Origin of the sequence: Mesorhizobium sangaii, from assembly GCF_014207355.1 — a bacterium.
Lineage (GTDB): Bacteria > Pseudomonadota > Alphaproteobacteria > Rhizobiales > Rhizobiaceae > Mesorhizobium > Mesorhizobium sangaii.
In genome coordinates this window covers 92758-149737 of record NZ_JACHEF010000003.1, presented here as the reverse complement: position 1 = coordinate 149737, position 56980 = coordinate 92758, and the positions used below count along the sequence as shown (strand labels likewise).

At 63.8% G+C, this 56980-nt stretch carries 53 protein-coding genes, 1 tRNA gene and 2 riboswitches (2 of these 56 running past the window's edge); of the genes, 21 read left to right on the top strand and 33 right to left on the bottom strand.

What is annotated here, in order from left to right:
* Together HNQ71_RS15760 and cobD are read right to left on the bottom strand one after the other, a co-directional pair.
* Positions 1–85: the 5' end (the start) of a tyrosine phosphatase family protein gene (locus tag HNQ71_RS15760; protein WP_184873492.1), read on the bottom strand. 425 nt of this gene lie to the left of the window's left edge; 85 of the gene's 510 nt are visible here — the first part of the coding sequence; its start codon is at positions 83–85; its stop codon lies off the left edge, out of view.
* Positions 82–1131 (bottom strand): threonine-phosphate decarboxylase CobD, encoded by a 1050-nt coding sequence (gene cobD / locus HNQ71_RS15755; RefSeq protein ID WP_184873491.1) that lies wholly within the window; start codon positions 1129–1131, stop codon positions 82–84. The genes HNQ71_RS15760 and cobD overlap by 4 nt, the downstream gene beginning before the upstream one ends.
* Here cobD and cbiB point away from each other — a divergent pair.
* Complete coding sequence (gene cbiB, locus HNQ71_RS15750) at positions 1130–2098, top strand: adenosylcobinamide-phosphate synthase CbiB (protein ID WP_184873490.1); 969 nt, start codon at positions 1130–1132, stop codon at positions 2096–2098. The genes cobD and cbiB overlap by 2 nt on opposite strands.
* 33 nt (positions 2099–2131) lie before the next feature.
* Here the strand turns inward: cbiB and cobO are convergent, their stop codons facing one another.
* From cobO to HNQ71_RS15730, 4 genes are read right to left on the bottom strand one after another with little or no spacing between them, the layout of a single operon-like run.
* Entirely contained in the window at positions 2132–2761 is a 630-nt protein-coding gene (gene cobO / locus HNQ71_RS15745; RefSeq protein WP_184873489.1) for a cob(I)yrinic acid a,c-diamide adenosyltransferase, read from the bottom strand.
* A gap of 1 nt (position 2762) precedes the next feature.
* Positions 2763–3278 (bottom strand): bifunctional adenosylcobinamide kinase/adenosylcobinamide-phosphate guanylyltransferase, encoded by a 516-nt coding sequence (gene cobU / locus HNQ71_RS15740; protein ID WP_184873488.1) that lies wholly within the window; start codon positions 3276–3278, stop codon positions 2763–2765.
* The gene (locus HNQ71_RS15735; protein WP_184873487.1) at positions 3271–4044 is read right to left on the bottom strand and encodes a CbtA family protein; all 774 of its coding nucleotides are present in this window, start codon (positions 4042–4044) and stop codon (positions 3271–3273) included. The genes cobU and HNQ71_RS15735 overlap by 8 nt, the downstream gene beginning before the upstream one ends.
* Positions 4045–4059: 15 nt before the next feature.
* Entirely contained in the window at positions 4060–4239 is a 180-nt protein-coding gene (locus HNQ71_RS15730; protein ID WP_095087280.1) for a CbtB domain-containing protein, read from the bottom strand.
* Between the two features lie 36 nt (positions 4240–4275).
* Positions 4276–4472: riboswitch (cobalamin riboswitch) on the bottom strand.
* 141 nt (positions 4473–4613) lie between these two features.
* On the opposite strand from HNQ71_RS15730, the gene HNQ71_RS15725 reads away from it, so the two are divergent.
* Positions 4614–5861 (top strand): aromatic ring-hydroxylating oxygenase subunit alpha, encoded by a 1248-nt coding sequence (locus HNQ71_RS15725; RefSeq protein ID WP_246461587.1) that lies wholly within the window; start codon positions 4614–4616, stop codon positions 5859–5861.
* On the opposite strand, the gene HNQ71_RS15720 is transcribed toward HNQ71_RS15725, so the two are convergent.
* Positions 5794–6993, bottom strand: a complete 1200-nt coding sequence (locus HNQ71_RS15720; protein ID WP_184873486.1) for an MFS transporter — start codon at positions 6991–6993, stop codon at positions 5794–5796. The two genes, HNQ71_RS15725 and HNQ71_RS15720, sit on opposite strands and share 68 nt — an antisense overlap.
* Positions 6994–7229: 236 nt before the next feature.
* Between HNQ71_RS15720 and HNQ71_RS15715 the strand changes: the two genes are divergently transcribed.
* The gene (locus tag HNQ71_RS15715) at positions 7230–8228 is read left to right on the top strand and encodes a heparan-alpha-glucosaminide N-acetyltransferase (protein ID WP_184873485.1); all 999 of its coding nucleotides are present in this window, start codon (positions 7230–7232) and stop codon (positions 8226–8228) included.
* Positions 8225–8701 carry a methyltransferase family protein gene (locus HNQ71_RS15710; RefSeq protein ID WP_184873484.1) on the top strand — a complete coding sequence of 159 codons (477 nt, stop codon included), beginning with the start codon at positions 8225–8227 and terminating at the stop codon, positions 8699–8701. The genes HNQ71_RS15715 and HNQ71_RS15710 overlap by 4 nt, the downstream gene beginning before the upstream one ends.
* A 6-nt stretch (positions 8702–8707) precedes the next feature.
* On the opposite strand, the gene HNQ71_RS15705 is transcribed toward HNQ71_RS15710, so the two are convergent.
* Together HNQ71_RS15705 and mgtE are read right to left on the bottom strand one after the other, a co-directional pair.
* On the bottom strand, positions 8708–9094 hold the full coding sequence (locus tag HNQ71_RS15705; protein ID WP_006203215.1) for a MerR family transcriptional regulator: 387 nt from the start codon (positions 9092–9094) through the stop codon (positions 8708–8710).
* Between the two features lie 140 nt (positions 9095–9234).
* Positions 9235–10653 carry a magnesium transporter gene (gene mgtE / locus HNQ71_RS15700; RefSeq protein WP_184873483.1) on the bottom strand — a complete coding sequence of 473 codons (1419 nt, stop codon included), beginning with the start codon at positions 10651–10653 and terminating at the stop codon, positions 9235–9237.
* Between the two features lie 366 nt (positions 10654–11019).
* Between mgtE and HNQ71_RS15695 the strand changes: the two genes are divergently transcribed.
* The 7 genes from HNQ71_RS15695 (at position 11020) to HNQ71_RS15665 (ending at position 19959) form a co-directional block, all read left to right on the top strand.
* Positions 11020–11724 (top strand): LuxR C-terminal-related transcriptional regulator, encoded by a 705-nt coding sequence (locus HNQ71_RS15695; RefSeq protein ID WP_246461586.1) that lies wholly within the window; start codon positions 11020–11022, stop codon positions 11722–11724.
* A gap of 135 nt (positions 11725–11859) precedes the next feature.
* Entirely contained in the window at positions 11860–13050 is a 1191-nt protein-coding gene (locus tag HNQ71_RS15690; protein WP_184873482.1) for an aminotransferase class V-fold PLP-dependent enzyme, read from the top strand.
* Positions 13051–13063: 13 nt separating this feature from the next.
* Positions 13064–14026, top strand: coding sequence for an HpcH/HpaI aldolase/citrate lyase family protein (locus HNQ71_RS15685; protein WP_184873481.1), 963 nt, complete (start codon positions 13064–13066; stop codon positions 14024–14026).
* 21 nt (positions 14027–14047) lie between these two features.
* A complete protein-coding gene (locus HNQ71_RS15680) occupies positions 14048–15232 on the top strand; it encodes a malate--CoA ligase subunit beta (protein ID WP_184873480.1) in 1185 nt (394 codons plus the stop codon).
* A gap of 13 nt (positions 15233–15245) precedes the next feature.
* The gene (sucD, locus tag HNQ71_RS15675) at positions 15246–16145 is read left to right on the top strand and encodes a succinate--CoA ligase subunit alpha (protein ID WP_184873479.1); all 900 of its coding nucleotides are present in this window, start codon (positions 15246–15248) and stop codon (positions 16143–16145) included.
* Positions 16146–16237: 92 nt separating this feature from the next.
* Positions 16238–17206 carry a 2-hydroxyacid dehydrogenase gene (locus HNQ71_RS15670; RefSeq protein ID WP_184873478.1) on the top strand — a complete coding sequence of 323 codons (969 nt, stop codon included), beginning with the start codon at positions 16238–16240 and terminating at the stop codon, positions 17204–17206.
* Between the two features lie 68 nt (positions 17207–17274).
* Entirely contained in the window at positions 17275–19959 is a 2685-nt protein-coding gene (locus tag HNQ71_RS15665; protein WP_184873477.1) for a phosphoenolpyruvate carboxylase, read from the top strand.
* Positions 19960–20095: 136 nt separating this feature from the next.
* On the opposite strand, the gene HNQ71_RS15660 is transcribed toward HNQ71_RS15665, so the two are convergent.
* Positions 20096–20180: transfer RNA gene (locus HNQ71_RS15660), tRNA-Leu, on the bottom strand.
* A gap of 238 nt (positions 20181–20418) precedes the next feature.
* Between HNQ71_RS15660 and lipB the strand changes: the two genes are divergently transcribed.
* Positions 20419–21162 (top strand): lipoyl(octanoyl) transferase LipB, encoded by a 744-nt coding sequence (lipB, locus tag HNQ71_RS15655; protein ID WP_184873476.1) that lies wholly within the window; start codon positions 20419–20421, stop codon positions 21160–21162.
* Between the two features lie 53 nt (positions 21163–21215).
* Here lipB and HNQ71_RS15650 read toward each other — a convergent pair whose 3' ends face one another.
* The 6 genes from HNQ71_RS15650 to mce form a co-directional block, all read right to left on the bottom strand.
* Positions 21216–22466 carry a site-2 protease family protein gene (locus HNQ71_RS15650; RefSeq protein ID WP_184873475.1) on the bottom strand — a complete coding sequence of 417 codons (1251 nt, stop codon included), beginning with the start codon at positions 22464–22466 and terminating at the stop codon, positions 21216–21218.
* A 525-nt stretch (positions 22467–22991) separates the two neighbouring features.
* Entirely contained in the window at positions 22992–23684 is a 693-nt protein-coding gene (locus HNQ71_RS15645) for an ABC transporter ATP-binding protein (protein WP_184873474.1), read from the bottom strand.
* Entirely contained in the window at positions 23681–24967 is a 1287-nt protein-coding gene (locus HNQ71_RS15640; RefSeq protein ID WP_184873473.1) for a lipoprotein-releasing ABC transporter permease subunit, read from the bottom strand. The genes HNQ71_RS15645 and HNQ71_RS15640 overlap by 4 nt, the downstream gene beginning before the upstream one ends.
* Positions 24964–26292 (bottom strand): proline--tRNA ligase, encoded by a 1329-nt coding sequence (gene proS / locus HNQ71_RS15635; RefSeq protein WP_184873472.1) that lies wholly within the window; start codon positions 26290–26292, stop codon positions 24964–24966. The genes HNQ71_RS15640 and proS overlap by 4 nt, the downstream gene beginning before the upstream one ends.
* A 632-nt stretch (positions 26293–26924) precedes the next feature.
* Complete coding sequence (locus tag HNQ71_RS15630; RefSeq protein ID WP_111547551.1) at positions 26925–27209, bottom strand: DUF1467 family protein; 285 nt, start codon at positions 27207–27209, stop codon at positions 26925–26927.
* Positions 27206–27610, bottom strand: a complete 405-nt coding sequence (gene mce / locus HNQ71_RS15625; protein WP_184873471.1) for a methylmalonyl-CoA epimerase — start codon at positions 27608–27610, stop codon at positions 27206–27208. The genes HNQ71_RS15630 and mce overlap by 4 nt, the downstream gene beginning before the upstream one ends.
* Positions 27611–27798: 188 nt before the next feature.
* On the opposite strand from mce, the gene HNQ71_RS15620 reads away from it, so the two are divergent.
* Positions 27799–28662, top strand: a complete 864-nt coding sequence (locus HNQ71_RS15620) for an MBL fold metallo-hydrolase (protein ID WP_184873470.1) — start codon at positions 27799–27801, stop codon at positions 28660–28662.
* A 15-nt stretch (positions 28663–28677) separates the two neighbouring features.
* Here HNQ71_RS15620 and HNQ71_RS15615 read toward each other — a convergent pair whose 3' ends face one another.
* The 17 genes from HNQ71_RS15615 to HNQ71_RS15535 all read right to left on the bottom strand — a co-directional run bounded on the left by HNQ71_RS15615 (position 28678) and on the right by HNQ71_RS15535 (position 47050).
* A complete protein-coding gene (locus HNQ71_RS15615; protein ID WP_184873469.1) occupies positions 28678–30348 on the bottom strand; it encodes a ribonuclease J in 1671 nt (556 codons plus the stop codon).
* Between the two features lie 34 nt (positions 30349–30382).
* Entirely contained in the window at positions 30383–31204 is an 822-nt protein-coding gene (locus tag HNQ71_RS15610; RefSeq protein WP_184873468.1) for a biotin--[acetyl-CoA-carboxylase] ligase, read from the bottom strand.
* A gap of 5 nt (positions 31205–31209) precedes the next feature.
* Entirely contained in the window at positions 31210–32646 is a 1437-nt protein-coding gene (nuoN, locus tag HNQ71_RS15605) for an NADH-quinone oxidoreductase subunit NuoN (protein WP_184873467.1), read from the bottom strand.
* 19 nt (positions 32647–32665) lie between these two features.
* Positions 32666–34171, bottom strand: coding sequence for an NADH-quinone oxidoreductase subunit M (locus HNQ71_RS15600; RefSeq protein ID WP_184873466.1), 1506 nt, complete (start codon positions 34169–34171; stop codon positions 32666–32668).
* Positions 34171–36144, bottom strand: a complete 1974-nt coding sequence (nuoL, locus tag HNQ71_RS15595; RefSeq protein ID WP_184873465.1) for an NADH-quinone oxidoreductase subunit L — start codon at positions 36142–36144, stop codon at positions 34171–34173. Before nuoL ends, HNQ71_RS15600 begins: the two co-directional genes overlap by 1 nt.
* Positions 36145–36154: 10 nt before the next feature.
* The gene (nuoK, locus tag HNQ71_RS15590) at positions 36155–36463 is read right to left on the bottom strand and encodes an NADH-quinone oxidoreductase subunit NuoK (RefSeq protein WP_023676620.1); all 309 of its coding nucleotides are present in this window, start codon (positions 36461–36463) and stop codon (positions 36155–36157) included.
* A 1-nt stretch (position 36464) separates the two neighbouring features.
* On the bottom strand, positions 36465–37085 hold the full coding sequence (locus HNQ71_RS15585; RefSeq protein WP_095087233.1) for an NADH-quinone oxidoreductase subunit J: 621 nt from the start codon (positions 37083–37085) through the stop codon (positions 36465–36467).
* 127 nt (positions 37086–37212) lie between these two features.
* Entirely contained in the window at positions 37213–37704 is a 492-nt protein-coding gene (nuoI, locus tag HNQ71_RS15580; protein WP_023812382.1) for an NADH-quinone oxidoreductase subunit NuoI, read from the bottom strand.
* Positions 37704–38747 carry an NADH-quinone oxidoreductase subunit NuoH gene (gene nuoH, locus HNQ71_RS15575; protein WP_095087231.1) on the bottom strand — a complete coding sequence of 348 codons (1044 nt, stop codon included), beginning with the start codon at positions 38745–38747 and terminating at the stop codon, positions 37704–37706. The genes nuoI and nuoH overlap by 1 nt, the downstream gene beginning before the upstream one ends.
* A gap of 2 nt (positions 38748–38749) precedes the next feature.
* Entirely contained in the window at positions 38750–40831 is a 2082-nt protein-coding gene (gene nuoG / locus HNQ71_RS15570) for an NADH-quinone oxidoreductase subunit NuoG (protein WP_184873464.1), read from the bottom strand.
* 72 nt (positions 40832–40903) lie between these two features.
* Complete coding sequence (locus HNQ71_RS15565; protein WP_184873463.1) at positions 40904–41602, bottom strand: NADH-ubiquinone dehydrogenase; 699 nt, start codon at positions 41600–41602, stop codon at positions 40904–40906.
* Between the two features lie 101 nt (positions 41603–41703).
* Entirely contained in the window at positions 41704–43008 is a 1305-nt protein-coding gene (gene nuoF, locus HNQ71_RS15560) for an NADH-quinone oxidoreductase subunit NuoF (RefSeq protein ID WP_095087224.1), read from the bottom strand.
* A 10-nt stretch (positions 43009–43018) separates the two neighbouring features.
* The gene (locus HNQ71_RS15555) at positions 43019–44302 is read right to left on the bottom strand and encodes an NADH-quinone oxidoreductase subunit E (protein ID WP_184873462.1); all 1284 of its coding nucleotides are present in this window, start codon (positions 44300–44302) and stop codon (positions 43019–43021) included.
* Positions 44303–45493 (bottom strand): NADH-quinone oxidoreductase subunit D, encoded by a 1191-nt coding sequence (locus HNQ71_RS15550; protein ID WP_184873461.1) that lies wholly within the window; start codon positions 45491–45493, stop codon positions 44303–44305. It lies immediately after the preceding gene.
* A 9-nt stretch (positions 45494–45502) separates the two neighbouring features.
* Positions 45503–46108: an NADH-quinone oxidoreductase subunit C gene (locus HNQ71_RS15545; protein ID WP_184873460.1), complete on the bottom strand. Its 606-nt coding sequence runs from the start codon at positions 46106–46108 to the stop codon at positions 45503–45505.
* A 4-nt stretch (positions 46109–46112) separates the two neighbouring features.
* Positions 46113–46694, bottom strand: coding sequence for a NuoB/complex I 20 kDa subunit family protein (locus HNQ71_RS15540; protein ID WP_095087216.1), 582 nt, complete (start codon positions 46692–46694; stop codon positions 46113–46115).
* Complete coding sequence (locus HNQ71_RS15535) at positions 46685–47050, bottom strand: NADH-quinone oxidoreductase subunit A (RefSeq protein WP_184873459.1); 366 nt, start codon at positions 47048–47050, stop codon at positions 46685–46687. The genes HNQ71_RS15540 and HNQ71_RS15535 overlap by 10 nt, the downstream gene beginning before the upstream one ends.
* 330 nt (positions 47051–47380) lie before the next feature.
* On the opposite strand from HNQ71_RS15535, the gene HNQ71_RS15530 reads away from it, so the two are divergent.
* The 8 genes from HNQ71_RS15530 to HNQ71_RS15495 all read left to right on the top strand — a co-directional run.
* Positions 47381–48580 (top strand): winged helix-turn-helix domain-containing protein, encoded by a 1200-nt coding sequence (locus HNQ71_RS15530; protein WP_184873458.1) that lies wholly within the window; start codon positions 47381–47383, stop codon positions 48578–48580.
* Between the two features lie 29 nt (positions 48581–48609).
* Positions 48610–48815, top strand: a riboswitch (cobalamin riboswitch).
* Positions 48816–48854: 39 nt separating this feature from the next.
* On the top strand, positions 48855–49283 hold the full coding sequence (locus HNQ71_RS15525; protein WP_184873457.1) for a DUF1636 family protein: 429 nt from the start codon (positions 48855–48857) through the stop codon (positions 49281–49283).
* Between the two features lie 2 nt (positions 49284–49285).
* Positions 49286–50323, top strand: a complete 1038-nt coding sequence (gene cobW, locus HNQ71_RS15520; RefSeq protein ID WP_184873456.1) for a cobalamin biosynthesis protein CobW — start codon at positions 49286–49288, stop codon at positions 50321–50323.
* Positions 50324–50341: 18 nt separating this feature from the next.
* Positions 50342–53866 (top strand): cobaltochelatase subunit CobN, encoded by a 3525-nt coding sequence (gene cobN, locus HNQ71_RS15515; protein ID WP_184873455.1) that lies wholly within the window; start codon positions 50342–50344, stop codon positions 53864–53866.
* Complete coding sequence (gene cobG / locus HNQ71_RS15510; protein ID WP_184873454.1) at positions 53863–55374, top strand: precorrin-3B synthase; 1512 nt, start codon at positions 53863–53865, stop codon at positions 55372–55374. The genes cobN and cobG overlap by 4 nt, the downstream gene beginning before the upstream one ends.
* 2 nt (positions 55375–55376) lie before the next feature.
* Entirely contained in the window at positions 55377–56009 is a 633-nt protein-coding gene (locus HNQ71_RS15505; RefSeq protein WP_184873453.1) for a precorrin-8X methylmutase, read from the top strand.
* Positions 56006–56764 carry a precorrin-2 C(20)-methyltransferase gene (locus HNQ71_RS15500; RefSeq protein WP_184873452.1) on the top strand — a complete coding sequence of 253 codons (759 nt, stop codon included), beginning with the start codon at positions 56006–56008 and terminating at the stop codon, positions 56762–56764. Before HNQ71_RS15505 ends, HNQ71_RS15500 begins: the two co-directional genes overlap by 4 nt.
* Positions 56761–56980: the 5' portion of a precorrin-3B C(17)-methyltransferase gene (locus HNQ71_RS15495; RefSeq protein ID WP_184873451.1), read on the top strand. 545 nt of this gene lie beyond the right edge of the window; only the first 220 of its 765 coding nucleotides appear in the window; its start codon is at positions 56761–56763; its stop codon lies beyond the right edge, outside the window. Before HNQ71_RS15500 ends, HNQ71_RS15495 begins: the two co-directional genes overlap by 4 nt.

Below are 56980 nucleotides of genomic sequence, written 5' to 3'. Positions count from 1 at the left end.
CGGCGGCGAGCAACGACAGCAAGCGATCGGCGCCGGTCCTTGCCACCGTTTCCTCGACCTTTGCCAGCGAGCAGACATGGATCATTGTTTCGAACCCTTCGATCGATCCTCGCGCCGGAACGCCCATTCGGCAAGCGCGGATTCGAGCCGCTGCCATTCCACCTCGCTCCCCGGCAGGCCGGCGCGCAAGACACCCGGACGATCGGCGAAATGGCGCAGCAGGATCCCGCGCTCGCCAAGTGTGGAAAACAGATCGGCGGCGTCGGGCAAGCGGAGATAGCGGAACAATGTGGTGCCGCCCGCGACAGCAGCGCCGAAGCGGCCGAACAGCGCATCGAGTCGTTCCGATGCCTCTGCAAGGGATGCCCGCATCGCGTCCTGCCAGTCGATATCGGCAAGTGCGCGAATGCCGTATTCCAGCGCCGGGCCGGCGACGGCCCATGGTCCGAATTGCGTGTCCAGCCGGCCGACCGTCGCCGCATCGGAAAGCGCAAAACCGAGCCGCAGCCCGGCCAGGCCAAAGAACTTGCCGAACGACCGCAGCACCACGATGCCGCCCTGGCCGACATCGCCGGCGAGGCTATGCTCGCGCGGGCCGACATCCATGAACGCCTCGTCTACCACCAGCAGCCCACCCTTGGCGCGCAGCCCTGCGGCCAACTCAAGTAACTTGACGCGCGCGATGATGCGCCCATCCGGGTTGTTGGGATTGACGACGACGGCAAGGTCGGCTTTCGCCAACACTTCGAAATCGCCGACCTCCGTCACCGCGTGCCCGGCGATCGCCGCTGCCCGCGCATGTTCGGCATAGGTCGGACCTAGCACGAGCGCCTTGCCGGGCGCGATCAGCGATGCGACGCGCGGCAACAGGATCTGCGTCCCGGGTGCGGCCACGACGTTGACGGGCGAAGGGGCGCCATAGGCGCTTGCCGCGATCTCGACCAACTCGTGGCCACGCCCGGCCTCCGGCAGCCGCGACAGGGTGGTGGCGGCGAATTCGAAAAGCGGGTAGGAGTGCGGATTGATACCGGTCGAGAGGTCGACGAAGGGCAGCGGCGCGTTGGGGAAAAGCGCCCTCGCCCGGCCGAGACTTCCGCCATGGTCCACCGCCGCCCCATCAAGAAGCTTCATGTCAATCCTGATCGCTTTCCTGTCATTGGCCGCTGAATTCGTCCTGGGTTACCCGGACTGGCTGTTTCGCGCCATCGGCCATCCGGTGACGTGGTTCGGCAGGCTGATATCCTTTCTCGACGGCAGGCTCAACCGCGCCACTGATCCCGACGCGCTGCGTCGCACGCGTGGTGTCCAGGCACTGCTGGTCATCGTGCTGGTGCCGGCGGCGATCGGGCTCGCCGTGCAGATCCTGCTCTGGTTCGTTCCCATGGGATTGATCATTGCCGCCCTTCTGGCGACATCGCTTCTGTCGCAGAAGAGCCTCTACGAGCATGTCGAGGCCGTGGCCGACGCACTCGACACCGGTGGCCTCACTCTGGGCCGCATCGCCGTCTCGCGCATCGTCGGCCGAGATCCAGAAAAGCTCGACAGGGCCGGTGTCTGCCGCGCGGCGATCGAGAGCCTGGCCGAGAATTTTTCCGACGGCATCGTTGCTCCCGCCTTCTGGACCGGCGTCGGCGGGCTGGCCGGAGGCGCTGCCTACAAGGCAGCCAACACCGCCGATTCTATGATCGGCCACCGCACCCCGCGCCACGAAGCGTTCGGCTGGGCGGCGGCGCGCTTCGACGATTGGATCAACCTGCCGGCATCGCGGCTGACGGCGCTGCTGATCGTGCTGGCCGCATTCATCATCAAGGGTGCTGATGGGAAAAACGCCTGGCATGCCGTGTGGCGCGACGCGAGAAAACACCGCTCGCCCAATGCCGGCTGGCCGGAAGCGGCAATGGCCGGCGCGCTCGGCCTGGCGCTTGCTGGACCGCGCAGCTATGGCGGCGTGCTGGTCGACGACGTCTTCATGGGCGAAGGCGGCCGGCGCGAAGCCGACAGCATCGACATCCGGCAGGCGCTGAAACTCTATCGTGTCGCCGACTATCTGCTGATCGCACTGTTCGGTTTGGTCTCGGCAATCGTCATGGTCGCGTGATCCGGCCTTAGCCCTCCCTCTGGGCTAAGGCTATCAGAACTCGATGCCTTGCTGCGCCTTCACGCCTGCTGAAAAATGGTGCTTGGTCACACCCATCTCGGTGACGAGGTCGGCCGCCTCGACCAGCGCCGGCTTGGCGTTGCGGCCGGTGACGACGACATGCAGGCCCTCGCGCCGCGCCTTCAGCGCCGCAACCACTTTGTCGAGATCGAGATAATCGTAGCGCAGCGCGATGTTCAGTTCGTCGAGCACCAACAGGCTGATCGATGGATCGGCCATCAGTTCGAGCACTTTGACCCATGCGGCTTCGGCCGCGGCGATGTCGCGCTTCAGATCCTGGGTTTCCCAGGTGAACCCCTCGCCCATGGCGTGCCAGACGACGCGGTCGCCAAAGGCGGCGAAGGCATCCTTCTCCCCGGTGTGCCATTTGCCCTTGATGAACTGGACGACGCCGACACGCTTGCCGTAGCCGAGCATCCGCAGCGCCAGACCAAAAGCGGCAGTGGTCTTGCCCTTGCCCGGCCCGGTGTTGACGATCAGCAGCCCCTTCTCGATCGTCTTGCCCGCCACCTCGGCATCCTGCACCGCCTTGCGCTTGGCCATCTTGGCGCGGTGGCGTTCTTCATCCCGGTCGTCAATGGTCTTGTTGTCGATATCGGTCATCTCATTTCACCTTGAGCGGCAGCCCCGCCACCATCAGCAGCACCGTATCGGCGACAGCGGCGACCTGCTGGTTGAGCCGGCCGGCCGCATCGCGAAAACGGCGCGCCAATGCGTTGTCCGGCACGATGCCTTGGCCGACTTCATTGGACACGACGAACCAGGGCCCGCGCGGCCGCGACAGCACGTCTGCCAGCCGGCGGCATTCAAGGTCGAGGTCGTGTTCGGCCAGCATATGATTGGTCAGCCACAGTGTCAGGCAGTCGACAAGCACCGGCTGATCGTCCGGCAAGGCCTCGAGCGTGCCGGCGAGATCGAGCGGTGTGTCGATGGTCGCCCAGCCCTTGCCGCGCCGCGATCGATGTAACGCAATACGCTCACGCATCTCGTCATCATAGGCTTGCGCCGTGGCGACATAGGTCCATGGCGAAGGTAGAACCGTCGCCAAGGTTTCGGCATGCGCGCTCTTGCCGGAGCGCGCACCTCCGATGATGAAGGTCAGCTTGCTGCGATCAGGCAAAGCTGTCGCGCAGGCTGGTCGCGGTGCCGGTGAAGCGGCCGCGCACCACGCCGACGACGGCGCCGAGCACCAGCCAGAAAACCAGGTTGGTCACCGTAACCGCCACCACGAACTGGTGGTGCAAGCCTTCCGGGATCGGCGTCTCGAAACTGTCGGGCTGCGGTGCGCCGACGACATGCGGCGCCACGATCAGCAGGACGGCAAGGATCGCGAGCGGCAGCGACTTGCGGAACGCGATCAGGCCGAGACCAGCCGCGGTCGCCACCACGGTTGCCCACCACCAGATCTGGCGCTGCGTGAGATCGGCCGCCGGCATGGCAGGCAATTCCGGTGGCAGGCCGAGGCCGGGTGCCAGCGTGAACACAGCAAAGCCGGCCAGGCCCCAGAACACGCCCTGGCGCCAATTGCCGATGCCGCCGGCGAATTCGGAAACCGCGACCAGGATCAACGCGAAACCAATGCCGGTGACAATATTGGCAACCACGCTGAAGGCGAAACGCTCGAAACCGTCGGCCGGCGCCCAGCCTTCGTCTTCCGCTGCCGGAGCGACTGCTTCCGCCGGCGCCGGGGCGGCAGAGCTCATGGCATTGGTATCGTTTGCGGCCGGAGCGGCATGGTCGTGGTGATGGCCGCCGCCGGCCTGTTCATAGACTTCCGCCTTGAGGATCAGCGGCACGGTGGCATAGGCCTGCAGGCAGGCGAGAACGACGCCAGCCACGAGCCCTGCGATCGCCGCGATGAACACGACGTTGCGAAACAGGTTCATGTTGTCAAACCCTCGTCAGTGGCAGGGAAACGCCATCGAATGGCGATAGTCGTGAGCCGCATTGTGGACCGCATCGATATGCGAGAATCCGACAAAGCCGACAACGAAGATGCCAAGCAGCGCCACGAGTGCAAGCTGCATGAAGCGCGACTGCGAGGAGACGGAGGCGCCGAGGGAGACGGAAGCGGTAGTCATGTCTTGTCCTTTCGCCCTCCACCCGAGGGCATCGAAGTCAGTTTCCTGTCGCCGGCAGGTCTCCTGGCTCGCGGATCAACGCCCTTCCCCACCTTCCCGAAGAAAAACCTTCAGTGGCATATGGAGTGGACTACCGTACACAGTTGCGGGGGCAGCCACGGCATTGGGCAACAAGTCCGCCCGCACCGCATTCCCTCTTGGCTCCAAACGGAACCGACGACAAGCGCGACTATAGGGAAAATCGCCGCGACCGGCAAACCAAATTCCGCCGACAACCAGCGCGATTGCGCCATCCAGATAAATCGGGTCTCAGGCACAACAATTGACAATTCCCGTGGTCGGGTGTCGGCTGAAAAATTCAGAGGAAACCACCCATGCAGCCCATTGCCAGCGAGCGCGATCCCTATAACGGCCTGACCCGGGCCGAACCGACGCTGCCATCGTCGGCCTATTGGGATGCCGACAGCTATCAGCGCGATCTCGACGCCATCTGGTACAAAAGCTGGCTGCTGGTCTGCCGCGAGGCCGACCTTGCGCAGCCGCTTGCTTTCCGCACCTTCCGCATCGGCACGCAGGAAATCGTCTTGCTGCGCGACGAAACCGGCGAACTGCGCGCCCTTCACAACACGTGCCGTCACCGTGGTTCGCAGCTCTGCCAGGAAAGCGAAGGCCGGCTGAAGGCGCGGCTCATCACCTGCCCATATCATGCCTGGTCCTATTCGCTGCGCGGCGATCTGGTGCGCGTGCCGTCCAAGTCGCTGCCGGAAGGCTTCGACAAGGCCGATCATCCGCTCTATCGCGTGGCGCTCTCGGTGTGGCGCGGTTTTGTCTTCGTCAATCTGCAGGAGGATGCCGCGGGCTCGGCGGAAACATCCTTCGATCCGGCGTCCGGCAGTCTCGCCAACTGGCCGCTGGAAACGCTTGTTACCGGCCATGTGCTGCGCAAGGTGATGAACTGCAACTGGAAGATCTTTTGGGAAAACTTCAACGAGTGCCTGCATTGTCCGGGCGTCCACAAGGACCTATCGCGGCTGGTGCCGATCTACGGGCGCGGCCTGATGGGTCGCCATGACGATCCCGAATGGTCCCGCCACGCTGACAATGACGCCCCGGAGTTTTCCGGCGGCCTGCGCGCCGGAGCGCAGACATGGTCGCGCGATGGCCAGGCACATGGGCCGATCTTTGCCGGCCTCACATCAGCCGAACGCGCAGCCGGCCAGACCTACGCCACCAATCTGCCTTCGATGTTCATCGTCGGCCATGTCGACTATGTCAGGACCGTGCGGCTGGTGCCGCTCGGCCCCGAGCAGACCGAGCTTGTCGCAGAATGGCTGTTTGCGCCTGAGGCGCTTGATGCAACCGACATCGACAACATCGTCGCCTTCGGCAAACAGGTGCTGGAGGAGGATGCGGCGATCTGCGAGGTCAACCAGAAAGGCCTGCGCTCGATTCGCCATGCGGCCGGCGTGCTGATGCCCGAGGAGTACGACCTGCACCGCTTCCACAACTGGATCCGCGAACGGCACGCAGCGGTTACCCCCCAAGCCCTGAAGATCACAGCGATTTCGGCAGGTATCGCCACGTCACGAAGCCGCAAAACGCCGCCAGCAGGCCGAGCGTGATGAACACCGACCCCAGCCCGAAGAACGCCAGCACCACTGAATAGACCAGCGGCGGCGTGAGTTCGGAAAAGTCGAGATAGGTCCGGTAGACCGCCGCCATCTGCGACCTTTCATAGGATCGCACCGAGCGCATGAAGGCGGTCGAGCCCAGCGCATCCAGCGCAATGGTGAAGAAGGCGCCACAAAGCAGCAAGCCACCGGTCAGCAGCGGTACGGTTTCGCCGACCGCACCGGCGGCCAGAAGCATCGCCGACATGGCGAAATAGGCAAATGTCATGGTCCTGCGGCCACCAAAGCGTTTTCCTGCCTTGCCCCAAAAGATGGCCATGAACAGCAGCGCGTTGCCGGCTGAAACCAAAAGGCCGCCGGCCAGCTTGCCCTCGCCGGTGATCACCATGAACAGCGGCCCGTAGACGAAAAACGTCGTCCAGAAACAGGAGCGGCCGAACGCAATCAGCCAGGCCAGCCGCAACCTGGGCTGGGCGACGAAGCGGCCAATGTTGGCGAGCGGATTGGCCGGCCGCGTCTTGCCTGGGCGGATCGACGGGTTGTCGCCGAGCCGATAGGTCCAGAACAGCGCCAGCAAGGCCATCGCGAACAGCGCCACCGCACCATGCGCGGCATAGATGCCGAAGCGCGTGTAGAGGAAGATGCCCAGTGTCGGCCCGCCGGTCCAGGCAAACATCGACCACGCCATGCGCAGCGATTCGGCCTGCATGAAGTCGGTCTTGCGGATGTGGTCCATGATGTAGAGGTTGAGCGTGATTGACAGAGCGCTGGCGCCCATCACCCGGCACAGCATGCCGGCCAGTTGTCCGGCCAGCGTATGGGTGACGAAGAACAGCGAGCCGATGGCCAGCAGGCAGGCGCCGGCCGTGTAGACCCAGCGCCGGGCAAAGCGGCGGATCAGCATCGGCATGAACAGCGTCACCGACAGGCCTAGCATCGCCACGATGGTGTAGAGGATCGAGACTATCTGCTCGTTATGCAGGATCTCGAAGGCCTGTATTGGGATGACGCTCGACACCGTGGCGCGGGCGAACGATTCGACCGCATAGAGCGAAGCGAAGGTGCGCGCGTCGGCCGGCCGCAACGCCGGTAGCCAGATCGGGTGGCGCACATGGGTGGACATTGCTTCCCCAAAGCAGAATCAGCGGGTCAAATCTGCCGTGGTGATCCCTGTGCGGGTAACAGGAAACCGACGCCTATCCCGCAAAAAGCGAAGTCGGCCAAAGGCTTTCCGGCGCTGGCCTAAAGCAGCGCCTGATCCAGCGTCTGCAGCGCAGCCTATACCCGAAGCTGCTGGCCTTCTTTTGTCCGGGGCAACCGTGATAGTCGTCTTGCGGGGCTGAATCAGAATACGAGATCATGAGCATCCACACGCCGACCGCACCCATTCAGGATCGACCGAAGCGCATCGTCGCCATCGACATCGTGCGCGGTATCGCGCTCATCGCCATGGCGAGCTACCATTTCACCTGGGACCTGGAATTCTTCGGCTATACCGATCCCGGCCTCACCGCATTCGGCTGGTGGAAGATCTACGCGCGTTGCATCGCCTCGACCTTCCTGTTCCTGGTCGGCGTCAGCCTGTACCTCGCCCATGGCCGGCAAATCCGCTGGAACGGCTTCTGGAAGCGTTTCGCCATGGTCGCCGGAGCGGCGATCGCCATTTCGGTTGTCACCCGCATTGCAACCCCGGACGGTTTTATCTTCTTCGGCATCCTGCACGAGATTGCGCTGGCCAGCCTGCTCGGCCTCGCCTTCCTGCGGCTGCCGGCGCTGCTGACGTTGGTTATGGCAGCGCTGGTCATCGCAGCGCCCGTCTATCTGCGCCTCGAGGCCTTCGACCATCCGTGGCTGTGGTGGATCGGCCTGTCGGCGGTCAATCCGCGTTCCAACGACTACGTGCCGCTGTTTCCGTGGTTCGGCGCCGTACTTGCAGGCATCGCGGTGACGAAACTCGCCACCGCTTCGGGCCTGCTTGCCCGGCTTGCCGAATTCGCGCCCGGCCGCTGGGCCAACCCGCTGGTCTTCATCGGCCGCCACAGCCTGGCCTTCTACCTGATCCACCAGCCGCTGCTGATCGGCTGTGTGTGGCTGTTCGCGCAAGTCATGCCGGCCAAGGTCGAAACCCCGCAGGTGAACTTCCTGAAAACCTGCCAGTTGTCTTGCGAGCAGTCGCGCGACACCGAGTTCTGTTCGAGCTACTGTGTCTGCATGCTCGACACGCTGGAGGGCGAGGCCTCGCTTGATCGGCTCTACAACAACGACCAGACTGCGGAATGGAAGACGCATATATCCGATCTCGCCGGTATGTGCACCGCCAAGACTGAAGACAAGATGACGGAGGGAGGGGTCAAATGACCGAGAACCAGCCGAAGGCAGGGCTCATACCGTGGCCGCCGGTGATCTACGTCGCGGCCATCGCCATCAGCATCGCACTCGGCCTGCTCTATCCCCTGCCCTGGATTGGCGACCTCTTGGGCGATATCCTGTTCGCCGCCGGCTGGGTGGCCCTGCTCGGCGTCGCGGCACTCTGGTTCACCGCGATCCGAACCATGATTCGGGCCAAGACCACGCTCAACCCCAACGCGGTGCCCGATCACCTGGTTACCACGGGCCCCTTCGGCATCACCCGCAATCCGATGTATCTGGCCAACACGCTGCTGTTGATCGGCGTCGCCTTTGTCTCGGGGATCGTATGGTTCCTGCCGCTCGCCTTCATCGCGGCCTATGCCACGCAAAAGATCGCCATCGAGGGCGAGGAAAAGGTGCTGGCGGCAAAGTTCGGCAAGAAATACCGGGATTACGCCAAAAGAGTGCGGCGCTGGATTTGAACAGCGCTACGTGTTGACGCCGAGTTCGACGAGCCGCTCGACACAGGATTCCTCGGCCTGGTCGAGTTCGGCCAGCGTCTCCTCGAGGTCGCGGCGCTTCTGTCGCAGATCCTCGCGCTTTTCCTCGATGCGCTTGATCATCAGCTTGAGTTGACCGACCTCGCCGGGCGGCTCCTTGTACATCTGGATGATTTCGCGGATCTCATTGATCGAGAAGCCGAGCCGTTTTCCCCGCATGATCTGCCGAATGAGGTGGCGATCAGACGGGCGAAACAACCGCGTGCGGCCGCGCCGCACCGGCTGCACCAGCCCCTCATCCTCATAGAAGCGCAGCGTCCGCGTCGACACGTCGAATTCGCGGGTCAGTTCGGTGATCGAATAATATTCCCGCATTGTCACTCCCACACCCCGGAATCCCGGGTGATCGCCATGCGGCGTCGAACCAAACCCATGCCATGCCGGAATCGACATGGCACCCCGCGCAAGCCTCGCACGGCGTTTACGTAAAAGTCAATTGAGGGCACGATGCGCCTTCAAGACACCGCAAACCACCACGTGGCAATGCCGAGAAAGGCAAAGAAGCCGACGACATCGGTGACCGTGGTGACGAAGACCGCCGAAGCGACCGCCGGATCGATCTTGAAACGGTCGAGCAGCAGCGGGATCAGGATGCCGGCCAAAGCGGCCGCAAACATGTTGATGATCATCGCCGCCGCGATAATGCCGCCCAGATTGTTGTCGTGGAACCAGGCCGCTGCGACGATGCCGATCAGGATGGCAAAGACGATGCCGTTGATGAACCCGACACCCATCTCGCGGCGGATGATGCGGCCGGCATTGTAGATGTCGATGTCCTTGGTCGCCAGCGCACGCACGGTGACGGTCATGGTCTGCGAGCCGGCATTGCCGCCCATGCCGGCGACGATCGGCATCAGCACCGCCAGCGCCACGATATGCTCGATCGTGCGGTCGAACAGGCCGATCACCGAAGCCGCCAGGAATGCCGTCAAGAGGTTGACCAGCAGCCAGGGCACGCGCGAGCGCGAGGTCGAAAGGATGCTGTCAGAGAGCTCTTCGTCGCCGACACCGCCCATGCGCAGCAGATCCTCTTCCGCTTCCTGCTGGATGACGTCGACGACGTCGTCGATGGTCAGCACGCCGACCAGCCGCTCGTTCTCGTCGACGACCGCGGCAGACAGAAGGTCGTACTGTTCGAATTCCCGCGCCGCCTCTTCCTGGTCCATGGTGGCGGGAATGGCGTGCCGCGTCTCATGCATGACCTCCTCGACCTTGACCGCGCGCTTGGTCCGCAGGATCTGGTCGAGGTCGATGGCGCCGAGCAGCTTGAAGGTCGGATCGATGACGAAGATCTGGCTGAAGCGCTCAGGCAGGTTCTTGTCCTCGCGCATGTAGTCGATGGTCTGGCCGATCGTCCAGAACGGCGGCACCGCGACGAACTCGGTCTGCATGCGGCGGCCAGCCGTCTCTTCCGGATAGTCGAGCGAACGGCGCAGCCTGATCCGCTCGGTGAACGGCAGTTGCGACAGGATCTCGTCCTGGTCTTCCTTCTCGAGGTCTTCAAGAATGTAGACCGCGTCGTCGGAATCGAGCTCCTGCACCGCCTGGGCGATCTGAGCATTGGGCAGATTGTCGACGATCTCCATACGGATCGCCTCATCGACCTCGGTCAGCGCGGAGAAGTCGAAATCGGCGCCCAGCAACTCGACCAGCGCGCGGCGCTGTTCGGGATGCAGCGCCTCGAGCAGGTCGCCGAGCTCCGACTGGTGCAGGTGATCGACTTCATGCTTGAGCGTGAGCGTGTCGCGGTCGGCGATCGCCGCGCCGATCTGGGCAAGGAAGGACGAAAGGACGGCGCCATCCTCGCCATAAATATCGGCGTGGGCGTCTTCAACGGCCCTGGCGCCGGTCGTCCGTTCGTCCTGGCCTTCCACCAGCGCCTCCCGCCATCGCAATCCCGGAAAAGGTGCGTCTCAGGTCTAGAGCATCGGACCCAAAAGTGGAAACCGCTTTTGGGGAGAATCCGCCGCTCAATCCAGAGATGGCGCGGCAGCACGATTCGATTTGCGAACCTATGGTCCTAACGCACGGAATATCAAACGAAATACGCGCTCTCCTACCGGCCTGACGTCGCCAGAGGCGGACATCGCCGAGCCCTGGGCCGATAACGCCGATCGCGTCAAAACCAACAGCATACCGGTTCAGGTGGCGCGACAGCGCATGTCGCTGGGGAAAGAGCACCGTGGTGCGGTTGCGGCGATTGTCATGGCACAGGGTCCGGATACCAGCCGGATCCACCCATGTCCGCAACCGATCCAGAACGGAACTCCTTGAACGCAAGGTCGGCGAGAACGAACGAAGCACCATCCGGACAGCAACGCGTCCGCGTCGTTGTCGCCGAGCGCAATCCGCTTGTCATATCGGCGCTCCGCGAAATGCTGGAGTGCGACGGACGTTTCGAATTGCTGGGCGCCGTGCAGAGCGGCAAGCAGCTCCTGGAACTGGCAGGAAAGACCAAGTTCGATGTCGCTGTCATCGGCTGGCGGCTCGCCGACATGGACGGCGCGGATGTCCTGGCCGAGGTCCAGACCCGCAAGCTCGACGTTCGCATCACGGTGTTCTCCAACGACCACGACATCGGCATCTTGAAGCAGTGCGTGCGGCTTGGTGCTCAAGGCTACTGCTTCCAGTTCGACGACCCGCATATCATCTTCGAGACGATCCTGGCGGTCGCGCACGGCCGCATCTGCATCCCCTACATCGACATCAACAAGGTCAACGACACGCCTTTGGCGCAGCTCACGGTTCGCGAGCGCGAACTGCTGGCGGTGCTTTCCGACGGCTGGACCAACCTTCAGATCGCTACGCGCACCGGAATTTCCGAGAATACGGTGAAATACCACCTCAAGAATCTCTACGACAAGCTTGACGTCCGCAATCGGGCGATGGCGGTCGCGCTCTATTCGAGCGAGAGGCGTCGCAGTCCCAAACAGCCTGTCGGGTAGGCCGAGTGGGTAGGCCAACTGGGTAGGCAAGCCCCACCCGGGCGCGGCGAGAACTTACCCACCAAGGTGTTGTTGCCCCTCGCCTTCCAAACGACATTCCCTCCACAAATCTCTAACTTCGGAGGAGTTTCGCGCATGGCTGGGTTCACCCACCTTTTTATTCCAGGACCCACCAACATTCCTGAGCAGGTCCGGCAAGCAATGAACCTCCCGATGGAGGATATGCGCGCCGGATCGTTCCCTGAGTTCACGCTGCCGCTGTTCGAGGACATCAAAAAGGTCTTCAAGAACGAGACCGGCCGCGTCTTCATCTACCCGTCGTCGGGCACCGGCGCCTGGGAGGCGGCGATGACCAATGTGCTCAGCCCCGGCGATCGCGTGCTGATGTCGCGCTTCGGACAGTTCTCGCATCTATGGGTCGACATGGCCGAACGCCTCGGCTTCGAAGTCGACGTGATCGACTGCGAATGGGGAACCGGCGTGCCGCTCGACCTCTACGCGGAAAGGCTGAAGGCGGACAAGGCACACAGCATCAAGGCTATCTTCTGCACGCAGAACGAGACCGCGACCGGCGTTACCAGCGATGTCGCCGGCTGCCGGGCCATACTCGACGCGGCGAACCACCCTGCCCTTCTCTTTGTCGATGGCGTGTCGTCGATTGGCTCGATCGACTTCCGTCAGGAGGAATGGGGTGTAGACTGCGCCGTCAGCGGCTCGCAGAAAGGTTTCATGCTGCCGGCCGGCCTCGGCTTCCTCTCGGTCAGCAAGAAGGCGCTCGTCGCCTCCAGGGCCGCGACCCACCGCCGCTGCTTCTTCTCGTTTGAGGACATGATCCGCGCCAACGACGCCGGTTATTTCCCCTATACGCCTGCGACGCAACTGCTGCGCGGCCTGCGTGCCTCACTCGACCTGATCGCCGAGGAAGGGCTCGACAACATCTTCGTCCGTCATCATCGCCTCGCCGAAGGCGTGCGCAAGGCGGTCGACGCCTGGGGCCTGAAGCTTTGCGCGAAGGCGCCGAAATGGCACTCCGACACCGTCAGCGCCATCCTGGTGCCTGACGGCATCGACAGCGCCGACGTCGTCAAGCGTGCCTATCAGACCTACCGGACCTCGCTCGGAGGTGGTCTCAACAAGGTGTTGGGCAAGGTCTTCCGCATCGGCCATCTCGGCTGGCTGAACGAGGTGATGGTGCTCGCCTCGCTGTCGGCGGCGGAGATGGCGCTGCTCGATTGCGGCGTCCGGCTGGCGCCGGGCTCGGGCGTCGGCGCCGCCATCCAGTACTTCCGTGCCTCGGCAGAGGTACCTGTCGCAGAAGCGGCGTGAGAGGAACGCGACCATGAGCCACACGATCAACCATCTCAAAAAACTCAGGCTGCAGCGCAGCGAACTCGCGGTTCCAGGCTCCAGCCCGGAGATGATCGAGAAGGCAGCCAACAGCGCCGCCGACTTCGTCTTCCTCGACATCGAGGACGCGGTGGCGCCGCCGGACAAGGAACGCGCCCGCAAGAACATCATCCAGGCGCTCAACGACATCGACTGGCGCGCCAAGGGCAAGACCGTTTCGGTGCGCATCAATGGCCTCGACACGCACTACATGTACCGCGACGTTGTCGACGTGATGGAACAGGCCGGCGACCGGCTGGACACCATCCTGGTGCCGAAAGTCGGCGTTCCGGCCGACCTCTACATGGTCGAGGCCATGGTCAACCAGATCGAGATGGCCAAGGGCTACAAGACCCGCGTCGGCCTCGAAGCCCTCATCGAGACGGCGCTGGGCATGGCCAATGTCGAGGCAATCGCGGCGACGCCCGGCCGCCTGGAGGCGATGCATTTCGGCGTTGCCGACTATGCCGCTAGCAACAAGGCGCGCACCGTCAACATCGGCGGCCTCAATCCCGACTACCCGGGCGACCAGTGGCACTTCGCCCTGTCGCGGATGACGGTTGCCTGCAGGGCCTACGGCCTGCGCGCCATCGACGGGCCGTTCGGCGATTTCTCGGACCCCGAGGGCTACACGGCGGCCGCAAGGCGCGCGGCGGCACTTGGCATCGAGGGCAAATGGGCGATCCACCCCTCGCAGATCGCGCTTGCCAACAACGTGTTCTCGCCGCCGGAAAAGGAAGTCGTCCGCGCCAGGCGCATCCTGGAAGTGCTCAAGGAAGCAGAGGCGCTCGGAAAGGGCGCGGCGGCGCTCGACGGCAAAATGATCGACGCGGCGTCGGAACGCATGGCCCGCAATGTGCTGGTGGTCAACGAAGCAATCGAACGCGCCAGCCAGGCGCACGCCGCCACGCACTGAAGGCTCCTGGGAGGACAGAAAATGGACATTCACGAATACCAGGCCAAGGAACTGCTCGCCCGCCACGGGATTCATGTTCCGCGCGGCGGCCTGGCCTACAGCCCCGAGCAGGCAACCTATCGGGCGCGCGAGATCGGCGGCGGCAAATGGGTTCTCAAGGCGCAGGTTCATTCCGGCGCCCGCGGCAAGGCCGGCGGCATCAAGCTCTGCGCCAATGACGAGGAGATCTCCAACGCGGCCGAAGCAATGCTCGGCCGCAAGCTCGTGACCCAGCAGACCGGCCCCCGGGGCAAGCTGATATCGCGGCTCTATCTCGAGGAGGCCGTCGACATCGCGCAGGAGCTCTATGTCGGCTTCGTTCTCGACCGCAAGGAGGAGCGCGTCATGATCGTGGCGTCGGCCGCCGGCGGCATGGAGATCGAGGATATCGTCGAGCGGGCGCCGGATTCCATCATCCGGACCACGGTCGATCCGGGCGTCGGCATGCAGCGCTTCCAGGCGCGCGAGATCGCCTTCGGGCTCGGCCTGGATCAGAACCTGATCGGCAAGGCGACCGAAACCATCTTCAGCTGCTACCAGGTGTTCCGCGACTACGACGCCTCGATGCTGGAGATCAATCCGCTGGTGGTGACCCGCGACGGCAATCTCGTCGCGCTCGACGCCAAGATGTCGTTCGACGAGAACGCGTTGTTCCGGCGGCCGGAGATCTCCGAGCTGCGCGACAAGAGCCAGGAAGACCCGCGCGAGACCTTCGCCAGCGACCGCGGCCTCTCCTATGTCGGCCTCGACGGCAATATCGGCTGCATCATCAACGGCGCCGGCCTCGCCATGGCGACAATGGACATGATCAAGATCGCCGGCGGCGAGCCGGCCAACTTCCTCGACATCGGCGGTGGCGCCTCGCCGGAGCGGGTCGCGAAATCGTTCCGCGCCGTGCTTGGCGACAAGAATGTCGAGACCATCCTGGTCAACATCTTCGCAGGCATCAACCGTTGCGACTGGGTCGCCGAGGGTGTCGTCAAGGCGATCCGCGAAGTCGGCGTCAACGTCCCCCTGGTGGTGCGGCTTGCCGGCACCAAGGTCGAGGAAGGGCGCCGCATCCTGGCCGATTCCGGCGAGGCGGTGATCGTCGCCGAAACGCTGGCGGAAGCCGCCGAAAAAGCCGTCGCCGCATGGCGTTCGGCAACGCTCAAAAAAGCAAGCTGAGGGAGCTGAAAATATGGCAATCCTGCTCAACCGCGGCACGCGGGTCATCGTCCAGGGCTTCACCGGCAAGATCGGCAGCTTCCATGCCGAAGACATGAAGCGCTACGGCACCAAGCTCGTCGGCGGCGTGACGCCCGGCAAGGGCGGCCAGAAGCATCTCGGCCTGCCGGTCTTCAACACCGTCAAGGGCGCCGTTCGCGAAACCCGCGCCGAAGCCAGCATCGTCTTCGTGCCGCCGCCTTTCGCCGCCGACTCGATCATGGAAGCCGCCGATGCCGGCATAAAGCTATGCGTCTGCATCACCGACGGCATTCCCTCGCAGGACATGATGCAGGTGAAGCGCTACATGCTTCGCTACCGTTTCGAGGACCGCATGCGGCTGATCGGGCCGAACTGCGCCGGCGTGATTACGCCCGGGCAGGCACTGATGGGCATCATGCCGGGCAGCATCTATCTCCCCGGCCGCGTCGGCATCGTCGGGCGCTCCGGCACGCTGGGCTATGAGGCCGCCTCGCAGATGAAGGCGCTTGGCATCGGTGTCTCGACCAGCGTCGGCATCGGCGGCGACCCAATCAACGGCTCGTCCTTCAAGGACATGCTGAAGCTGTTCGAACAGGACGACGAAACCGATGCCGTGGTCATGATCGGCGAGATCGGCGGACCACAGGAGGCGGAAGCCGCGATCTGGGCGCGCGACAACATGCGCAAGCCGCTGATCGCCTACATCGCCGGGCTTTCCGCGCCGAAGGGCCGGCGCATGGGTCATGCCGGTGCCATCATTTCGGCGTTCGGCGAGTCGGCGCAGGAAAAGGTCGAAATCCTGAAAGAGGCCGGCGTCGTCATCGTGCCGACGCCATCGTCTTTCGGGGAGGTTGTGGCCGATACCCTGGCCGGGATGAAGAAGGCCGCGTGATGGCCGACCGGGCGAAGCGCGCATAGCGCAGAATGTGAAGTCTGTTCCGGGTCGGCGGATGCATCGCGGCCCTTCGATCGGCAGGAAATTCGATGAAACCGCGTTTGATTGTCACCCGGAGATGGCCGGCCCCCGTTGAAGCAATCCTCGCCGAGCGCTTCGACACGACACTCAACGCCAGCGATACGCCGCTGAGCCCTGCCGCAATGACATCGGCATTCGCGCATTTTGACGCGATCCTGGCAACGGTCAGCGACCGCTTACCTGTTGCGGTGTTTCCTAAGAACACCGCCCGCACCCGGATCATCGCCAATTTCGGCGTCGGCTTCAGCCATATCGATGTCGCGGCAGCCCGCGACCGCGACATCGTAGTGACCAACACCCCGGGCGTGCTGACCGATTGCACCGCCGACCTCGCCCTCAGCTTGCTGTTGGCTGTCGCGCGCCGCACCGGTGAGGGCGAGCGGCAGCTGCGGGCTGGAGAGTGGCGGGGCTGGTCGCCAACCCATATGGCCGGCGCGAAAGTGTCGGGCAAAACCTTAGGTATTGTCGGCATGGGGCGCATCGGCAAGGCGACAGCCAGGCGCGCGCATTTCGGCTTCGGCATGAAGATCGTGTTCTTCAATCGGTCGCCGGTCGATGATGACGAGACGCGCGCCATGGCCGCGGTCCAGATGCCAACTTTGGAAGATGTGCTCGCAACATCCGATTTCGTGTCGCTGCACTGTCCGGGCGGCGCGGGAAACCGCCATCTCATCAATGCTCGAAGCTTGCGGTCGATGAAAAGCGACGCGTTCCTGATCAACACGGCGCGCGGCGACGTCGTCGACCAGGATGCGCTGATCGGCGCCCTGGAAAGGCGCGAGATCGCGGGAGCGGGTCTCGACGTCTTTGCCGACGAGCCGGCCGTTCCGGAGGCGCTGAAGCGGTTGGAGAACGTGGTGCTGTTGCCGCATCTCGGGAGCGCGACCGAGGAAACGCGGGTGGCAATGGGCATGAAGGTGGTGGAGAACCTGACCGCCTTTTTCGAGGGTCGCCCTGTCCCCGACCGGGTCGCCTGACAGCAGGCGCCGCCTTCGGTTCAGGGCGCGGCTACAGCGGAATCGATACGGACGAATCGGAAAGCGGTTTGGAACAGAGTAGACGCATCAACTTTCGTGAGGACGAGCGCAGCCTTTTGTTGCGCTTGCTGCTTCAGGTCGCAAGCGCGCGTGAGCCCGAGATCGCCGCCGTTCTGGCTGGACGCAGGTCGCTCGTCTCCCTCGCCGCGGAGCAGCGCATCCCGGCGCTTCAGGCAAGTGGCGTATGGTTCCAGTTGCTGGCGATAGCAGACGAGTTGCTTGCCATGCGGGCGCGCCGCGAACTCGAACAAGGCGCGGGTGTCGACGAAGTGCCCGGCTCCTTCGCCAGCGTGATCGCGCAGATGGCGGCGAACGGCCACTCGGCGCAGGAAGTCCAGGCGAAGCTCGATGAGCTTCGCGTCGGCCCGACCATGACTGCGCACCCAACGGAGGCCAAACGCGTCACGGTGCTGGAGATCCACCGCCGTATCTATCGCAAGCTGACCGAGCTCGACCAGCCGCGCTGGGCGCCGCGCGAACGCTCCCTGTTGGTCGCCGATCTGGAAAGCGAGATCGAGCTTCTGTGGATGACGGGCGAGCTGCGGCTGGAGCGCCCGACGGTCGAACGCGAAATCGCCTGGGGCCTGCATTTCTTTCGCGAAGTCATCTTCGAGGCAACGCCGCAGCTCTATGGCAAGCTTCAGGGCGCCTTCGAGCGTCACTATCCGGGAGAGCCGATCAGAATTCCCACATTCATGCGCTATGCCTCGTGGATCGGCGGCGACCGCGATGGCAATCCAAATGTGACTGCCGCGGTCACCGCCCATGCCATGGCCGAATACCGCAATACCGCCATCGGCTGGTATCTGACGCAGGTGCAGCGGCTGGTGACGGTGCTCAGCGCCAGCTCGAACGTCATCGACCTGCCGGCCAGCTTCAAGCCGGTGCTGCAAACGGCGCTTGATAGGAGCGGTCTGGCGCACGTGATCGCCGCCCGCAACCCTGACGAACCGCTTCGCCAGTTCGCTTCGGCCTTGTTTGCCCGGCTGGAGGCCACGCGCGACGGCGGTCCGGCGGCCTATCTCTCGGCAGAAGCGTTTCGTGCTGATCTGAACGGGCTGTCTTCCGTTCTCGAAGCGATCGGAGGCCGCGCGGTAGCCAAGCGCTTCATCCAGCCTCTGCTTTGGCAAGTCGGAAGCTTCGGCTTCCGTACGGTCTCGCTCGACATCCGGCAGAACTCCACGGTCGTCAACCGGGTGCTGGCCGAGCTGTTTGCGCTGGCAGATCCCGCCGATCCGGTCGCAGCCGGCACGCCGCAATGGTCGGCGCGCATCCGCGCAGCCGTCAGCCAGGGCGAGCGGCTGGAGATCGACGCAGGCCGGCTCTCGCCTGAAGCAGGTGAATTGCTTTCGACATTCTCCGTAATCCGCGAGCACATCTCCAGCTCGGATGCCGACGCTGTCGGCTCGTTCGTGCTCAGCATGACCCGCTCGGCCGACGATCTGCTCGCAGTCTATCTGCTGGCGCAATATTGCGGACTTTCAACCGCGCCCGCTGGCGGCGGCACAATCAGGCTGCGGATCGTGCCGTTGTTCGAGACCATCGCCGATCTACAGGCCGCACCTGGCATCCTGAATGGACTGCTCGGCGTTTCGCTGGTGAGGCGGACAGTGCGGGATTTCGGCGCGCGCCAGGAAATCATGCTTGGTTATTCGGATTCCAACAAGGACGGTGGTTTCCTGGCTTCCAATTGGGAACTGGCAAAAGCGCAAAAGCGTCTCGCCGTCGTCGGGCGCAAGCACAACGTCAGGATCAGTTTTTTTCACGGCCGCGGCGGCTCTGTCAGCCGTGGCGGCGCGCCGACCGGCCGGGCGATCGCGGCACAACCGCAAGGCACTGTCGCCGGAGCCATGCGGGTGACGGAGCAGGGCGAGGTCGTATCGTCGAAATTCGCCAATCGCGGCACCGGCCTCAACCAGCTCGAGGTTCTCGCCGCTGGCGTGCTGGCCCACGGTGTCGGATCGGCCGGTGATGTCGAGCCGAAGGAAACGCCGGAGTTCGACGAAGCGCTGGAAGCGCTGGCAGGCATGTCGCAGGCATCCTACGCCAGATTGATGGCCGAGCCCGGTTTCCTCGATTATTTCAACCAGGCAAGCCCGGTCGCGGAGCTGGCGCTCCTGAAAATGGGGTCACGGCCGGAGCGCCGTTTCGGCGCCAGCGGCATTGCTGACCTGCGCGCCATTCCATGGGTGTTCGCCTGGAGCCAGAACCGTCATCTGTTGACCGGCTGGTATGGCATCGGCAGCGCGCTTAGCTCTTTCGTCGCCGTGCGCGGCGAGGCCGGGCGCGAACTTCTCGCTCGCATGTTCGAGCACTCGCGCTTCTTCCGCTTGATCGTCGACGAGGCTGAGAAGACGCTTTATCAGTCCGACATGGAGATCGCGGGCCTCTACGCCCGCCTGGTGTCCGACAGCGACGCGGCCCGGCGAATCTACGCCCGCATCGCCGCCGAATACGAGTTGACGCGACGCCTGATCGGCGACCTCACGGGAGGCGATCTTTCCGCGCGCTTTCCAATGTTCAAGCGGCGTTTCGACAGTCTGCGGCGCCAGATGGATGACATTCACCGACTGCAGGTCGATCTGCTGCGTGAAGTTCGGGCAAATACCGGCACGGCGGATCAAAAGCGGGCGACCGACGCCCTGCTTGTATCGATCAATTGCATCTCGGCTGGACTTGGGTGGACGGGATAGGGCCTGAAAAGCGGGGCGGCGGCGTGGTCTGAATGACGCGCCGCCGCCGCCGTTTCGATCCCTGGAAAGCCCTGTGGCCGCGACGTGTCATCGCCTGCCGTCAGAATTCGCCATAAGCAATCTGTCAGGGAAATTTTGGTGCGGTCGAGAAGACTCGAACTTCCACGGGTTGCCCCACAGCGACCTCAACGCTGCGCGTCTACCAATTCCGCCACGACCGCACGTGGTAGGAGCCGGAACCGACCGGCTCGGGGCGTGTAGCAAATCGTTTCCGGCGAAACAAGTGCGCCGCGAGCAATAATCGCCAGCGATCGGCATAACGTTCCACAGAATTGGAATGCGTAGCCGGAACTGGACGTTTCGGCCCGATAGCGCCATATGGAGGGCAAATGCATGTCGCCCAAAAGCGCAAGGCGGTTTTGAAACTACGGCCTGCATGAACGAAACACGAAAAGCCATATGCCAGAACGCAGCCAGATCGCCACGTCGTTCCTGCCCCTCCCCGGCTCAGCACCGGTCGAATGGCGCATCGAACCTGGCCTCACCGCCTATCCCGATGCGCTGGCCTTCATGGAGGCGCGCGCCGAGGCGATCCGAAGCGGCGCCGCCGGCGAGATGGTCTGGCTGGTCGAACACCCGCCGCTCTACACCGCCGGCACCAGCGCCCGTAGCGAGGATTTGATCGACGCCAATCGCTTCCCGGTGTTCGCGGCCGGGCGCGGCGGTGAGTACACCTATCATGGGCCGGGCCAGCGGGTCGCCTATGTGATGCTCGACCTGAAGCGGCGCCGCGAGGATGTCCGCGCCTTCGTCGCCGCGCTCGAACAGTGGATCATCGGCACGCTCGCCGCCTTCAACGTCCACGGCGAGCGCCGCGAGGACCGCGTCGGCGTCTGGGTGGTGCGGCCGGATCGCCCTGCCCTGCCGGACGGCTCGCCGGCCGAAGACAAGATCGCTGCCATCGGCATCAGGCTGCGGCGCTGGGTAAGCTTTCACGGCATCGCCATCAATGTCGAACCGGATCTCGACCATTTCAGCGGCATCGTGCCGTGCGGCGTGCAGGACCACGGCGTCACCAGCCTGGTCGATCTCGGCCTTCCCCTGACGATGGCCGATCTCGACTTCGCCCTGAAATCCGCCTTCGAGGATGTGTTCGGTCCTGCCACGGCTTTGCCTGTCGAAGCCCCCCGCAAGGCCGGCTGACCATCCGGTCTGGAGACGCCTCGGGCCGGCATCACCTGAATATCAACACACCTTCAGATGAGCTGCGCGGACGCCCACAGCACGCCGTAGCCATGGATGGCGAACACCGCCAGCAGCGCGCCGGCGATGACGAAGCGGTCGACCGTGCGGATCGGCTTCAGTTCGTGGCGCGGCTTGACCCCGCTGCGCATCGTCAGCAGGCTGAGGATTGAAAAGACCGCTCCCGCGGCGAGCAGAAAGCCCGGGGAAAAGCCGGCCTGTCGGCCAAGCGCCAGGAAGGCCGAAAGCAGGGAGAACGAGGCCAGCGCCAGCACGATCGGCCCCGGGCAGATCTGGCGCAGCACCTGGCCGCCATCGAACTTCCATACCGGCACCAGATTGGCGATGTTGAACAGGGCAGCAAAGCCCGCCAGCGCTGCCAGCAGCATTGCTGCCAGTCGATATCCTTCCGCGCCGGCAAAGGTGCTGGCGGCGATGACGACCGGCACCAGGAAGGCGGAGAAGCCGGCGCCCATCAACGCAACGAAGGCGACTTCGAAGCGGCTGTCATATGGCCGCCCGCCAATGGCGATGCCGCCGAGCAGCGGAATGAAGATCATGCGCGCCTTGCTGTGACCCATCAGGCGAAACGCCGCCATATGGCCGAGCTCGTGCAGGGCCACCACCGACGTCAGGATCGCGGCCAGCGCCAGTCCGCCGAGATGAAGACCGAAGAACGGCCACAGGATCAATGCCGACAGCGCGGCGAAGCCGACCTGGCTGAGCGGATGCTCGAACCAGCCGCCCTTGCGATACTGCCCGGTCCTCGCCCAGCGCTGAAGCTTGGAGAGTTCACGGCGCATGGCGAAATAGCGGAACACCAGGAAAGCAAAGCCGCGATAGCGATCGGTCTGGCCGAGCGTGACCCGCGTGCCGCCGCCTTCGGAAACGAGCTCAGTGGTCTCGCGAAAATCCTTCCAGAACGAGGTATCGAGTGCGGTATCCTCGATGACGCGCATCGAGAAGCGGCTACCCTCGACCACGTCTTCAAACCGCGACTTGCGCTCGATCGGCTTGCCGTCGCGGCCTTCCCAGGACAGCATGATCCGGGTCATGCCCTCGCCGTCCAGCGGCTCGGCCGAAAGGATCTCGCCGGACCAGCCGGCATCGCTGCCGAGTGGCCACAGCGCCTGCCAGAGGCGCTGCCGGTCCATTGCCACGACACGGCTGAGCCTGATCGTGCGCAAACCAATCGGCACGCTCATCAACAGAAAGATCAGCCCGAGATTGCTGGCCACGAGGATGGCCGTGACGATGGGCGACACGCGACGTTGCTCCCTGTCTTGGACGGATTACCCTAAACGTCGCGGCGGCAAGAAAGGCTTAACAGGAAAGCTCGGTTTCCGATTGCACGCCTTCGAGTCGCCATCTCGATGAAAGGCATGCCGCCGGTGTTGATGCCCCCTCTCCCCGTTTAGAACGGGGAGAGGGTAAGTGTGAGGACCGATGCTGCGCAGGGACGCTAGCGTTCGCACCACGTCCTCAACTCCAGATCACATGGCGCCGATCCAGATCGCCATGGAAATGAGAAAGGTGCTCATGCAAACCAGTGAGATGACATCCTGAACCAGATCGGTCATAACTCTCTCCTGTTGTTGATATGTTCGTAATTTGTTCTAATTTTGTTCGAATGTCAACGACCGGAATCCGGCCGCATTCCGAATTTCCGGGCGATCAAATCGGCAGGGTTAAGGAAAGGTTGACGGGCGTGCGACAGCTATCAATGGAGCGCCAACACGCTCCGAAGGCGGACCGTCCGCAAGCCCACCCATGGTCTGTCGAGATTGAAGTCAGCCCGAGCCGAGCGGCACCACTTTGCCGTCGGCCAGCGTGACGCGCCTGTCCATGCGCGAGGCCAGTTCGTGATTGTGGGTGGCGATCAGCGCCGCGAGGCCCGATTGCTTGACCAACGCCGCCAGCGCCTCGAACACATAGGAAGCGGTGACCGGGTCGAGGTTGCCGGTCGGCTCGTCGGCAAGCAGCACCAGCGGTGCGTTGGCAACCGCGCGGGCAATGGCGACACGCTGCTGCTCGCCCCCGGAAAGCTCGGATGGACGGTGCGACGCGCGTTTGCCGATCTGCATGTAGTCCAGCAGTTGCGCCGCGCGCTCCGACGCCTCCTTGCGGCTCAGCCCCTTGATCAGCTGCGGCATCATGATGTTTTCCAGCGCCGAGAATTCCGGCAGCAGGTGATGGAACTGATAGACGAAGCCAACATCATTGCGGCGGATCGCCGTGCGCTCGTCATCGGAGAGCCGCCCGCAGGCACGGCCGGCCAGGATGACGTCGCCGGCATCAGGCCGCTCCAGCAGGCCGGCAGTGTGCAATAGCGTCGACTTGCCGGTGCCCGACGGCGCCACCAATGCGACCATCTCACCGCGCTTCAGCGAGAAATCGGCGCCGTTGAGAATGGTGAGCTTGCGCGGCCCCTGGACGTAGTGCCGCTCGACGCTCTTCAGCTCGATAATGGCCTCGGCCATCATTCATACCTCAAGGCTTCGACGGGATCGAGCCGGGCAGCCCGCCACGCCGGAAACACCGTTGCCAGGAAGGACAGCCCGAGCGCCATCAGGATGACATAGGTCGTCTCGCGCGGATCCATTTTCGCCGGCAGCTGGCTGAGGAAATAGAGCTCCGGGTTGAACAGCACCTTGCCGGTCATCCAGGAGAAGAACTGGCGGATGGATTCGATGTTGGTGCAGATCAGCACGCCGAGCAGCACGCCGGCGATCGTGCCGGTCACGCCGATCGCCGCTCCTGTCATCAGGAAGATGCGCAGGATGGCGCCGCGCGACGCTCCCATGGTGCGCAGGATGGCGATGTCATGCCCCTTGTCCTTCACCAGCATGATCAAGCCGGAAATGATGTTGAGCGCCGCCACCAGCACGATCAGCGTCAGGATCATGAACATGACGTTGCGCTCAACCTGCAGGGCGGAAAAGAAGGTCTCGTTGCGCTGGCGCCAATCGACGAGGTCGATCGGCCGCTGCGCCGCCTCCTCCACCTTCGGTTTCAGCGCGTCGACATCATCGGGATTGTCGACATAGATCTCGATGGTCTGGGCCCGGCCGTCCATGTTGAAATAGAGCTGCGCTTCCGAGAACGGCATGTAGACAATGGAACTGTCATATTCCGACATGCCGACCTCGAAGATCGCGGTGATCGGATAGCCCTTCATGCGCGGCGTCGTGCCGAGCGGCGTCACGTCGCCGTCGGGCGAGATCAAGGTTATGGTGTCGCCGAGCGCCAGGCCGAGATTCTCGGCCATGCGTTTGCCGATGGCGACGCCCTCGCCGGTGTCGAAACCGGCGATCGAGCCCTGCTTGACGTTGGCGGCGACGATGGCGATCTTGCTCAGATCATCGCCGCGTATGCCGCGAACCAGCGCGCCTGTTCCGCCGCCGACATTGCCTTGCGCCAGCACCTGGCCATCAATCAGCGGGATGGCGTATTTGACGCCGGGCACGCCATTGATGCGGCCGGCGACCTGCGCGTAGTCCTCAAGCGGCGAATCGAGCGGCTGCACGATCAGATGGCCGTTGACGCCGAGGATGCGCGTCAACAGCTCCGCCCGGAAGCCATTCATCACCGCCATCACCACGATCAGCGTGGCGACCCCCAGCATGATGCCGAGGAAGGAGATCGAGGCGATCACCGAGATCACCGTTTCCTTGCGCCGCGAGCGCAGGTAGCGCCAGGCAACCATGCGCTCGAACATGGAAAAAGGTCCGGCGCCCGCCGATCTTGCCGCCGCCACGTCGCTCATGCGGCGCTGCCAAAGCGTTTTTTCGCGTCGGCTATCGGCAGCGTCTCGCGCTCGCCGGTCTTGCGATTCTTGATCTCGATCTCGCCGCTACCCACACCGCGTGGCCCGACGATGACTTGCCACGGCAGGCCGATCAGATCGGCGGTGGCGAACTTGCCGCCCGGCCGCTGGTCGGTGTCGTCGTAGAGCACATCCTTGCCGGCGGCGACGAAGGCGGCATGCAGCTCGTCACAGACGCGGTCGCACTCGGCATCGCCCGCCTTCATGTTGATCAATCCGATGTCGAATGGCGCCACCGCCTCCGGCCAGATGATGCCGTTGTCGTCATGGCTGGCTTCGATGATCGCCGCGACCAGGCGCGACGGACCGATGCCGTAGGAGCCGCCGGAGACGAAATGATCCTTGCCGTCGGGCCCGGTCACCTTGGCGCCCATCGGCTTGGAGTATTTGTCGCCGAAATGGAAGATGTGGCCAACCTCGATGCCGCGCGCCGAAACCTTGTCGCTTTCGCCGATCTTTTCCCAGGCCGCCTCATCATGCATCTCGTCGGTGGCGGCGTAGGGCGTCGTCCATGTCTTGACGATGTCGCCGATCTCGGCGTCGTTGGCGAAGTCGGTCTTCTCTCCGGGCACATCGAGCGAAAGATAGTCGCGATGGCAGAAAACCTGGCTCTCGCCGGTGTCGGCGAGGATGATGAATTCATGGCTGAGATCGCCGCCAATCGGCCCGGTGTCGGCCCGCATCGGAATCGCCTGCAGGCCCATGCGCGTAAACGTCCTGAGATAGGACACGAACATCCTGTTGTAGGCCGCCTTGGCGCCCTCGAAGTCGAGGTCGAATGAATAGGCGTCCTTCATCAGGAATTCCCTGCTGCGCATGACGCCGAAGCGCGGCCGCACTTCGTCGCGGAACTTCCACTGGATGTGGTAGAGATTGAGCGGCAGGTCCTTGTAGGACTTCACGTAGGCGCGGACGATCTCGGTGACCACTTCCTCATTGGTCGGGCCGTAAAGCATGTCGCGGTCCTGCCGGTCCTTGATGCGCAGCATCTCCTTGCCGTAGTCATCATAGCGGCCGCTTTCGCGCCACAGATCCGCCGACTGGATGGTCGGCATCAGGATTTCCAGCGCGCCGGCGCGATTCTGCTCCTCGCGGATGATCCGGCAGACCTTGTCCAGCACCCGCTTGCCGAGTGGCAGCCACGAGAAACTGCCCTGCCCCTGCTGGCGGATCATGCCGGCGCGCAGCATCAGCCGGTGCGAGACGATTTCGGCCTCGCGCGGATTTTCTTTGAGGATAGGCAGGAAATAGCGCGACAAACGCATGGACTGGTCCGTGAGTGAGGATGGCCGCGCGGGAATCGGCGCGACACAGGCGTGCTTGCCCCGGCTTCATAGCCATTTCATGGCGGAATGGAAACCCGGGCGCATCGATCCGAAAATCGGAAATCGGCTTTCGGAAAGGCACGAAACGTGGGGTCGAACCTGTCAGAGCGCCGTTGCGCGTGCCGCGGACACGCCGCGTTCCAGGGACACCGCAGTGCCGCGCGCGGCTTACTGGTCGTTTCCCAAGCAAAGCCTGCCACACTATTGTGCAGTGCAGCACGAGAATGCCCGTTTCAAGGCAAAATTCTTCGTGACATTTTCATTCGCGTTGGGCTAATGTGCCCCGATAACCGAGAGGGCAGAGAAAAATCTGCTCTCCTACGCGGTCAAAGTCTTGGGAGGATGCGATCTAGGCGCGGTTACTCGCTGCCGCCGGAAACCGGAAACAGATCGGACGCGTTTAAATTGCAAGGCCTTGTGCCTTGCATTTTTTTTGTGCAAACATCTGGTTAGCAGCAGACATTGATAAACTGGATGACCCTACGTCAACCGGCACAAGGCCAGAATCGCCATGGCCTTCAGGCGATATCGTGTCGATCTCGAATCTGCTGAAGCGCGAGCCTGAAAACGGTCTATTTCGTCGGCGTCTGACTGAATTCCGGAATGATGTGCGGCACCTCGTCGAGGCTGTATCCCAACCCTTTCGTCAGGCCATAGAAAATGCCCATGAGTACCGCCGTGGCGACGGTGGTTCGCAGGACGGCGCGCAGCATATGCGGGCCGCGTGGCGCACTTGGAACCGTGCCCAGCGTCACGTCGTGATCGTCGTCCTGTGTCCTTATGCTGAACGGCAGCACGACGAACAGCACGATCCACCAGGTGGCGAAGAAAAGTGCGGTGAACGATACCCAGCTCATGATTGCTCCAGTTCGATCAGCGTACCGAAGAAATCCTTCGGATGCAGGAACAGCACCGGCTTGCCATGCGCACCTAGCTTCGGATTGCCGTCACCCAGCACGCGCGCGCCGGCGACCTTGAGCTGGTCGCGCGCGGCCAGGATGTCGTCGACCTCGTAGCAAAGATGGTGCATGCCGCCGGACGGGTTCTTCTCCAGGAAGGCGGCGATCGGCGAACGCTCGCCCAGCGGCTCCAGAAGTTCAATCTTGGTGTTGCCGACATTGACGAACACCACGGTCACGCCGTGCTCCGGCAGTGCCTGCGGCTCCGTCACTTCGGCACCGAGCGTGTTGCGATAGGCGGCAACGGCCGCCGCCAGATCCGGCACTGCAAGCGCGACATGGTTCAGGCGTCCGAGCATATCCGGGCTTTCCCTCCTGGATCCCAATGGCTGGCGTCATACGTCAAATCGACTGATATCAACAGCCTTTCACAAGGCGCGCACTGTCGCACTTCGATGAGCTGTCCTCGAACGCCTTGAACGGGCTGAGAGGTTCAAAACTGCGACCCAGGCTGTTCCAATAGGCAACTGCGAAGTACAAACGTCAAATGTTCGAACCTCACCCTGCTCGCCCCCGCGTTTTCACATTCGGCCTTGGCTCATTCAAGGTTGCCGCTTTGCTCGATGCCGTCGACGTTCGCGACAACCTTGCATCGGCCCTGGCGCCCGGACAGTCGCCGACCGCAGTGCACGACCTCGCTGTCTCGAACTTCATCGACCGCGATCGCTACGAGCACTGTTTCATCCCGACTCTGATCGACACCGGTTCCGAGAAGATCCTGTTCGACACCGGATGCGGAGACGCGGACAGCTCGCTTTTGGGATGTCTGCAGGACCTTGGGCTCGGGCCTGATGACATCGATGTGGTGATTATCACCCACGGGCATCCGGATCACATCGGAGGGCTTGCCAGGAATGGCGAACCCGTTTTCAGGCGGGCACGCTATGTATTCGGCGCGGCAGAATTCAGCTTCTGGACCGAAGGAAATGCGGTGCGCGAGGCCAGATTGAAAAACCGTGATCTATTCAGGCGCATTTGCAGCAACCTGGCCGACCGGGCAGCATTCATTGCCCCCGGAGATAGGGTTGTGCCTGGCATTACCGCCATCGACGCAGCCGGTCATTCTCCCGGGCTGCTGGCGTTTCTCGTCGAAAGCGAGGGGCAGCAATTGCTGATCTGGTCGGACGCCTTCCTGCACTATGTCGTGTCCATCCAGCAGCCGGAGTGGCGTGCTGATCTGGATGATGACAAAGACCAAGCCGTCGACACCCGCAAGCGACTGCTGAGGATGGCCGCGGAACAACGTCTGCTGATCGCGGGCCATCACATGCCATTTCCAGGTCTGGGCTACGTCGAGCAGGTCGACGGTTCTTTTCGCTGGCTTCCCGTCAGCTATCAGCTGAACGTGTAGCGAACGCTGACCCCTTCACCGGGTGACAAACACCGTCACCAGCGGTTTCTTGCCCCAGGCTTCGTTGGCGGCGCCGCGCACGGCGCGCCGTACTGCCTCTTGCACCAGGTCGAGATCCTTTCGCCGCTGGCGGGGGATCGAATCCACCGCGCCGACTGCCGCGTCGATCATCAGATCCTCAAGCGCTTCACCGCTTGCATCGGCCTCGGCGACGCCGATGGCGACCAGATCGGGATCGCCGGCAAGCTCATATTTGTCGTCGAGCACGACATTGACCGCGACATGGCCGGCGAAGGACAGTTTGCGCCGGTCGCGAATGCCCATCGCCTGATCGGTGCCGATCAGACTGCCGTCCTTGTAGATGCGCCCGAACGGCACCTGGTCGATGATGGTGGCGGGGCCGGGAGCGAGCCTGAGCATGTCGCCGTCGCGCACCTGCGCCACCTGGCCGATGCCGGAGGTCGACATCAGCGACCCCTGCGCCACCAGGTGCGCCGCCTCGCCATGCACGGGAACGCCGATCTGCGGCCGCACCCATTCATACATCTTGCGCAATTCGCTGCGCCGCGGGTGGCCGGAAACATGCACCAGCGCATCGCCGTCCTCGATGATCTTGATGCCGAGGTCGATCAGGCGGTTCTTGATCTCGAGGATCGCCTTCTCATTGCCGGGGATCGTGCGCGACGAAAACACCACCGTGTCGCCGGCCGTCAGCGACACCGACTTCATTTCTTCGCGCGACAGCTTGGCAAGGGCCGCCAAAGGCTCGCCCTGGCTGCCGGTGCAGATAATCACCAGGTTTTCGCGCGGGATGAAGCCAAAATCCTCTTCGGCGATGAACTCCGGCAGCCCGTCCATGTAGCCGAGTTCATCGGCCACATCGATAACCCGCTTCAGCGAACGGCCAAGCACCAGGCACTGGCGGCCGGCATCGCGCGCCGCCTTGGCAATGGAGACGATGCGGCCGACATTAGAGGAGAAAGTGGTGACGGCGACGCGGCCCTTGGCGGCCTGGATGACGCCCTTGAGGCCCTCCCCCACGGCGACTTCCGAGGGTGACTCGCCTTCCCGCAACGCATTGGTCGAATCGCAGATCAGCGCCAGAACGCCCTTGTCGCCATAGGCGCGGAACCGCGCCTCGTCGGTCTTTGGGCCGATCGTCGGCTCCGGATCGATCTTCCAGTCGCCTGTGTGGATGACGGTACCGGCCGGCGACGTGATCGCCAGCGACATCGGCTCGGGGATGGAGTGTGCGACCGGGATAGCCTCGATCTCGAACGGGCCGACAGTGAATTTCTCGCCTGCCCGATAGATGGTCAGCGGGATCTTCGGCGCGCCCTGCTCGCCCTGCCGCTTGGCCTCGAGCAGGCCGGCGCTGAACGGCGTCATCCACACCGGCGCCTTCAACTTCGGCCAGGTATCGAGCAGCGCGCCGTAATGGTCTTCATGCGCATGCGTGATGATGATGCCGCGCAGATTGGCGAGGTTCTCCTCGATGAAGCGCGTGTCGGGCAGCACCAGGTCGACGCCGGGCAGGCTGGCATCGGGGAAGGTCACGCCGACATCGATGACGATCCACTCGCGCGCGCTCGGCGGGCCGTAGCCGTAGAGGGCGAAGTTCATGCCGATCTCGCCGACGCCGCCGAGCGGCACGAAGACGAGTTCGGCGTTTTCCGCTTTCGCCATGATTTTTTCCTTCCTGACCCTCAGGCCAAGCCCGTTAGACGCTGGCAGACGCGACCGCGCCGAAATGCACGTCGCCGGCGGCGATCGTCAGAATAGAACCTTCATCGTCGCGGATCACGAAACGGCAGTCCTCGTCAATGGTTTCAAACACGCCACGCACCACATTACCGTCAATTCTGACAGCAACCTCGCCGCCAAGCCCCGCCGCCCGTGCCAGCCAGCGTCGCCTGACCGCGGCAAGTCCGCGCCCCTCATCCCACAACCGGGCATTCTCGCTCCAGGCATCCGACAGCGCCAGAAACAAGGTTTCCGCGTCGCATGCCGCGCCCAGCGCGCGCAATGAGGTTGCCGGATAAGGCAAATCCTCGGGATAAGCCACAACATTGACGCCGATGCCGACCGCCACCGCGAAGCGGCCGCCGTCCAGGATCGCCGATTCCAGCAGGATGCCGGCCAGCTTGGCGCCCGAGGCAAGCACGTCGTTCGGCCATTTCAGCTCGAAACGGTTGTGCCCTTGGCTGCCGCCGTCGAGGCCAATGGCAACCCGCCCCTTCGGCACGACCGCGTCGAGCGCATCGGCCAGCGCCAGCCCGGCGACAAAGCCCAGCGTCGCGGCAAGGCGAAGCTCGGCAGTGGTGATGACAAGCAGCGTCGCCGCGAGGTTGCCTTCCGGCGTCGCCCAGACGCGGCCACGCCGCCCGCGCCCGCTCTCCTGCTTCTTGGAAACGACCCACAATTTGCCGGGGTCGCCGGCCCGGGCATGGTCCAGCGCCAGTGCATTGGTGGAGCCGACGCTGTCATGTGCCTCGAGCCGGAACCCTTCCGACGCCGAGGTAGGAGCCAGCCGAAATGCCATGCCGTTTAGAAAAATGTCTTGGCGGCGGCTTCGGCATAGGTACCGATCGGTCCGCCGATCAGCACGTAGAACAGCACGAAGGCGCCACTGACGCCGAGCACGAGGCGCAGTTCACTGGCCATCGGCACAAAGCCGCCAACCGGCTCGTCGAACCACATGATCTTGATGATGCGCAGATAGTAATAGGCACCCACCACCGAGGCCAGCACGCCGATGATCGCCAGCGCGTAGAGGTTGGCGTTGATGGCGGCGAGGAAGACGTACCATTTCCCCCAGAAGCCGGCGAGCGGCGGAATGCCGGCCAGCGAGAACATCAGGATGGTCAGGATCGTCGCCATGATGGGGTTGGTCGACGACAGGCCGGCCAGGTCGCTGATCTGCTCGACATTGCCTTCCTTGCGCCGCATGGCGAGGATGAAGGCGAAGGTGCCGAGCGTCATCACCAGGTAGATCAGCATGTAGATGGCAACGCCACGCACGCCCGCCTGGCTGTTGGCGGCAAGGCCGACCAGCGCGTAGCCCATGTGGCCGATCGAGGAATAGGCCATCAGTCGCTTGATGTTGGTCTGGCCGATTGCCGCGAAGGCGCCGAGCGCCATCGAGGCGATCGAGATGAACACGATGATCTGCTGCCAGTCTGAGGCGATCGGCTTGAACGCGCCCATGGTGACGCGCACCATCAGCGCCATCGCCGCCATCTTGGGTGCGGCCGCCAGGAAGGCCGTCACCGGCGTCGGCGCGCCTTCATAGACGTCGGGCGTCCACATGTGGAACGGCACCGCGGAGATCTTGAAGGCAAGGCCGGCCAGCACGAAGACGAGCCCGAAAACCAGGCCAAGCTGGCGCTCGCCGCTGCCCAGCGCCGTGGCGATCTCCTGGAAGCCGGTGTTGCCGGTGTAGCCATAGACCAGGCTGATGCCGTAGAGCAGCATGCCCGACGACAGCGCACCGAGGACGAAATACTTCAGGCCGGCTTCGGTCGAACGCAGATTGTCGCGGTTGATCGCCGCCAGCACGTAGATCGCCAGCGATTGCAGTTCGAGGCCGAGATAGAGCCCGATCATGCCGTTGGCCGAGATCATCAGCATCATGCCGAGCGTGCAAAGCAGCATCAGCACCGGATACTCGAACTTGTCGAAATGCTCCGCCTTGGCAAAGCGCATCGACATCACCAGCGTCACCGCCGAGCCGGTCAGCGCCAGCACCTTCATGAAGTGGGCGAAGGAATCCTGGATGAACGCATTGCCATAGGCGCTACCCTGCCCCGTGCGGAAGATCAGCCAGGCGCCTGATATCACCAGCACGGCGACGGCAAGGCCGGTCACCGTATTGGCGGTGTTGGCGCGCGAATAAGCACCGACCATCAGCAGCGCAAGCGCACCAACGGCAAGGATCAGCTCTGGCGTCGAAAGCGACAGGCTGGAGATAAGGTCCGGCGTCATGGTTCGCAAAACCCTTGGGTTAGTTCGCCGCCGCGGTTTGCGCGGCGCCGATGGATGCAGTGACATTGGTGACGAGCGACTTGACCGATTGGGCCGTCGCGTCGAAGACGGGTGCCGGATAGACGCCGAAGAAGATGACCAGCACCACCAGCGGGTAGATGATCGCCTTCTCGCGTGGCGACAGATCGAGCAGGCCCTTCAGGCTGTCCTTGGTCAGAGCGCCGAAGATCACCCGGCGGTAGAGCCACAGCGCATAGGCTGCCGACAGGATGACGCCGGTCGCGGCGAAGAACGCCACCCAGGTGTTCACCCGGAACACGCCGAGCATGGTCAGGAACTCGCCGACGAAGCCGCTGGTGCCGGGCAGGCCGACATTGGCCATGGTGAAGACCATGAACACGGTGGCGTATTTCGGCATGTTGTTGACCAGCCCGCCATAGGCGGCGATCTCACGCGTGTGCATGCGGTCGTAGATGACGCCGACGCACAGGAACAGGGCGCCCGAGACGAGCCCGTGGCTGAGCATCTGGAAGATCGCGCCCTGCACGCCTTCCTGGTTCATGGCGAAGATGCCCATGGTGACGAAGCCCATATGGGCGACCGAGGAATAGGCGATCAGCTTCTTCATGTCCTCCTGCATCAGCGCCACCAACGAGGTGTAGATGATGGCGACGACCGACAGTGTGAACACCAGCGGCGCGAACATTTCCGACGCCAGCGGGAACATCGGCAGCGAGAAGCGCAGGAAGCCGTACCCGCCCATCTTGAGCAGGATTGCGGCCAGGATCACCGAGCCTGCCGTCGGTGCTTCGACATGCGCGTCAGGCAGCCAGGTGTGCACCGGCCACATCGGCATCTTCACCGCGAAGGAAGCGAAGAAGGCGAGCCACAGCCAGGTCTGCATGTTGGCCGGGAAATTGTGCGTCAAAAGCGTCGGGATGTCGGTGGTGCCGGACTGATAGAACATCGCCATGATGGCGAGCAGCATCAGCACCGAGCCGGCCAGCGTGTAGAGGAAGAACTTGAACGAGGCATAGACGCGCCTCTTGCCGCCCCAGACGCCGATGATGATGAACATCGGGATCAGGCCCGCCTCGAAGAAGACGTAGAACAGCACGATGTCCAGCGCGCAGAACACGCCGATCATCAGCGTTTCGAGCAGCAGGAAGGCGATCATGTAGGCCTTGACGCGCTTCTCGATTGCTTCCCACGAAGCCAGGATGCAGAGCGGCATCAGGAACGTCGTCAGGATGACGAACAGCATCGAAATGCCGTCGACGCCCATATGGTAGGAGATGCCGGAGTCGAGCCAGGCAACCTTCTCGACGAACTGGAAGCCGGCTTGCGAATTGTCGAAACCGGTCCAGATGAACAGCGAGATGATAAACGTGAACGTCGTCGTCAACAGCGCGATGGCGCGGATGTTGCGGCGCGCGTTTTCACTGTCATCATTGATGAACAGGATGAGCAGCACACCAACCAGCGGCAGGAAGGTGACCAGCGAGAGGATTGGCCAGGCGGTCATCAGAGCATCATCCAGGTGACGAGTGCGGCAACGCCGATCAGCATGGCGAAGGCATAGTGGTAGAGGTAGCCGGTCTGCAGCTTGACGACGCGGTCGGTGACATCGACGACGCGCGCCGAGATGCCGTCAGGACCAAGACCGTCGATGATGGTGCCGTCGCCGGTCTTCCACAGGAAATGACCGAGTCGCTTGGCCGGCCGCACGAACAGGAAGTCGTAAAGCTCGTCGAAATACCACTTGTTGAGCAGGAAGGCGTAGAGCAAGCGATGGTTGGCGGCGACGCTTCGCGGCAATTCCGGTGAGCGGATGTAGAACTTCCAGGCCAGCGCGAAGCCGATCAGCATGGCGATGAACGGCGAGAGCTCGACCCACAGCGGCAGTTCGTGGATTTCGTGCAGGATGTGGTTTTCCGGCAGCGTGAACAGTGATGCCTTCCAGAACTCGGCATAGCCCTCGCCGATGAAGGCGCCGTGGAAGATGATGCCGGCGAACAGCGCGCCAGCGGCCAGGATGAACAGCGGCACCAGCATCACCGGCGGCGATTCATGGACGTGGTGCATCACCTCATGGCTCGCGCGCGGCTCGCCATGGAAGGTCATGAAGACCAGCCGCCAGGAGTAGAAGGCGGTGAAGCAGGCGGCGATGACCAAAAGCACGAATGCGAGGCCGGCGACCGAATTATGGCCGGCAAAAGCGGCCTCGATGATGGCGTCCTTGGAGAAGAAACCGGCGGTGCCGATGACCGTCACCGGAATGCCGACACCGGTCAACGCCAGCGTGCCGATCACCATCATCCAGTAGGTGGTCGGGATCAGCTTGCGCAGGCCGCCCATGTTGCGCATGTCCTGCTCGTCGGAGACGGCGTGGATGACCGAGCCCGAGCCGAGGAACAGCAGCGCCTTGAAGAAGGCATGCGTGAACAGGTGGAAGATCGCGGCACCGTAGGCGCCGACGCCCAGCGCCACGAACATGTAGCCGAGTTGCGAGCAGGTCGAATAGGCGATGACGCGCTTGATGTCGTTCTGGACGAGGCCGACCGTCGCCGCGAAGAAGGCGGTGAAGGCGCCGATGAAGGTCACGACCGTCAGTGCCGAATGCGACAGTTCGAACAGCGGCGACAACCGCGCAAGCATGAACACGCCCGCCGTCACCATGGTGGCGGCGTGGATGAGTGCCGACACCGGCGTCGGGCCCTCCATGGCGTCCGGCAACCAGGTGTGCAGCGGCACCTGCGCCGACTTGCCCATGGCACCCATGAACAGCAGCAGGCAGACGATCGTCATTGCCGACTGCTTGTCGAGCGCATAGCCTAGGAAGGTCAGCACGGCGGCACCTTGCGGCGCGCCTTCAGCGGGAATGAACGTCGCCGCATTGGCGAAGATGGTGCCCAGATTGACCGAGCCGAACAGCACGAACACGCCGAAAATGCCGAGCGCGAAGCCGAAATCGCCGACGCGGTTGACGACGAAGGCCTTGATGGCGGCGGCATTGGCCGAGGGCTTCTTGTACCAGAAGCCGATCAGCAGGTAGGACGCGAGACCCACCCCTTCCCAACCGAAGAACATCTGCACCAGATTGTCGGCGGTCACCAGCATCAGCATGGCGAAGGTGAACAGCGACAGATAGGCGAAGAAGCGCGGCCGGTTCGGATCGTGGTGCATGTAGCCGATCGAGTAGATGTGGACCAGCGCCGACACCGTGTTGACCACGACCAGCATCACCACCGTCAGCGTATCGATCCGGAGTGCCCAGGACGCCTCCAATCCGCCCGACTGGATCCAGCGCAGCACTGGAACGGTGAACACCTCGCCATGGCCAAAGCCGACGGTGAAGAAGGCAACCCACGACAGCACCGCAGCGATCACCAGGAAGCCTGAGGTGATGTATTCGGATGCCTTGGCGCCGAGCGACGTGCCGAACAGGCCGACGATCAGGAAGCCGAGCAGGGGAAGGAAGACGATGGCCTGATACATGGTGGTTCCGTCAACCCTTCATCATGTTCACGTCTTCGACCGCGATCGAGCCGCGGTTGCGGAAGAAGACGACGAGAATGGCAAGTCCGATGGCAGCCTCGGCCGCCGCGACCGTCAGCACGAACAGCGCGAACACCTGGCCGACGAGATCGCCAAGTGCGGCGGAGAAAGCGACGAAGTTGATGTTGACCGCGAGCAGGATCAGCTCGATCGACATCAGGATGACGATGACGTTCCTGCGGTTCAAAAAGATGCCGAACACGCCGAGCGTGAACAGGATCGCCGATACGGTCAGATAATGTGCGATGCCGACGACCATCTCAGACTCCTTCGCCCGACTTGACCTTGCGGATTTCCATGCCGGTCGCCGCGGTGCGGCCGACCTGGGCTGCGATCGACTGCCGCTTGACCCCTTCCTTATGGCGCAGCGTCAAGACGATGGCGCCGATCATGGCGACCAAGAGCACGAGGCCGGCGATCTGGAAGTAGTAGAGGTAGTCCGTATAGAGGATGTCGCCGAGTGCTGCCGTGTTCGAGCGCGTGGCGAGGTCCGGAATGGGCTTGGAGACCGTCGAGGCGAGCTGCGGTGCGAATGTGTAGCCACCCAACACGACAATCAGCTCCGCCGCCAGGATCAGCCCGACCAGCGCGCCGATCGGCGCATACTGCAATGCGCCTTCCTTCATCTCGGCGAAATCGACGTCGAGCATCATGACGACGAACAGGAACAGCACCATGACCGCGCCGACATAGACGACGAGCAGGATCATCGCCAGGAACTCGGCGCCGGTCAGCATGAACAGGCCGGCCGCGTTGAAGAAGGTCAGAATCAGGAACAGCACCGAATGAACGGGGTTGCGCGACGAAATGACCATGAACGCCGACGCCACCGCGACAAAGGCGAAGAGGTAGAAAAAGGCCGCCTCTAGTCCACTCAGCATGGGGTTCCCCCGGGTTCCTGTCCGGACCGGCTCTCGCCCTGTCCGCTTCTGTGGCTTGGTACCGCCTCCGGTTCCCAAGTCGCGTTGTCCTTAGACGAGGCCCCTCGCCCCGTCCATGCGTCAAATATCAGCGATACGGCGAGTCCAGCGAGATGTTGCGCGCCAGTTCGCGCTCCCACCGGTCGCCATTCGCCAAAAGCTTGTCCTTGTCGTAGTAGAGCTCTTCGCGCGTCTCGGTCGCGAATTCGAAATTGGGCCCTTCGACGATGGCGTCGACCGGGCAGGCTTCCTGGCAGAAGCCGCAATAGATGCATTTCACCATGTCGATGTCGTAACGCACCGTGCGGCGCGTGCCGTCATTGCGGCGCGGGCCGGCCTCGATGGTGATCGCTTGCGCCGGGCAGATCGCCTCGCACAGCTTGCAGGCAATGCAGCGTTCCTCGCCGTTGGGATAGCGGCGCAGCGCATGCTCGCCACGGAAGCGGGGGCTGGTCGGCCCCTTCTCATGCGGATAGTTGATCGTCTCCTTCGGTGCGAAGAACTGGCGCATCGACAGGAAGAAAGCGCTGACGAAATCCTGCAGCAGCAGCGATTTTGCGGCTTGGGACAGAGCAGACATCACGCAAACCCCGTGATCTTGAGGAAGGCGGCGGTGGCGACCACCATGAACAGCGAGATCGGCAGGAACACCTTCCAGCCGAGCCGCATCAACTGGTCGTACCGGTAGCGCGGCACGAAGGCCTTCACCATGGAGATGCCGAAGAACACGAAGCAGACTTTCAGCACGAACCAGATGACGCCCGGCACCCAGGTGAACGGCGCGAAGTCGAAGGGCGGCAGCCAGCCGCCGAGGAACAGGATGGTGGCCAGCGCGCACATCAGCACGATGGCGACATACTCACCGAGGAAAAACAGCAGGAATGGCGTCGACGAGTATTCCACCATGTGGCCGGCGACCAGTTCCGATTCGGCTTCCACCAGGTCGAAGGGTGGCCGGTTCGTCTCGGCCAGCGCCGAGATGAAGAAGATGACGAACATCGGGAACAGCGACAGCCAGTGCCAGTCGAGGAAGGTGTTGGGCAGGCCGAGCTTGGTGCCCAGCCCATCCTGCTGCGACAGGACGATGTCGGACAGGTTGAGCGAACCGGCGCACAAAAGCACGGTGACGATGACGAAGCCGATCGAGACTTCATAGGACACCATCTGCGCGGCCGAACGCAGCGCGCCGAGGAACGGATATTTCGAGTTGGACGCCCAGCCGCCCATGATCACGCCATAGACCTCGAGCGAGGAAATGGCGAACACATAGAGGATGCCGACATTGACGTTGGCGATCGCCCAACCCTGGTTGACCGGAATGACCGCCCAGGCCGAGATCGCCAGCACGGCAGAAACCAGCGGCGCCAGGAGAAAAACGCCCTTGTTGGCGCCCGACGGGATGACCGGTTCCTTGAAGACGAACTTCAAAAGATCGGCGAAGGCCTGCAGCGTGCCCCAGGGACCGACGACGTTCGGGCCGCGGCGCAGTTGGACCGCCGCCCAGATCTTGCGGTCGGCGTAGAGGATGTAGGCGACGAAGATCAAAAGCACGACGATCAGCACGACCGACTTGAGAAGGATCAGCAGCGCCGGCAGCACGTAGAAGGAGAAGAAAGTGTCCATGCTTATTCCGCCGCCTGCTTGAAGCCGCTCTTGGCCAGTGCCGAGCATTCCGCCATCACGGCCGATGCCCGCGCGATCGGATTGGTCAGGTAGAAGTCCGTGACCGGCGAGGTGAAGGTGCCCTTGTTCAGCCGCCCGCCGAGCTTCGCCACCTTGGCGATGTCCTCGGCATTGCCGGCTGCGACCTGATCGATGCGGGCCAGATGCGGGAATTCGCCATAGAGCTTCGCACGCAGCTGCGGCAGCGAATCGAACGGCAGCTTCTTGCCCAGCACATCCGACAGCGCCCGCAGGATCGCCCAGTCATCGCGCGCATCGCCCGGCGCGAAGCCGGCGCGGTTGGTCTGCTGCACGCGGCCTTCGGTGTTGACATAGGTGGCCGATTTTTCGGTGTAGGCTGCCGCCGGCAGGATGACATTGGCGCGGTGCGCGCCCTGGTCGCCATGCGTGCCGATATAGACGACGAAAGCGCCGCCGGTCTTGGCCATGTCGATCTCGTCGGCGCCAAGCAGGAACAGCAGTTCCATCTCACCCAGCATCCCGGCGACGTTCTTGCCGCCCTCGCCCGGCACGAAGCCGAGATCGAGGCCGCCGACGCGACCGGCCGCATTGTGCAGCACGGCAAAGCCGTTCCAGTCCGCCCTAGCGGCGTTGACGGCGGCGGCGAGCTTTGCCGCCTGGCCGAGCACGGCCGCACCATCGGCGCGCGCCAGCGCACCCTGGCCGACGATGATCAGCGGATGCGTCGCCTTCTTCAGCGTCTGGAAGAACTTGCCGTTGCCGTCGGCCAGATCCTTCAGCGAATCCGGTCCGGCGCCCAGCTGTTCGTAGTCGTAGCGCGTGTCGCCGACATCGCCGATGACGCCGACCGGCAGATTGCCGATCCGCCAACGCTTGCGGATGCGGGCGTTCAGCACCGAGGCCTCATAGCGCGGATTTGCGCCGATGATCAGCACCGCGTCGGCCTGCTCGATGCCCTCGATGGTCGGGTTGAAGATATAGCTGGCCCGACCGAGCGCCGGGTCAAGTGCCGCGCCGTCCTGACGGCAGTCGGTGTTCTTCGAACCGAGCGAAGCCATCAGCAGCTTCAGCGCGTAGATTTCCTCGACCGCGGCCAGATCGCCTGCAATGGCGCCGATCTTTTCGGGTGCCGCCTTCGACACCGCATCCTTGATCGCGGCGAAAGCCTCGGCCCAGCTGGCCGGTGCCAGCCTGCCATCTTTGCGCACATAGGGGCGGTCGAGGCGCTGCGTGCGCAGACCGTCCCAGATGAAGCGGGTCTTGTCGGAGATCCACTCCTCGTTCACCTGCTCGTTGACGCGCGGCAGGATGCGCATCACTTCGCGGCCGCGGCTGTCGACGCGGATCGCCGAGCCGACGGCGTCCATCACGTCGATGGATTCGGTCTTGGTCAGCTCCCACGGCCGCGCCTGGAAGGCGAACGGCTTCGAAGTCAGCGCGCCGACCGGGCAAAGGTCGATGACATTGCCCTGCAGCTCCGAGGTCATCGCCTGTTCGAGATAGGTGGTGATCTCGGCGTCCTCGCCACGACCGATCAGGCCGAGTTCGGAAATGCCGGCGACTTCGGTGGTGAAGCGGACACATCGCGTGCAATGGATGCAGCGGTTCATCACCGTCTTGACCAGCGGGCCGATATACTTGTCTTCGACCGCGCGCTTGTTCTCGTGATAGCGCGAGGAATCGACGCCGAAGGCCATCGCCTGGTCCTGCAGGTCGCATTCGCCGCCCTGGTCGCAGATCGGGCAATCCAGCGGATGGTTGATCAGCAGGAATTCCATCACGCCTTCGCGGGCCTTCTTGACCATTGGCGTGTTGGTGAAGATTTCCGGCGGCTCGCCATTCGGGCCGGGGCGCAGGTCGCGCACGCCCATGGCGCAGGAGGCCTGCGGCTTGGGCGGCCCGCCCTTCACCTCGATCAGGCACATGCGGCAATTGCCGGCGATCGACAGCCGCTCATGGAAGCAGAAACGCGGCACTTCCGCGCCAGCGTCTTCCGCCGCCTGCAGCAGCGTGTAGTGGTCGGGTACAGTGATCTCTTTCCCGTCGACCTTGAGCTTTGCCATTCGCCTCAAACCCCTGCGGATTTCCCGCAATCTCTTGTCCCGGGCACGGTCGAAACCGTATCCGGCATTCAATCATTTCCCGACGGCGAGTGCCGCCGCCTGGGCAATCCAATCGTCACGGACGATGCGGCCGGCGAGCGACAAATAGTCCTCGACCCAGGCAACCTCTTCCGGCGCCCAGGCCGCGATCTGGTCATATGTCCAGATGCCCAAGCCGTTGAGAACCTTCTCCAGCTTCGGACCGATGCCCGATATCGCCTTGAGGTCCGAAGGCTGCGCCGGCTTGTCCATAGCCTTCGGCTGCCTGAAATCCTCCGGCATCAATCCGGCCGGAGCCGGGTCTGCGGCCGGGGCGGCATCGGCGACAGGCACTGCGTCGGCCGCCTCCCTCGCAACCATGTCAGTCACGTCCTGTGCGAAGGATTGCGCTTCGGCGATCAAGGTCTTGGTCGCCGCGCGGGCAGCCTTGGAAGCGCTCTTTTTCGTCTCCGAAAAACGCTCGCTGCGCGCCTCGAAATCATCGACGATCGGCTGCAGCAGTCGTTGCGAGGCTTCGGCAGCCCCCGAGAGTGCGCCCAGCCAGACGCCGAAGGCGTGGTTCGCCAGCCCGATGCCGAGCGCCGACATCGCCGCGGCACCCGCAACAGGGTGCGCGAGAAGGTTGACGGCGCTCGCCATCTCCTTCGGCATCATCCTGGTTAGATCCTGGTTCATCTTCTCGAACTGGTCCAAATTGGGCATCAATGAGTAGGGTGTCGAATACGGCGCCATAGATATCTCCTGGTCGTTTCTTCGTTCGCCCGCCCCGGTTGTCTTAAATCGGGCACTTGCCCGTATCTCGCTTCGGGCTTTCGCCCGCAATCACAAAGTCTCTATTCCGCCGCCACCATCACCGGCTCGGCCCGGTGCGCATTGCGCGAAAACTCGTCGATCCGGCGTTCCACCTCGCCGCGGAAATGCCGCATCAGGCCCTGGATCGGCCATGCCGCCGCATCGCCCAGTGCGCAGATCGTGTGGCCCTCGACCTGCTTGGTGACGTCGAGCAGCATGTCGATCTCGCGCTTCTGCGCTTCGCCGCGCACCAGCCGTTCCATCACCCGCCACATCCAGCCGGTGCCTTCACGGCACGGCGTGCACTGGCCGCAGCTCTCGTGCTTGTAGAAGTAGGAAAGCCGCGCGATCGCCTTCACGATATCGGTCGACTTGTCCATGACGATGACAGCCGCCGTGCCGAGGCCGGATTTGAGGTCGCGCAACGCGTCGAAATCCATCGGCGTGTCGATGATCTGCTCGGCCGGCACCAGCGGCACCGAGGCGCCGCCCGGAATGACCGCCAGGAGATTGTCCCAGCCGCCGCGAATGCCGCCGCAATGCGTCTCGATCAGCTCGCGGAACGGGATCGACATCGCCTCTTCGACCGTGCACGGGTTGTTAACGTGGCCGGAGACGCAAAACAGCTTGGTGCCGACATTGTTGGGCCGGCCGAAGGACGAGAACCAGGCGGCACCGCGGCGCAGGATGGTCGGCGCAACGGCGATCGATTCGACATTGTTCACGGTTGTTGGGCAACCATACAAGCCGACATTGGCCGGAAATGGCGGCTTCAGCCGCGGCTGGCCCTTCTTGCCTTCGAGGCTTTCGAGCAGCGCCGTCTCCTCGCCGCAGATATAGGCGCCGGCGCCATGGTGCATGTAGATGTCGAAGTCGTACCCCGACGTGTTGTTCTTGCCGATCAGCTTGGCTTCGTAAGCCTCGTCGATCGCCCGCTGCAGCGCCTCGCGCTCGCGGATGAACTCGCCGCGAACATAGATGTAGGCGGCAATCGCACCCATGGCGAAGCCGGCGAGCAGCGCGCCTTCGACCAGCGTGTGCGGGTCATTGCGCAGGATGTCGCGATCCTTGCAGGTGCCGGGCTCGGATTCGTCGGCATTGATGACGAGGTAGCTCGGCCGGCCGTCGCTCTGCTTGGGCATGAACGACCATTTCAGACCCGTCGGAAAGCCGGCGCCGCCGCGCCCGCGCAGGCCGGATGCCTTCATCTCGTTGACGATCCACTCGCGCCCCTTGGCGACGATGCCGGGCGTGTTGTCCCACGCGCCGCGCGCCATCGCGCCGGCCAGCGACTTATCGAAGAGGCCGTAGATGTTGTTGAAGATGCGGTCTTTGTCCTGAAGCATTTTTCGTCCCTCAGACCGGCTTCTTGCCGAAGACTCGGATGTATTCGGCGACGCCACCCTTGGCGAGCGCCTTTGCCTGCTTGACCCAGTCGTCGCGATCGATGCGGCCGTGGAAAGCGAGATAGCCGTCCACCCACTCGCGCTCCGCCTTCTTCCAGGAGGCAACTTGCGTGAAGGTGAAAATACCAAGCGAATGCAGGACGCCCTCGATCTTCGGGCCGACACCGGAAATCAACTTGAGGTCGTCGACCAGCGCTGGCCTGTCGATGCCGGCCGGGCGGTTCTTGTCCTCGAGCGACGGCTTGGCCGGCTTGTCAGCCTTCGCGGCTAGCACCTTGACCTCCGGCGCCTTGAAGGCGGCTGCCGGCTCGGCCTTGGTCCTCGGACCGTTGCGCTGCTTGGAAACCTGCTCGACCTCGGGGGCCGCCTTGTTGGCATTGGCGGCCGAATGCGGCGGGGCCGAAACGCTCGCCGCTCTTTCAGCTGCCGGCGCGACCTTGGTCTTTGAAGGCGTCTTCAAGGCCGGACTGGTTTCAGGGGCATCGGTCTTCGGCTTGCTGGCATTGGACGGTGCGACAGGAGCGGCAGCGGGCGCGACCGTGGCGATTATCGCGTCGGGCGCCGCCTTCGCGGCCTTGGTTGCCTCCCTGGCTTCCCTGTCGCGGGTCGACTTAAGGATCGCCTTTTCGCTCTTCAGGGTCGTGAGGCCGGAGGCCGGCTCCGAGCCGGTGCGGCCGTCCTGTGGTCCGGGCGTCACTGAAGCGCCCTTGCCGGCGTCATAAAGATCGATGATTTCGGCCAGCCGCTCGGGCGTCAAATCCTCGAACGTATCCTTGAAGATCATCACCATCGGCGCGTTGACACAGGCACCAAGGCACTCGACCTCTTCCCATGACAAGGTGCCCTTGTCGTTGGTATGGAACTGGTCGTGATGGATCCTGGAGCGGCACACATCCATCAGCGCTTCCGAGCCGCGCAGCATGCAGGGCGTGGTGCCGCAGACCTGGATATGGGCGCGGGTACCGACCGGGCTCAGCTGGTATTGCGTGTAGAAGGTGGCTACTTCCAGCCCCCTGATACGGGGCATGCCGAGCATGTCCGAAATCGTCTCGATCGCCGCCTTCGTCACCCAGCCTTCCTGCTCCTGCGCCAGCATCAAAAGCGGAATGATGGCCGACTGTTCGCGGCCCTTGGGGTATTTCTTGAGCCATTGCTTCGCCGCCGCCGCATTCGCCCGGTTGAAGGCGAAGGACGCTGGCTGGACGCTGGCTTCTGCGAGACGGCGGACTGACATTTAGCGATCGACCTCACCAAACACGATGTCGAGGGAGCCGAGAACGGCGGTGACGTCGGCCAGCATGTGGCCGCGGCAGAGGAAATCCATCGCCTGCAAATGCGCGAATCCGGGCGCGCGCAGCTTGCAGCGGTAGGGCTTGTTGGAGCCGTCGGAGACCAGATACACGCCGAATTCGCCCTTCGGCGCTTCGACCGCCGCATAGACCTCGCCGGCCGGCACGCGGTAGCCCTCGGTGTAGAGCTTGAAGTGGTGGATCAGCGCTTCCATCGAGCGCTTCATCGCCTGGCGCTTCGGCGGCACCACCTTGCCGTCGAGGTTCGACACCGGGCCGGTGCTCTCCTTGCCGAGCAAAAGGTCGACGCACTGGCGCATGATCTTCGCCGACTGGCGCATTTCTTCCATGCGCACGAGGTAGCGGTCGAAACAGTCGCCATTCTTGCCGATCGGAATGTCGAAATCCATTTCCGAATAGCATTCATAGGGCTGCGACTTGCGCAGGTCCCAGGGCGCGCCCGAACCACGTATCATCACGCCCGAAAAGCCCCAGGCCCAGGCATCGGCCAGCGAGACGACGCCGATGTCGACATTGCGCTGCTTGAAGATGCGGTTGCCGGTGAGCAACTGATCGAGGTCGTCGATCGACTTCAGGAATGGATCGATCCACTTGCCGATATCCTCGACCAGCTTCTGCGGCAGGTCCTGGTGGACGCCGCCGGGGCGGAAATAGGCGGCATGCATGCGCGAGCCGGAGGCGCGCTCATAGAACACCATCAGCTTTTCGCGCTCGACGAAGCCCCACAGGGGCGGCGTCAGCGCGCCGACGTCCATCGCCTGCGTCGTCACATTGAGGATGTGCGACATGATGCGGCCGATCTCGCAGTAGAGCACGCGGATCAGCTGGCCGCGCTTCGGCACATCGATGCCGAGCAGGCGCTCGGCCGCCAGCGCGAAGGCGTGCTCCTGGTTCATCGGCGCGCAATAGTCGAGCCGGTCGAGATAGGGGATCGCCTGCAGATAGGTCTTGGCCTCGATCAGCTTTTCGGTGCCGCGATGCAGCAGCCCGATGTGCGGATCGACGCGATCGACAACCTCGCCGTCCAGCTCGAGCACGAGGCGCAAAACGCCGTGCGCCGCGGGGTGTTGCGGGCCGAAATTGATGTTGAAGTTGCGGACGGAGGTTTCAGCCATTCTGGCGCCTCAATTCGTCTTGGCTTTTTCATCGCCCGGCAGGACGTAATCCGTCCCTTCCCATGGCGAGAGAAAATCGAAATTGCGGAATTCTTGCTTGAGCTCGACCGGCTCGTAGATGACCCGCTTGGCCTCGTCGTCGTAGCGGACCTCGACGAAGCCGGTCAGCGGGAAATCCTTGCGCAGCGGATGGCCTTCGAAGCCGTAATCGGTCAACAGGCGCCGCAGGTCGGGATGTCCGGAGAACAGCACGCCATAGAGATCGTAGGTCTCGCGCTCGAACCAGTCGGCGCCGGGATAGACCCCGGTGATCGACGGCACCATCGTCTCCTCGTCGGCCTGGACCTTAACGCGGATGCGCACGTTCTGCTTCGGCGACAGCAGGTGATAGACGACGTCGAAGCGCTTGGCCCGCGACGGATAGTCGGCGCCGCAGACGTCGATGATCGAGATGAACTGGCAGCGCGCATCGTCGCGCAGGAAGGTCATCACCTCGACCAGATGGCGGGGCTCGACATGAACGGTGAGTTCGCCATACGCAATCGCCGCGTCATTGACGCGGCCGATCAGCTTCTCGCCGAGATAGGTCGACAGTTCGCTCAGGGATGCGGTCATGGATTTACCGTTCGATCGTGCCGGTGCGGCGGATCTTCTTCTGCAGGAGAAGAATGCCGTAAAGCAGCGCTTCGGCGCTCGGCGGGCAGCCGGGCACATAGATGTCGACCGGCACGACGCGGTCGCAGCCGCGCACCACCGAATAGGAATAGTGGTAGTAGCCGCCGCCATTGGCGCAGGAGCCCATCGAGATGACGTAGCGCGGCTCCGGCATCTGGTCGTAGACCTTGCGCAGCGCCGGCGCCATCTTGTTGGTCAGCGTGCCGGCGACGATCATGATGTCGGACTGGCGCGGAGATGCGCGCGGCGCAACGCCGAACCGCTCCGAATCGTAGCGCGGCATCGAAGTGTGGATCATCTCGACCGCGCAGCAGGCGAGGCCGAACGTCATGAACATCAGCGAACCGCTGCGCGCCCAGGTGATCAGCGCCTCAGTCGAGGTGACGAGAAAGCCCTTGTCGGCCAATTCGTTGTTGATCTCGAGGAAGAAAGGATCGTCGGACCCCACCGGCCTGCCGGTGTTGGGATCGATCAGGCCCTTGGGCTTCGGCGCGACGAGCGTGCCGGAACTGTCGTTCAATCCCATTCCAGCGCTCCTTTTTTCCATTCATAGGCAAAGCCGATGGTCAGCACCGCCAGAAAGACCATCATCGACCAGAAGCCGAGCATGCCGATCTTCGAGAATGACACCGCCCACGGAAACAGGAAGGCCACTTCCAGGTCGAAGATGATGAACAGGATCGACACCAGGTAGAAACGGATGTCGAATTTCATGCGGGCGTCGTCGAACGAGTTGAAACCGCACTCGTAGGCGGAAAGCTTTTCGGGATCGGGATTGCGGTAGGCGACCAGGAAGGGGGCGGCCAGCAGCGCCAGCCCGACGACCAGTGCCACGCCGATGAACAGGACGATGGGCAGGTATGAACCTAGAAGTACGTTCATGCTCGGCTTTCCGTTGGCGCCAATCCACGTTGATTACAGCACCGGACCCTAATGCGGAAGCGTGACAGTTTAACCGCTGAACCGTTTTAAGGGCCTATGCTGCAACGCGGCGAGGGTTAGCGCAGCACTTCCAGCGAAGCAAGTCAAACCTTGTTCAAAACGCGGTGCTGGACGGCATATCCGAGGAAACTGGTCCGATCCGCTCCTGTTTGATTTCCTTCGCTTTTTACTCCACTTTTGTCTCCTGACATGGTTGCCGCCAAAACCCTGATAGCATGGGCCGGAATCACCAGCCAAAACGTCAGCTAACATCCTCAGAGTCCCATCCGAATGAAGGAAAAGATCTCGCTTGCCATGGCCCGGCGCATCGCGCTCGCCGCCCAGGGGTTTCTCGATCCCCGCCCTGCCGGTACGCCCGACCGCCGCCATTTCGCCCGCGTCCTGGCCCGCACCGGCCTGCTGCAGATCGATTCCGTCAGTGCAGTGGTGCGCGCTCACTATATGCCGCTCTATTCGCGCCTTGGCCCCTACCCGCTCGCCTTGCTCGACAACGCGGCCGTGACGCGCAAGCGCACGGTGTTCGAATACTGGGCGCACGAGGCCTCCTTCCTGCCGGTCGAGACATACCCGCTGATGCGCTGGCGCATGCAGCGGGCCGAGCGCGGCGATGAAATGTATCTCGGCCTCGCCAAATGGGGCCGCGAGCACGCTGGCTACATCGAACAGATCTACCGCGAGGTCGCCGATCGCGGTCCGATCGCCGCTTCCGCGCTCGAAGGCCAGAAAGGCTCGGGCGGCTGGTGGGGCTGGAGCCATGCCAAGCATGCCTTCGAATGGCTGTTCTGGGCCGGGCGCATCACCACGGCCCACCGCCGCGGTTTCGAGCGGTTCTACGATCTGCCGGAACGCGTGCTGCCGCAGGCGATCCTCGACCTGCCGGTGCCGGCCGCCGAGGACGCGCACCGCGAATTGCTGCGCATCTCGGCCCGCGCCCACGGCATCGCGACGTCAGGCGACCTGCGCGACTATTTCCGCCTATCCCCAGCCGACATGAAGGGTCGGTTGGAGGAACTGGTCGAACTCGGCGAGTTGTTGCCGGTGCGTGTCGAAGGCTGGGACAAGCCGGCTTACCTTCATAAAGACGCCCGTCTGCCACGCAAAATCGAGGCCCGCGCCCTGCTGGCGCCGTTCGACCCGGTCGTCTTCGAGCGGTCGCGCACCGAGCGGCTGTTCGATTTCCACTACCGCATCGAGATCTACACCCCGGCCGAAAAGCGACAATACGGCTACTACGTCCTGCCGTTCCTGCTCGGCGACCGGTTCGTGGCGCGCGTCGATCTCAAGGCTGACCGGCCGGCTGGCGTGCTGCGGGTCCATGCTGCTTACGCCGAGCCCGGCGCGCCGCCTGAAACCGCCGCAGAACTCTTCGATGAACTGAAGCAGATGCAAGGCTGGCTTGGCCTTGAACGTATAGAAGTGACACCAGCCGGTGATTTGGGTCCGGCGCTGGCCGACCTGACCGTGTCGTAAGCCCACGTTGACACCGCCGCCCGCAAAAGCCTAAATCCGGTCCAGACGGTCTCCTCTCTTCAACGAGAGGAGCCAAGAGGGAATGCGGTGCGAAATTCCGATTTCAAATCCGCGGCTGTCCCCGCAACTGTAAGCGAAGAGCCAAGGCCGAAAGCCACTGGGATGATCCCGGGAAGGCGGCTACCCAAGGCGATGACCCGCGAGCCAGGAGACCTGCCGTCTGCGACTGTAGAATCCGATCGCCCGGCGGGTTTCCGGGCAAGGAGCCCGATTTTTGGACCACGACAGCAGTTTTTCCGCTGGCACAGCGGACAATTCGTCCGGCGAGAGCGATGCCATTGCCGGCGTGACCGTCATCGTCTGTGCCTCCTGTCGCGATGAAACCGGTTCCGATGCCCATCCTCGCGCCGGCGAACTGCTTGCCGACGACACGCGCCGCGCCGCATCTGGCGAAGACATCCGCGTCCACAGCGTCGAATGCCTCGGCAATTGCAAGCGCCGGCTCAGTGCCGCCATCCTGCGGGATGGTTGCTGGAGCTACGTCTTCGGCGACCTGACCGCAACCAGCGGCGCCGACCTCGTCACTGGGGCAAAACTTTTCGCCACCTCGACCGACGGCCTGATCCCATGGCGCGGCCGTCCCGATAGCCTCAAGCGCGGCCTCGTTGCCCGCATCCCTCCCCTCGACCTGCTGAAGGACTGATCATGACCGCTTCCGTCTCCCGCGTCCCCTGCACCGTCGTCACCGGCTTCCTCGGCGCCGGCAAGACGACGCTGATCCGCCATCTCCTCGAAAACGCCGGCGGCAAGCGGATCGCCATCATCGTCAATGAGTTCGGCGACATCGGCATCGACGGCGAGATCCTGAAGGGCTGCGGCATCGACACGTGTCCGGAGGAAAACATCGTCGAACTGGCCAATGGCTGCATCTGCTGCACCGTTGCCGACGATTTCGTGCCGGCGCTCGACCAGATCCTGTCGCTGTCGCCGAAGGTCGACCACATCCTGATCGAGACCTCGGGCCTCGCTCTGCCCAAGCCACTGGTCCAGGCTTTTCAGTGGCCGACGGTGAAGAGCCGCGTGACGGTCGATGGTGTCATCGCCGTCGTCGACGGTCCCGCACTCGCCGAGGGCCGCGTCGCCAATGACATGGACGCACTTCAGGCACAACGCGCCCAGGACACGACGCTCGATCACGACGATCCCGTCGAGGAAGTGTTCGAGGACCAGATCGCCTGCGCCGACCTGATCATCCTGTCGAAGAGCGACCTGATGGACACCGCCGGCTCCGCCCGCGCCAATGCCATCATCAACGAGCACATCGCCCGCGCCGTGAAGATCGTGCCGACGTCTCAGGGCAAGGTCGATCCTTCGGTGCTGCTCGGTCTTGGCCTTGCAGTCGAGGACGACATCGAGAACCGCAAGACCCATCACGACGACGAGCTCGACCACGAGCACGACGACTTCGACTCTTTCGTCATCGACATTGCCTCGATCGCCAATCCGGACGAACTGGCAAAGCGCGTCGCCACCGCCGCCGAGGAAGAAAACGTGCTGCGCGTGAAAGGCTTCGTCGAGGTCGGCGGCAAGCCGATGCGGCTCTTGCTGCAGGCCGTGGGGCCGCGCGTCAATCACTACTACGACCGCGCCTGGACGGCCGCCGATGATCGCCGCTCGCGTCTCGTGGTCATCGGCCTGAAGGGGCTGAACCGCCCGGCGATCGAGCGTATACTCGCCGGCTGACGCAAACCACGGGCCGCGATGCACATCCTCACCACGACTTCCGCCTCGCTCGACGATCTCGCCGAGCCAGTCGATCTGCGGCAGACGCCCGCGGATATCGTGGCCCTGTCCTTCACCGACAGCGATCTTGCCGGGCTGGCGGCGGCGTGGAAGGCCGATGCCGGCCGCCTGCCCTCGATGCGGCTGGCGGCCCTGCGTGACCTGCGCCATCCGATGTCCGTAGACCTTTGGGTCGACAGCGTCGCCCGCCACGCCAAGGTCATTCTCGTGCGCATCCTCGGCGGCTATGACTGGTGGCGCTACGGCTGCGACCAGCTTGCCTCGACCGCACGCGCACGCGGCATAAAACTGGCGCTGCTGCCCGGCGAATGCCGCGACGAGGATCTGCGCCTGATCGAAGCCTCGACGCTGCCGCGCGAGGAACTCGACGGCCTGCTCGACTATTTTCGCGAGGGCGGTCCAGCCAATATGGGCGCGCTGGTGCAGAAGCTGGCGCGGCTGGCTGGGTCTGAAGCAACAATTTCGATGCCGGTCGCGGTACCAAAGGCTGGCTACTATGAGCCGGGCCGCGGGGTCGTCCCTCTCCCCCTTGAGGGAAATGCCGCGCCTGTGATCCCCATCCTGTTCTACCGCTCGATGCTGCTGGCCGCCGATGTCGCGCCGATCGACGCCCTTTTCAAAGCGCTGAACCAGCGCGGTATGACGCCGGTCCCCATCTTCGTCTCGAGCCTCAAGGACCCGGCTTCGCTGGCATTCGTCGAAACCGCACTGGCCGCGCTCAAACCCACCGCCATCGTCACCGCGACCGCCTTCGCGTCCGGCGCCGAACCCGGCGTCGAAACCCTGTTCGATCGTGCCGGCGTACCGGTGTTCCAGGTCATCGTCGCCACCACCCGCCGCGATATCTGGGAAAACAACCAGCGCGGGTTGGCACCCGCCGACCTTGCAATGCATGTCGTGCTGCCCGAACTCGACGGCCGCATCCTTGCCGGCGCCATTTCCTTCAAGGGCGAGACCGAGGTCGATCCCGCACTTGGTCACCGCGCCTTCGCCAACCGGCCGGAGCGGGATCGAGTGGCGCAAGTCGCGGACCGCGTCGCGGCCTTCATCAAGCTGCAAGAAACGCCCCGCGCCGAACGCAAGCTCGCCATCCTGATCCCCGATTACCCGAGCGCGCCCGGCCGCACCGGCTATGCCGTCGGCCTCGACGTGCCGTCCAGCGTGCTGGCGATGCTGCATGACCTCAAGGAACAAGGCTATGCCGTTGGGGGGATTCCGCAAACGCCACGTGAGCTGCTGGATTTGCTGGAGCGCAGTGAGGACGGGCTGGGGCTGGAGGACTATCTCGTCTTCTCGACCGAACTGCCGAGGGCGGCGATAGCTGCCGTAGAAGCCGCCTGGGGGAAGGTGGAAGACGATACCGGCTTGTGCGAGGCGCCCCCCTCTGTCCTGCCGGACATCTCCCCCTCAAGGGGGGAGATTGGCAGCTTCAGGACGCCGTCCACTTCTGCGACTATGGCGATTGGCGAAGGCAGAGATGAGAGCGCAATCTCCCCCCTTGAGGGGGAGATGTCCGGTAGGACAGAGGGGGGTGTTCAAGCGCCTGCCATCGCAAAATTCCCCTTCCGCGCCGCCAACTTCGGCAACGTCACCGTGGCACTTGCTCCTGACCGCGGTCGCTCGGTGGATCGGCGCGCCGATTATCACGACCCGTCGCTGCCGCCGCGCCATGCGCTGATTGCCTTCGGCCTGTGGCTGCGCAAGTCGCTCGGCGTTCATGCGCTTGTCCATGTCGGCGCCCACGGCACGCTGGAATGGCTGCCCGGCAAGACGGTTGCGCTCAGCCAAAACTGCTTTCCCGAGATCGTCACCGGCCCCTTGCCCGTGATCTATCCCTTCATCGTCTCCAACCCCGGCGAAGCCGCGCAGGCCAAGCGGCGCATAGCCGCCGTCACTCTTGGCCATCTGCCGCCGCCGCTGACCGGCGCCGGCCTCGATGAGGACCAGCACAAGCTCGAACGGCTGGTCGACGAATATGCCCAGGCCGATGGGCTCGACCGCCGCCGCCGCGACCGTCTGGCAAAGCTGATCGTCGACACCGCCCAGAAGACCGGCCTCGCCTCCGAAGCGGGCGTCGCCAAGACCGACGCGCCCGACGAGGCGCTGCGCCGCATCGACGCATGGCTCTGCGACCTCAAGGATTTCGCCATCAAGGACGGGCTGCATATCTACGGCCGCGCCTCCGAGGACGAGCTTGACGCCATGCGGCGTCAAAGCGCGGCAGCCGAGAAGGCGGCGCTGCTCGCAGCGCTCGATGGCCGTCACGTCAAGGCCGGCCCGGCAGGAGCGCCGGCGCGCGGACGCTCCGATGTTCTGCCCACCGGCCGCAACCTGTTCACGTCGGACCCGCGCACCATGCCGACGCCGACCGCCTATGACCTCGGCAAGGCGGCAGCGGAAGAAGTGGTGCGCGGCTATATGCAGTCGCATGGCGACTGGCCGCGTTCGCTGGTCATCGATCTCTGGGGCTCGGCCTCGCTGCGCACCGGCGGCGAGGAGATCGCGCAAGGCCTGGCCCTGATGGGCTGCCGGCCGCAATGGGATGCCGCGACCGGCCGCATCACCGGCATCGAGGTGCTGCCGCCGGCTGCTCTCGGCCGCCCGCGCGTCGACGTCACCTGGCGCATTTCGGGCCTGTTCCGCGACATGTTCCCGACCCAGATCGCGCTGATCGATGCCGCCGCCAACGCGGTTGCCGCCCGCGATGAGGAGGATTCGGAAAACCCGCTCGCGGCCAAGACACGCACGGATGGCAAGATCAGCCCGCGCATCTTCGGCACCTCGCCCGGCACCTACGGCGCCGGTGTCGAGGACTTGCTGTCGAGCGGCGACTGGGCAGCGCGTGAAGAGATCGGCCGCGCCTATCTCGACGCCACCTCGCATGCCTATGGCGGCGCCGAGGGCGAAGGCGTCTTAGCACCCGGCGCCTTCGAAGGACGCATCGCCGAAGCCGATCTCCTCGTCCACACCGGCGACGATCCCGGCCGCGATATCCTCGAAGGCTCCGCCGACGTTGCCTTCATCGGCGGATTTTCGGCAGCACTTGCGGTGCTTGGCAGGAATGCCGATGTCATCGTGCTCGACACCACCGATCCGCAAAAGCCGAAGCCGCGTTCGCTTGGTGATGCGGTGGCCCGCGTCGTACGGGCCCGCGCCGTCAATGCCCGCTTCATATCAGGGCAGATGCGCCACGGCCCGCGCGGCGCCTCCGAATTCGCTGAAACCGTAGACCGTCTGGTCGGCTTTGCCGAAACCACCCTCGCAATATCAGGCTCGCTGATCGAAGCCGTGCACGATGCCTATCTCGGCGATCCCCTGGTGCGCGCCTTCATCCTGCGCGAGAACCCTGCCGCCGGCAAAGTCATCGCCGAGCGCTTCCAGTCGGCGCGGCGGCGCGGGCTCTGGCATCCCTTGCGCAATTCCATCGACGACGATCTCGCCGCGCTGATTGCCGAGGCTGAAGCGCTGGGGGTTGCGGCATGAACGCCTTCTCGCGTCGCGGCGCCTGCCCGGCCCTGGAAGCCCCCATGCGGACCGGCGATGGCCTGTTGGTGCGGCTCAACCCGGTTGCTGGAGGCCCATCTTCTGGAGGATTGTCACCAAAGCTTTTGATCGCACTCGCCGAATCCGCCCTGCGGCACGGCAACGGCATCATGGAAGTCACCGCGCGCGGCAGTTTGCAGATACGCGGCCTGACACCGGAAAGCGCGCCACTGCTGGCAACGGAAGTCGATGCGCTTGATATCGCGGTGCGCACCGGCGTGCCGGTCGAGACCGGGCCGCTGGCCGGCATCGATCCGCAGGAGATTGGCGATCCCCGGCCGCTGGCTGAACGGATCAGGGCAGCGGTCGACGAAGCCGGACTCACGCAACGGCTCGGCCCGAAGGTTTCGGTCGTTGTCGACGGCGGCGGGCAGCTTCGTCTGGATTCGGTGACGGCCGATGTGCGGCTTGCTGCGACGCGCACCGATGCGGGAGTTCGGTGGCTGGTGTCTGTCGCGGGCGATGGGCGGAATGCGAGGCCGCTGGCTACGGTGGAAGACGATGCTGCACGCGAAATTGCCGTTGCCGTGCTCAGGATGATTGCCGAGAAGGGCCGTGAGGCGCATGCGAGGGATTTGACCGAGAGGCAGCTAGCTTCTCTTTCAAGTTGGCACTCCGTCCCACCCCCCTCTGTCCTGCCGGACATCTCCCCCGCAAGGGGGGAGATTGCGCTCTCATCTCCGCTTTCACTAATCGTAGGCGTTGCAGCAATCACTCAGCGTGCAAAAGGAGAGCCGGCGGCAGAACTGCCGATCTCCCCCTTTGCGGGGGAGATGTCCGGCAGGACAGAGGGGGGTGGGCAGGATCGCTATCCTGCGCCATCGACTCGCTCTCCCATCGGAACTTTCAACCTGGCCGCCCCCAATACCGCCCTCGGCATCGGCCTGCCCCATGGCAGCATGCCGGCAGACAAGATCATCGGCCTTGCCCAGAGCGCCCTCGGCACGTCGGAAATCCGCCTCGCCCCCGGCCGCGCCCTGCTCTTCCTCGGTCAGCCGGCGGCCGCCAACCAACTCCTTCAGGACACCGCCGCCACCCTCGGCTTCGTCACCGACGCCGCCGATCCGCGCACACGCATCGCCGCTTGTCCCGGCACGCCGGCCTGCGCCTCCGGCCGGATCGCCACGCGCGACATTGCCGAGACGATTGCCGCTGAAAATGCCGACATCCTCGACTTCACCTTGCACATTTCCGGCTGCGCCAAGGGCTGCGCCCATCCGGGCAAAGCAGCGCTTACCCTGGTCGGCGGCGAAAACGGAGCCGGACTTGTCGTGAACGCGACGGCAAAGGGCCTTCCTGCCGGCTACAGGCCGGGCTATGACGCCGCGCGCGGCATCGGCCGCGTCGCGGCGGCGATCCGCAGCGCACGATTTCCCGGCGAAACAGCCGCCGCTTGCCTGACAAGGCTTGGCGCGGCCGGCATCGCCGAGGCTTACCAACAGGAATGAGCATGGCCGCCTACGACTACATCCACGACGGCACGGCGATCTACGAGCGCTCCTTCGCCATCATTCGCGCCGAGGCCGACCTGTCGCACTTCTCCGAAGCAGAGGCCGATGTCGCCGTCCGCATGATCCATGCCTGCGGCCAGGTCGAAGCTGCCAGCCATTTTGTCTTTTCGACGGATTTCGTTGCCGCCGCGCGCACGGCACTTTCGGCTGGTGCGCCGATCTTCTGCGACGCCGAGATGGTCTCGCATGGGGTCACCCGCGCCAGACTGCCGGCCGGCAACGAAGTGATCTGCACCTTGCGCGACCCGCGCACGCACGAAATCGCCGGGAAGATCGGCAATACGCGCTCCGCGGCCGCCATCGACCTTTGGGGCGAGCGCATGGCCGGTTCGGTGGTCGCCATCGGTAATGCGCCGACCGCGCTCTTCTATTTGCTGGAAAAACTGCGCGATGGTGCGCCGAGGCCGGCAGCGATCATCGGCATGCCGGTCGGCTTCGTCGGCGCGGCCGAATCCAAGGATGCGCTGGCCGGCAATTCCTATGGCGTGCCCTATGCCATCGTGCGCGGCCGGCTTGGCGGCAGCGCCATGACTGCCGCCGCACTCAACGCCCTGGCGAGGCCTGGCCTGTGAACACGCTCTCCAAAGGCCGTCTCGTCGGCGTCGGCACCGGTCCCGGCGACCCCGAACTGTTGACGCTCAAGGCTGCACGGGCCTTGGCCGAGGCCGATGTCGTGGCGTATTTCGCCAAGCGCGGCAACAACAGCAACGCGCGCGCCATCGTCGAAGCGCAATTTCGCCCAGGCATGACGGAACTGCCGCTGCTCTATCCCCTCACCACCGAAATCGACAAGGATCACGACGACTACCGTTCGCAGATCGCCGGTTTCTACGAGGAATCGGCCGAGAAGGTCGCCGAACACCTTGAAGCAGGCAGGATGGTTGCCGTGCTGTCCGAGGGCGATCCGCTGTTCTACGGCTCCTACATGCACCTGCATGTGCGCCTCGCCCATCGTTTCCCCACCGAAGTCATTCCCGGCGTCACCGCCATGTCCGGCTGCTGGTCGGCGACCGGCCTGCCGATCGTCCAGGGCGACGATGTGCTGACGGTGCTGCCGGGCACGATGAGCGAGTTCGAGCTCACCCGCCGGCTGGCCGACACCGACGCCGCCGTCATCATGAAAGTCGGCCGCAACCTGCCCAAGATCAGGCGGGCCCTGGAGGCAACCGGCAAGCTGACGCGCGCCGTCTATGTCGAGCGCGGCACCATGGCCGGCAGCGTCTCGATGCGACTTGCCGAAAAGCAGGACGACAGGGCGCCTTATTTTGCCATCGTGCTGGTCGCCGGCTGGTCCGGCCGACCCGGCGCCTTGGGAGCGCAGGCATGAGCGGCCGTCTCACCGTCATCGGGCTCGGGCCCGGCAACGCCGATCAGGTGACGCCTGAGGCCAGCCGCGCCGTGGCGCAGGCAGCGTACTTCTACGGCTATAAGCCCTATCTCGACCGGCTCGAATTGCGCCCGGACCAGACTCGCGTTGCCTCCGACAACCGCGAGGAACTCGCCCGCTCCAAGGACGCCCTGACCAAAGCCGCCGAAGGCCATG

Coding starts and splice junctions, on each gene's coding strand:
- HNQ71_RS15735 (WP_184873487.1), bottom strand. CDS start 4,044: ATGAACCTGTTTCGCAACGTCGTGTTCATCGCGGCGATCGCAGGGCTC.
- nuoH (WP_095087231.1), bottom strand. CDS start 38,747: ATGGACACTTTCTTCTCCTTCTACGTGCTGCCGGCGCTGCTGATCCTT.
- nuoI (WP_023812382.1), bottom strand. CDS start 37,704: ATGTCTGCTCTGTCCCAAGCCGCAAAATCGCTGCTGCTGCAGGATTTC.
- HNQ71_RS15645 (WP_184873474.1), bottom strand. CDS start 23,684: ATGATGGCCGAGGCCATTATCGAGCTGAAGAGCGTCGAGCGGCACTAC.
- HNQ71_RS15585 (WP_095087233.1), bottom strand. CDS start 37,085: ATGCTGAGTGGACTAGAGGCGGCCTTTTTCTACCTCTTCGCCTTTGTC.
- nuoL (WP_184873465.1), bottom strand. CDS start 36,144: ATGTATCAGGCCATCGTCTTCCTTCCCCTGCTCGGCTTCCTGATCGTC.
- cobW (WP_184873456.1), top strand. CDS start 49,286: ATGACCGCTTCCGTCTCCCGCGTCCCCTGCACCGTCGTCACCGGCTTC.
- HNQ71_RS15720 (WP_184873486.1), bottom strand. CDS start 6,993: ATGTCCACCCATGTGCGCCACCCGATCTGGCTACCGGCGTTGCGGCCG.
- HNQ71_RS15670 (WP_184873478.1), top strand. CDS start 16,238: ATGAAACCGCGTTTGATTGTCACCCGGAGATGGCCGGCCCCCGTTGAA.
- cobO (WP_184873489.1), bottom strand. CDS start 2,761: ATGACCGATATCGACAACAAGACCATTGACGACCGGGATGAAGAACGC.
- nuoK (WP_023676620.1), bottom strand. CDS start 36,463: ATGGTCGTCGGCATCGCACATTATCTGACCGTATCGGCGATCCTGTTC.
- cbiB (WP_184873490.1), top strand. CDS start 1,130: ATGTCAATCCTGATCGCTTTCCTGTCATTGGCCGCTGAATTCGTCCTG.
- HNQ71_RS15715 (WP_184873485.1), top strand. CDS start 7,230: ATGAGCATCCACACGCCGACCGCACCCATTCAGGATCGACCGAAGCGC.
- cobN (WP_184873455.1), top strand. CDS start 50,342: ATGCACATCCTCACCACGACTTCCGCCTCGCTCGACGATCTCGCCGAG.
- HNQ71_RS15600 (WP_184873466.1), bottom strand. CDS start 34,171: ATGACCGCCTGGCCAATCCTCTCGCTGGTCACCTTCCTGCCGCTGGTT.
- HNQ71_RS15555 (WP_184873462.1), bottom strand. CDS start 44,302: ATGTCAGTCCGCCGTCTCGCAGAAGCCAGCGTCCAGCCAGCGTCCTTC.
- HNQ71_RS15705 (WP_006203215.1), bottom strand. CDS start 9,094: ATGCGGGAATATTATTCGATCACCGAACTGACCCGCGAATTCGACGTG.
- HNQ71_RS15620 (WP_184873470.1), top strand. CDS start 27,799: ATGTTCGAACCTCACCCTGCTCGCCCCCGCGTTTTCACATTCGGCCTT.
- proS (WP_184873472.1), bottom strand. CDS start 26,292: ATGCGTTTGTCGCGCTATTTCCTGCCTATCCTCAAAGAAAATCCGCGC.
- HNQ71_RS15540 (WP_095087216.1), bottom strand. CDS start 46,694: ATGGGATTGAACGACAGTTCCGGCACGCTCGTCGCGCCGAAGCCCAAG.
- HNQ71_RS15565 (WP_184873463.1), bottom strand. CDS start 41,602: ATGGCGCCGTATTCGACACCCTACTCATTGATGCCCAATTTGGACCAG.
- HNQ71_RS15690 (WP_184873482.1), top strand. CDS start 11,860: ATGGCTGGGTTCACCCACCTTTTTATTCCAGGACCCACCAACATTCCT.
- HNQ71_RS15535 (WP_184873459.1), bottom strand. CDS start 47,050: ATGAACGTACTTCTAGGTTCATACCTGCCCATCGTCCTGTTCATCGGC.
- HNQ71_RS15545 (WP_184873460.1), bottom strand. CDS start 46,108: ATGACCGCATCCCTGAGCGAACTGTCGACCTATCTCGGCGAGAAGCTG.
- HNQ71_RS15730 (WP_095087280.1), bottom strand. CDS start 4,239: ATGACTACCGCTTCCGTCTCCCTCGGCGCCTCCGTCTCCTCGCAGTCG.
- sucD (WP_184873479.1), top strand. CDS start 15,246: ATGGCAATCCTGCTCAACCGCGGCACGCGGGTCATCGTCCAGGGCTTC.
- HNQ71_RS15685 (WP_184873481.1), top strand. CDS start 13,064: ATGAGCCACACGATCAACCATCTCAAAAAACTCAGGCTGCAGCGCAGC.
- mce (WP_184873471.1), bottom strand. CDS start 27,610: ATGCTCGGACGCCTGAACCATGTCGCGCTTGCAGTGCCGGATCTGGCG.
- nuoF (WP_095087224.1), bottom strand. CDS start 43,008: ATGCTTCAGGACAAAGACCGCATCTTCAACAACATCTACGGCCTCTTC.
- HNQ71_RS15610 (WP_184873468.1), bottom strand. CDS start 31,204: ATGGCATTTCGGCTGGCTCCTACCTCGGCGTCGGAAGGGTTCCGGCTC.
- HNQ71_RS15695 (WP_246461586.1), top strand. CDS start 11,020: ATGTCCGCAACCGATCCAGAACGGAACTCCTTGAACGCAAGGTCGGCG.
- HNQ71_RS15725 (WP_246461587.1), top strand. CDS start 4,614: ATGCAGCCCATTGCCAGCGAGCGCGATCCCTATAACGGCCTGACCCGG.
- HNQ71_RS15550 (WP_184873461.1), bottom strand. CDS start 45,493: ATGGCTGAAACCTCCGTCCGCAACTTCAACATCAATTTCGGCCCGCAA.
- HNQ71_RS15615 (WP_184873469.1), bottom strand. CDS start 30,348: ATGGCGAAAGCGGAAAACGCCGAACTCGTCTTCGTGCCGCTCGGCGGC.
- lipB (WP_184873476.1), top strand. CDS start 20,419: ATGCCAGAACGCAGCCAGATCGCCACGTCGTTCCTGCCCCTCCCCGGC.
- HNQ71_RS15640 (WP_184873473.1), bottom strand. CDS start 24,967: ATGAGCGACGTGGCGGCGGCAAGATCGGCGGGCGCCGGACCTTTTTCC.
- HNQ71_RS15630 (WP_111547551.1), bottom strand. CDS start 27,209: ATGAGCTGGGTATCGTTCACCGCACTTTTCTTCGCCACCTGGTGGATC.
- HNQ71_RS15710 (WP_184873484.1), top strand. CDS start 8,225: ATGACCGAGAACCAGCCGAAGGCAGGGCTCATACCGTGGCCGCCGGTG.
- HNQ71_RS15680 (WP_184873480.1), top strand. CDS start 14,048: ATGGACATTCACGAATACCAGGCCAAGGAACTGCTCGCCCGCCACGGG.
- HNQ71_RS15505 (WP_184873453.1), top strand. CDS start 55,377: ATGGCCGCCTACGACTACATCCACGACGGCACGGCGATCTACGAGCGC.
- cobD (WP_184873491.1), bottom strand. CDS start 1,131: ATGAAGCTTCTTGATGGGGCGGCGGTGGACCATGGCGGAAGTCTCGGC.
- nuoN (WP_184873467.1), bottom strand. CDS start 32,646: ATGACGCCGGACCTTATCTCCAGCCTGTCGCTTTCGACGCCAGAGCTG.
- nuoG (WP_184873464.1), bottom strand. CDS start 40,831: ATGGCAAAGCTCAAGGTCGACGGGAAAGAGATCACTGTACCCGACCAC.
- cobG (WP_184873454.1), top strand. CDS start 53,863: ATGAACGCCTTCTCGCGTCGCGGCGCCTGCCCGGCCCTGGAAGCCCCC.
- HNQ71_RS15530 (WP_184873458.1), top strand. CDS start 47,381: ATGAAGGAAAAGATCTCGCTTGCCATGGCCCGGCGCATCGCGCTCGCC.